This is a genomic window from Haloechinothrix salitolerans, from assembly GCF_042662605.1.
In the GTDB taxonomy this organism is placed as follows: Bacteria; Actinomycetota; Actinomycetes; order Mycobacteriales; family Pseudonocardiaceae; genus Haloechinothrix_A; species Haloechinothrix_A salitolerans.
In genome coordinates this window covers 3703226-3760896 of sequence record NZ_JBHSXX010000001.1, presented here as the reverse complement: position 1 = coordinate 3760896, position 57671 = coordinate 3703226, and the positions used below count along the sequence as shown (strand labels likewise).

The 57671-nt window shown below is 67.6% G+C and carries 52 protein-coding genes and 1 pseudogene (2 of these 53 running past the window's edge); 20 read left to right on the top strand and 33 right to left on the bottom strand.

Annotated features, from left to right (window positions below; all coding sequences use genetic code 11):
- A protein-coding gene (locus ACFQGD_RS17825; protein WP_345392894.1) for an L-serine ammonia-lyase crosses the window boundary here: on the top strand, positions 1-848 show its 3' portion. 526 nt of this gene lie to the left of the window's left edge; the window shows 848 of its 1374 coding nt (coding positions 527-1374); the start codon falls outside the window, past its left edge; it ends in the stop codon at positions 846-848.
- Between the two features lie 258 nt (positions 849-1106).
- Here ACFQGD_RS17825 and ACFQGD_RS17820 read toward each other — a convergent pair whose 3' ends face one another.
- The 6 genes from ACFQGD_RS17820 to ACFQGD_RS17795 form a co-directional block, all read right to left on the bottom strand.
- Entirely contained in the window at positions 1107-2051 is a 945-nt protein-coding gene (locus ACFQGD_RS17820) for a formylglycine-generating enzyme family protein (RefSeq protein WP_345392897.1), read from the bottom strand.
- On the bottom strand, positions 2044-4404 hold the full coding sequence (locus tag ACFQGD_RS17815; RefSeq protein ID WP_345392900.1) for an arylsulfatase: 2361 nt from the start codon (positions 4402-4404) through the stop codon (positions 2044-2046). Before ACFQGD_RS17815 ends, ACFQGD_RS17820 begins: the two co-directional genes overlap by 8 nt.
- Before the next feature lie 17 nt (positions 4405-4421).
- Positions 4422-5312: an ABC transporter permease gene (locus ACFQGD_RS17810; RefSeq protein WP_345392903.1), complete on the bottom strand. Its 891-nt coding sequence runs from the start codon at positions 5310-5312 to the stop codon at positions 4422-4424.
- Complete coding sequence (locus ACFQGD_RS17805; protein ID WP_345392906.1) at positions 5305-6501, bottom strand: quaternary amine ABC transporter ATP-binding protein; 1197 nt, start codon at positions 6499-6501, stop codon at positions 5305-5307. Before ACFQGD_RS17805 ends, ACFQGD_RS17810 begins: the two co-directional genes overlap by 8 nt.
- Positions 6498-7448 (bottom strand): ABC transporter substrate-binding protein, encoded by a 951-nt coding sequence (locus tag ACFQGD_RS17800; protein WP_345392909.1) that lies wholly within the window; start codon positions 7446-7448, stop codon positions 6498-6500. The genes ACFQGD_RS17805 and ACFQGD_RS17800 overlap by 4 nt, the downstream gene beginning before the upstream one ends.
- A gap of 183 nt (positions 7449-7631) precedes the next feature.
- Complete coding sequence (locus ACFQGD_RS17795; protein ID WP_345392912.1) at positions 7632-8513, bottom strand: LysR family transcriptional regulator; 882 nt, start codon at positions 8511-8513, stop codon at positions 7632-7634.
- A gap of 150 nt (positions 8514-8663) precedes the next feature.
- On the opposite strand from ACFQGD_RS17795, the gene purU reads away from it, so the two are divergent.
- The 3 genes from purU to ACFQGD_RS17780 are packed head-to-tail and all read left to right on the top strand — an operon-like array spanning position 8664 to position 11025.
- Complete coding sequence (purU, locus tag ACFQGD_RS17790) at positions 8664-9515, top strand: formyltetrahydrofolate deformylase (RefSeq protein ID WP_390221071.1); 852 nt, start codon at positions 8664-8666, stop codon at positions 9513-9515.
- Between the two features lie 17 nt (positions 9516-9532).
- Positions 9533-10153, top strand: coding sequence for a cyclodeaminase/cyclohydrolase family protein (locus tag ACFQGD_RS17785; protein ID WP_345392918.1), 621 nt, complete (start codon positions 9533-9535; stop codon positions 10151-10153).
- Positions 10150-11025, top strand: a complete 876-nt coding sequence (locus tag ACFQGD_RS17780) for a bifunctional 5,10-methylenetetrahydrofolate dehydrogenase/5,10-methenyltetrahydrofolate cyclohydrolase (protein WP_345392921.1) — start codon at positions 10150-10152, stop codon at positions 11023-11025. The genes ACFQGD_RS17785 and ACFQGD_RS17780 overlap by 4 nt, the downstream gene beginning before the upstream one ends.
- A 59-nt stretch (positions 11026-11084) precedes the next feature.
- Here the strand turns inward: ACFQGD_RS17780 and ACFQGD_RS17775 are convergent, their stop codons facing one another.
- The 9 genes and pseudogenes from ACFQGD_RS17775 to ACFQGD_RS17735 form a co-directional block, all read right to left on the bottom strand.
- On the bottom strand, positions 11085-12008 hold the full coding sequence (locus tag ACFQGD_RS17775) for a YihY/virulence factor BrkB family protein (protein WP_345392924.1): 924 nt from the start codon (positions 12006-12008) through the stop codon (positions 11085-11087).
- A gap of 9 nt (positions 12009-12017) precedes the next feature.
- Entirely contained in the window at positions 12018-12404 is a 387-nt protein-coding gene (locus ACFQGD_RS17770; protein WP_345392927.1) for a hypothetical protein, read from the bottom strand.
- Positions 12405-12431: 27 nt separating this feature from the next.
- Positions 12432-13290, bottom strand: a pseudogene (locus ACFQGD_RS17765) (IS5 family transposase).
- Positions 13287-14219 (bottom strand): arginase family protein, encoded by a 933-nt coding sequence (locus tag ACFQGD_RS17760; RefSeq protein WP_345402983.1) that lies wholly within the window; start codon positions 14217-14219, stop codon positions 13287-13289. The pseudogene ACFQGD_RS17765 and the gene ACFQGD_RS17760 overlap by 4 nt, the downstream one beginning before the upstream one ends.
- A 102-nt stretch (positions 14220-14321) precedes the next feature.
- The gene (locus ACFQGD_RS17755) at positions 14322-15470 is read right to left on the bottom strand and encodes a VIT1/CCC1 transporter family protein (RefSeq protein WP_345402986.1); all 1149 of its coding nucleotides are present in this window, start codon (positions 15468-15470) and stop codon (positions 14322-14324) included.
- Between the two features lie 28 nt (positions 15471-15498).
- Positions 15499-16098, bottom strand: coding sequence for a DUF421 domain-containing protein (locus ACFQGD_RS17750; RefSeq protein WP_345402988.1), 600 nt, complete (start codon positions 16096-16098; stop codon positions 15499-15501).
- 94 nt (positions 16099-16192) lie between these two features.
- Positions 16193-16372 carry a fumarylacetoacetate hydrolase family protein gene (locus ACFQGD_RS17745; protein WP_345402991.1) on the bottom strand — a complete coding sequence of 60 codons (180 nt, stop codon included), beginning with the start codon at positions 16370-16372 and terminating at the stop codon, positions 16193-16195.
- 158 nt (positions 16373-16530) lie between these two features.
- The gene (locus tag ACFQGD_RS17740; RefSeq protein ID WP_390221070.1) at positions 16531-17733 is read right to left on the bottom strand and encodes a DUF6801 domain-containing protein; all 1203 of its coding nucleotides are present in this window, start codon (positions 17731-17733) and stop codon (positions 16531-16533) included.
- Between the two features lie 365 nt (positions 17734-18098).
- The gene (locus ACFQGD_RS17735; RefSeq protein ID WP_345402997.1) at positions 18099-19232 is read right to left on the bottom strand and encodes an adenosine deaminase; all 1134 of its coding nucleotides are present in this window, start codon (positions 19230-19232) and stop codon (positions 18099-18101) included.
- A 204-nt stretch (positions 19233-19436) separates the two neighbouring features.
- On the opposite strand from ACFQGD_RS17735, the gene ACFQGD_RS17730 reads away from it, so the two are divergent.
- Positions 19437-20180 carry a GntR family transcriptional regulator gene (locus ACFQGD_RS17730; RefSeq protein ID WP_345403002.1) on the top strand — a complete coding sequence of 248 codons (744 nt, stop codon included), beginning with the start codon at positions 19437-19439 and terminating at the stop codon, positions 20178-20180.
- 41 nt (positions 20181-20221) lie between these two features.
- On the opposite strand, the gene ACFQGD_RS17725 is transcribed toward ACFQGD_RS17730, so the two are convergent.
- A complete protein-coding gene (locus ACFQGD_RS17725; protein ID WP_345403005.1) occupies positions 20222-20914 on the bottom strand; it encodes a TetR/AcrR family transcriptional regulator in 693 nt (230 codons plus the stop codon).
- A 103-nt stretch (positions 20915-21017) separates the two neighbouring features.
- On the opposite strand from ACFQGD_RS17725, the gene ACFQGD_RS17720 reads away from it, so the two are divergent.
- The 6 genes from ACFQGD_RS17720 (at position 21018) to ACFQGD_RS17695 (ending at position 27120) form a co-directional block, all read left to right on the top strand.
- Entirely contained in the window at positions 21018-22535 is a 1518-nt protein-coding gene (locus ACFQGD_RS17720; RefSeq protein ID WP_345403007.1) for a flavin-containing monooxygenase, read from the top strand.
- On the top strand, positions 22532-23344 hold the full coding sequence (locus ACFQGD_RS17715) for an SDR family NAD(P)-dependent oxidoreductase (RefSeq protein WP_345403010.1): 813 nt from the start codon (positions 22532-22534) through the stop codon (positions 23342-23344). The genes ACFQGD_RS17720 and ACFQGD_RS17715 overlap by 4 nt, the downstream gene beginning before the upstream one ends.
- A gap of 132 nt (positions 23345-23476) precedes the next feature.
- A complete protein-coding gene (gene surE / locus ACFQGD_RS17710) occupies positions 23477-24412 on the top strand; it encodes a 5'/3'-nucleotidase SurE (protein ID WP_345403012.1) in 936 nt (311 codons plus the stop codon).
- A gap of 81 nt (positions 24413-24493) precedes the next feature.
- Positions 24494-25330, top strand: a complete 837-nt coding sequence (locus ACFQGD_RS17705) for a LysR family transcriptional regulator (protein WP_345403015.1) — start codon at positions 24494-24496, stop codon at positions 25328-25330.
- 84 nt (positions 25331-25414) lie between these two features.
- A complete protein-coding gene (locus ACFQGD_RS17700; protein WP_345403018.1) occupies positions 25415-25729 on the top strand; it encodes a hypothetical protein in 315 nt (104 codons plus the stop codon).
- Between the two features lie 107 nt (positions 25730-25836).
- Complete coding sequence (locus tag ACFQGD_RS17695) at positions 25837-27120, top strand: extracellular catalytic domain type 2 short-chain-length polyhydroxyalkanoate depolymerase (protein WP_390183647.1); 1284 nt, start codon at positions 25837-25839, stop codon at positions 27118-27120.
- 64 nt (positions 27121-27184) lie between these two features.
- On the opposite strand, the gene ACFQGD_RS17690 is transcribed toward ACFQGD_RS17695, so the two are convergent.
- On the bottom strand, positions 27185-27853 hold the full coding sequence (locus ACFQGD_RS17690; RefSeq protein ID WP_345403024.1) for an RraA family protein: 669 nt from the start codon (positions 27851-27853) through the stop codon (positions 27185-27187).
- Between the two features lie 191 nt (positions 27854-28044).
- On the opposite strand from ACFQGD_RS17690, the gene ACFQGD_RS17685 reads away from it, so the two are divergent.
- Positions 28045-29487, top strand: a complete 1443-nt coding sequence (locus tag ACFQGD_RS17685; RefSeq protein ID WP_345403026.1) for an aminotransferase-like domain-containing protein — start codon at positions 28045-28047, stop codon at positions 29485-29487.
- Between the two features lie 184 nt (positions 29488-29671).
- Positions 29672-30793 carry a glycerophosphodiester phosphodiesterase gene (locus tag ACFQGD_RS17680; protein WP_345403029.1) on the top strand — a complete coding sequence of 374 codons (1122 nt, stop codon included), beginning with the start codon at positions 29672-29674 and terminating at the stop codon, positions 30791-30793.
- Between the two features lie 71 nt (positions 30794-30864).
- On the opposite strand, the gene ACFQGD_RS17675 is transcribed toward ACFQGD_RS17680, so the two are convergent.
- Entirely contained in the window at positions 30865-33072 is a 2208-nt protein-coding gene (locus tag ACFQGD_RS17675) for a choice-of-anchor B family protein (protein ID WP_345403031.1), read from the bottom strand.
- 104 nt (positions 33073-33176) lie between these two features.
- Positions 33177-34679 carry an MFS transporter gene (locus tag ACFQGD_RS17670; RefSeq protein WP_345403033.1) on the bottom strand — a complete coding sequence of 501 codons (1503 nt, stop codon included), beginning with the start codon at positions 34677-34679 and terminating at the stop codon, positions 33177-33179.
- Between the two features lie 170 nt (positions 34680-34849).
- Here ACFQGD_RS17670 and ACFQGD_RS17665 point away from each other — a divergent pair, with 170 nt between their 5' ends.
- Entirely contained in the window at positions 34850-36874 is a 2025-nt protein-coding gene (locus ACFQGD_RS17665; RefSeq protein ID WP_345403036.1) for an adenylate/guanylate cyclase domain-containing protein, read from the top strand.
- 3 nt (positions 36875-36877) lie between these two features.
- On the opposite strand, the gene ACFQGD_RS17660 is transcribed toward ACFQGD_RS17665, so the two are convergent.
- Positions 36878-37150, bottom strand: a complete 273-nt coding sequence (locus ACFQGD_RS17660) for a hypothetical protein (protein WP_345403039.1) — start codon at positions 37148-37150, stop codon at positions 36878-36880.
- 164 nt (positions 37151-37314) lie between these two features.
- Here ACFQGD_RS17660 and ACFQGD_RS17655 point away from each other — a divergent pair, with 164 nt between their 5' ends.
- Both ACFQGD_RS17655 and ACFQGD_RS17650 read left to right on the top strand, forming a co-directional pair.
- The gene (locus ACFQGD_RS17655) at positions 37315-37965 is read left to right on the top strand and encodes a Crp/Fnr family transcriptional regulator (RefSeq protein ID WP_345403042.1); all 651 of its coding nucleotides are present in this window, start codon (positions 37315-37317) and stop codon (positions 37963-37965) included.
- Between the two features lie 129 nt (positions 37966-38094).
- Complete coding sequence (locus tag ACFQGD_RS17650) at positions 38095-38430, top strand: hypothetical protein (RefSeq protein ID WP_390221069.1); 336 nt, start codon at positions 38095-38097, stop codon at positions 38428-38430.
- Positions 38431-38500: 70 nt separating this feature from the next.
- On the opposite strand, the gene ACFQGD_RS17645 is transcribed toward ACFQGD_RS17650, so the two are convergent.
- From ACFQGD_RS17645 to ACFQGD_RS17635, 3 genes are read right to left on the bottom strand one after another with little or no spacing between them, the layout of a single operon-like run.
- Complete coding sequence (locus ACFQGD_RS17645; protein WP_345403048.1) at positions 38501-39346, bottom strand: metal ABC transporter permease; 846 nt, start codon at positions 39344-39346, stop codon at positions 38501-38503.
- Positions 39337-40077: a metal ABC transporter ATP-binding protein gene (locus ACFQGD_RS17640; protein ID WP_345403051.1), complete on the bottom strand. Its 741-nt coding sequence runs from the start codon at positions 40075-40077 to the stop codon at positions 39337-39339. The genes ACFQGD_RS17645 and ACFQGD_RS17640 overlap by 10 nt, the downstream gene beginning before the upstream one ends.
- Positions 40074-41060 carry a metal ABC transporter substrate-binding protein gene (locus ACFQGD_RS17635; protein WP_345403054.1) on the bottom strand — a complete coding sequence of 329 codons (987 nt, stop codon included), beginning with the start codon at positions 41058-41060 and terminating at the stop codon, positions 40074-40076. The genes ACFQGD_RS17640 and ACFQGD_RS17635 overlap by 4 nt, the downstream gene beginning before the upstream one ends.
- A gap of 159 nt (positions 41061-41219) precedes the next feature.
- Here ACFQGD_RS17635 and ACFQGD_RS17630 point away from each other — a divergent pair, with 159 nt between their 5' ends.
- Positions 41220-42821: a winged helix-turn-helix domain-containing tetratricopeptide repeat protein gene (locus ACFQGD_RS17630; RefSeq protein ID WP_345403057.1), complete on the top strand. Its 1602-nt coding sequence runs from the start codon at positions 41220-41222 to the stop codon at positions 42819-42821.
- 59 nt (positions 42822-42880) lie between these two features.
- Here the strand turns inward: ACFQGD_RS17630 and ACFQGD_RS17625 are convergent, their stop codons facing one another.
- From ACFQGD_RS17625 to ACFQGD_RS17605, 5 genes are all read right to left on the bottom strand, one after another.
- On the bottom strand, positions 42881-43552 hold the full coding sequence (locus tag ACFQGD_RS17625; protein WP_345403060.1) for a hypothetical protein: 672 nt from the start codon (positions 43550-43552) through the stop codon (positions 42881-42883).
- A gap of 22 nt (positions 43553-43574) precedes the next feature.
- Positions 43575-44411, bottom strand: coding sequence for a class I SAM-dependent methyltransferase (locus ACFQGD_RS17620; RefSeq protein WP_345403063.1), 837 nt, complete (start codon positions 44409-44411; stop codon positions 43575-43577).
- A 120-nt stretch (positions 44412-44531) separates the two neighbouring features.
- On the bottom strand, positions 44532-46205 hold the full coding sequence (locus ACFQGD_RS17615; protein ID WP_345403066.1) for a helix-turn-helix transcriptional regulator: 1674 nt from the start codon (positions 46203-46205) through the stop codon (positions 44532-44534).
- A 62-nt stretch (positions 46206-46267) separates the two neighbouring features.
- Positions 46268-47245 (bottom strand): patatin-like phospholipase family protein, encoded by a 978-nt coding sequence (locus tag ACFQGD_RS17610; RefSeq protein WP_345403069.1) that lies wholly within the window; start codon positions 47243-47245, stop codon positions 46268-46270.
- A gap of 82 nt (positions 47246-47327) precedes the next feature.
- Positions 47328-48077: a class I SAM-dependent methyltransferase gene (locus tag ACFQGD_RS17605; protein WP_345403072.1), complete on the bottom strand. Its 750-nt coding sequence runs from the start codon at positions 48075-48077 to the stop codon at positions 47328-47330.
- 89 nt (positions 48078-48166) lie between these two features.
- Between ACFQGD_RS17605 and ACFQGD_RS17600 the strand changes: the two genes are divergently transcribed.
- The 3 genes from ACFQGD_RS17600 (at position 48167) to ACFQGD_RS17590 (ending at position 50815) form a co-directional block, all read left to right on the top strand.
- Positions 48167-49093 carry an AraC family transcriptional regulator gene (locus ACFQGD_RS17600; RefSeq protein ID WP_345403075.1) on the top strand — a complete coding sequence of 309 codons (927 nt, stop codon included), beginning with the start codon at positions 48167-48169 and terminating at the stop codon, positions 49091-49093.
- Positions 49094-49304: 211 nt separating this feature from the next.
- On the top strand, positions 49305-50078 hold the full coding sequence (gene erm, locus ACFQGD_RS17595; protein WP_345403078.1) for a 23S ribosomal RNA methyltransferase Erm: 774 nt from the start codon (positions 49305-49307) through the stop codon (positions 50076-50078).
- Positions 50079-50233: 155 nt separating this feature from the next.
- Positions 50234-50815 (top strand): dihydrofolate reductase family protein, encoded by a 582-nt coding sequence (locus ACFQGD_RS17590; RefSeq protein WP_345403081.1) that lies wholly within the window; start codon positions 50234-50236, stop codon positions 50813-50815.
- A 43-nt stretch (positions 50816-50858) separates the two neighbouring features.
- Here the strand turns inward: ACFQGD_RS17590 and ACFQGD_RS17585 are convergent, their stop codons facing one another.
- From ACFQGD_RS17585 to ACFQGD_RS17565, 5 genes are all read right to left on the bottom strand, one after another.
- A complete protein-coding gene (locus ACFQGD_RS17585) occupies positions 50859-52274 on the bottom strand; it encodes an FAD-binding oxidoreductase (RefSeq protein ID WP_345403084.1) in 1416 nt (471 codons plus the stop codon).
- 119 nt (positions 52275-52393) lie between these two features.
- Positions 52394-54013 (bottom strand): LuxR C-terminal-related transcriptional regulator, encoded by a 1620-nt coding sequence (locus ACFQGD_RS17580; RefSeq protein WP_390221068.1) that lies wholly within the window; start codon positions 54011-54013, stop codon positions 52394-52396.
- A 132-nt stretch (positions 54014-54145) separates the two neighbouring features.
- Complete coding sequence (locus ACFQGD_RS17575; protein WP_345403090.1) at positions 54146-55252, bottom strand: cobalamin-independent methionine synthase II family protein; 1107 nt, start codon at positions 55250-55252, stop codon at positions 54146-54148.
- A 42-nt stretch (positions 55253-55294) separates the two neighbouring features.
- Positions 55295-57460 (bottom strand): acetate--CoA ligase family protein, encoded by a 2166-nt coding sequence (locus tag ACFQGD_RS17570; RefSeq protein ID WP_345403093.1) that lies wholly within the window; start codon positions 57458-57460, stop codon positions 55295-55297.
- Positions 57454-57671, bottom strand: the end of a protein-coding gene (locus tag ACFQGD_RS17565; protein WP_345403096.1) for a CoA-transferase subunit beta. The gene runs 721 nt beyond the window's last position; only the last 218 of its 939 coding nucleotides appear in the window; the start codon falls outside the window, past its right edge — the gene reads right to left on this strand; the stop codon is at positions 57454-57456. Before ACFQGD_RS17565 ends, ACFQGD_RS17570 begins: the two co-directional genes overlap by 7 nt.

The window sequence follows — 57671 nt, the reverse complement described above, 5'->3', positions numbered from 1 at the left end:
CGACGGCCGAGGAACTGCTCGCGCACACCGAGCGCACCGGTCGGTCGATCAGCTCGCTGATGATGGCCAACGAGACGGTCCGCCGCAGCGAGGAGGAGGTCCGCGATGGGCTCCTGCACATCTGGTCGGTGATGGCCGAGTGTGTCGAGCGCGGGACGTCGACGTCCGGCGTACTACCCGGCGGGCTCAAGGTGCGGCGGCGGGCGGCGAACCTAAAGGACCGCCTCGTCAAGGCGGACGGGGTGGACGACCCGCTGTCCGCGATGGAGTGGGTGACGGTGTTCGCGCTGGCGGTCAACGAGGAGAACGCGGCAGGCGGGCGGATCGTCACCGCGCCGACCAACGGCGCGGCCGGGATCATCCCCGCCGTGCTGCACTACTACCGGCGGTTCGTGCCAGGTTCCTCGGACGACGGCGTGGTGAACTTCCTGCTCACCGCGGGCGCGATCGGGATGCTGTTCAAGCAGAACGCCTCCATCTCCGGCGCGGAGGTCGGCTGCCAGGGCGAGGTCGGCTCGGCCTGTTCGATGGCCGCCGCCGGGCTTGCCGAGGTGTTCGGCGCGACTCCGGCGCAGGTGGAGAACGCGGCGGAGATCGGGATCGAGCACAACCTCGGGCTTACCTGCGACCCGGTGGGCGGGTTGGTGCAGATTCCGTGCATCGAGCGAAACGCGATCGCGTCGATCAAGGCCATCATGGCGGCACGCATGGCGATGAGCGGCGACGGCCTGCACTTCGTCAGCCTGGACAAGGCGATCAAGACGATGCGCGACACGGGCGCGGACATGAAGGACAAGTACAAGGAGACGTCCCGGGGAGGTCTCGCCCTCAACGTCGTGGAGTGCTGAACTCGGGCTGGCTCGGACGCGGGAGGGGCGCTGGACCCGCTCGGCTGACCGAAGTCGATCAACTTCCCCTGGGCTGCGACACGCAGGCGCCTGCTTTATCCAGTTCTGATGGTCACAGCGCAGGGCAAGTAGATCAACAACGACCGGTCCGCATGTTTGGTGTGACTCGTGAAACAACACACCGCAAAGCTGTCGGATTCTGAAGTGGAAGCGATTCGGTTCGTGCTCCGACGACTGATCGAGGTGTAACTCTGCCCGCTAGACGTCGCGGGCGACGCGGAAGCCGGTGTTGCCCATGGACGAGTCCGGGGTGAGGCCCTGCCGGGCGCTGACCCGGTAGCGACGGCAGTACGACTCGTGGCACAGATACGACCCGCCGCGCGCGCTGCGGCGGGTGCCGTGCACGGGGCCGCGCGGGTCCCGTCCGGTGTCCGACGTCGTGACGGCGTTGTGGAACCAGTCGTGGCACCACTCCCAGACGTTGCCCGTCATGTTGTGCAGGCCGAAGCCATTGGGCGGGAACTCCGTGACCGGGCAGGTGCCGTACCAGCCGTCGGCTTCCGTGTTGTGCTGCGGGAACTCGCCCTGCCACACGTTCATCTGGTGCTGCCCGCCAGGTTCGAGCTCGTCGCCCCACGGGAACGGGTGTCCGTCAAGCCTGCCGCGCGCCGCGCACTCCCACTCCGCCTCGGTGGGTAGCCGCAGGCCCGCCCATGCGCAGTACGCCTGGGCGTCGTGCCAGGACACGTGCACGACGGGATGATCCTCCAGACCGTCTACTGTGGACTGCGGTCCGGCGGGATGCCGCCAGTCAGCGCCGTGCACCTGACGCCACCACGGCGCGTTCGCCACGCCCCTGGTCGGCGGGAAGTCGTCCGGCAGCATGCCGCCGAAGACGAACGACCAACCGAACCGTTCGGCCTCGGTGCGGTACCCGGTCGCGTCCACGAACTCGGCGAAAGCCGCGTTGCTGGCCGCTGTCGGGCTGATCCAGAACGGGCTCAGCTCGACACGACGTACCGGCCCCTCGCCGTCACCGGGATAGGCGAGCGGGCCCTCGCTGCCCATCAGGAACTCGCCGCCGTCGAGCAGCACCAGACCGTCCGTGCTGCCGCTGACGCCAGCGGCGTGCTGTTCGGGTGGGTGCTGCGTCCCGCCACGGGACGGGGCGCAGCACCCACCACGGGTCGCGCTGTCAGTCATGGGCCGCCCGGAATTGCTCACGCGCGGTCTCACTCGCCCCATCGCTACAGAGGTCGTCGGCGAGGTCGACGCGGACCTGGCGCAACGTGCCGGTGAAGGCGTTGTCGACCGTGGCGTAGTCGTCGGTGACCGGCGACGCGCGGTCGCACCCGAGATCGAAGGTTTCATCGAACGCGAAGTAGTACGGAATCGTCGCGTCCACTCGCGTCTCGGCCGCCTTCTCCCCGTCGACGAGCAGCATGGCGGTCCCGCCACGCCCGACGCCGCCGCCGGCGTAGCTGAACTCCATCGTGATCTCGTGCCTGCCAGCGGTCAGCGCATCGGGTGCCACGGCCTTGTGCACGTCTAGCCCGAAGTAGTTGTAGGCGTAGCACGGCCTGCCCTGCCACACATACAACGACCAACCACCGAAGCGGCCACCCTGGGCGACGAGCACGCCCTCCGCGCCGTCTGGGCCGACGTCCACCTGCGCGGTGATGGTGTGCGAGCGGTTCTTCACGTTCGGCGCGGTCTCCTCGGTCAGCCGCAGGCCCGGGCCATGGAACGTGATGGTGCGGCGCTCACCAAGCAGGTCCAGGCGGCCCGCCTCCTTCGGGTTCTCCCGCTCGGTCATCCGGTCATCGAGCGGGAAGACGTTGTACTTCGCGGCCTCGATGAGGAACAACTGCTGCAGCTCGCGCAGCTTGCCAGGGTGTTCGGCGGAGATGTCGCGGGCCTGGGTCCAGTCGACGTTGGTGTCGTACAGCTCCCAGACGTCGTCATCGAAGTACTGGCGCTCGCTCTGCACCATCTCCCACGGCACGCCGTGGCGCGCGACCGCCATCCAGCCGTCGTGGTAGATCCCGCGGTGGCCGACCATCTCGAAGTACTGCACCGTGTGGCGGTCCGGCGCCCCGGCGTCGTTGAAGCTGTAGAGCATGCTGGTGCCCTCGATCGGCTGCTGCGCGATTCCATCCACACTGGACGGCTCGGGCAGTCCGGCTGCTTCCAGGATCGTCGGCATGACGTCGATGACGTGGTGGAACTGGTTCCGGATGCCGCCGCGTTCGGTGATCCGGTCCGGCCAGTGCACCACCATCCCGTCGCGGGTGCCGCCGAAGTGGGAGGCGACCTGCTTGGTCCACTGGTACGGCGTGTTCATCGCCAACGCCCACCCGACCGGGTAGTGCGCGTGCGTCGTCGGGTCGCCGAGCGCGTCGTCGTGGGCGTTGATGTACTCGGCGGTGTCCGGGATGCCGCTGGCGAAACGGTGCTCGTTGAGCGTGCCGCCGAGCCCGCCCTCGGCCGACGCGCCGTTGTCGCCGAGGATGTAGATGAACAGGGTGTTGTCCAGCTCCCCTGCCTCGTCGATGGCGTCGACGAGGCGTCCGACCTGGACGTCGGTGTGCTCGGCGAACCCGGCGTACAGCTCCATCAGCGACGCCGCCGAGCGGCGTTCGGCGTCGGTGAGCTCGTCCCAGTGCGGCACGCCCTCGGCCCACGACGCCAGCTCGGCGTCCTCCGGCACGACGCCGAGTTCCTTCTGCCGCCGCAGGGTGATCTCGCGCTGCTTGTCCCAGCCGTGGTCGAACCGCCCCCGGTACTTCTCGCGATACTCCCTCGGCACGTGATACGGCGCGTGGGTCGCGCCGAACGGCAGGTAGACGAAGAACGGCGAGTCGGGATTGAGCGTCTGCTGCGTGTGGACCCAGTCGATGGCCTGGTCGACCTGGTCCTCGGACAGGTGGTAGCCGTCCTCCGGCTTCCTGCTCGGCTCGGTCGGCACAGTGCCGTCGAACAGCACCGGATACCAGTGGTTCATCTCCGCGCACAGGAAGCCGTAGAACTTCTCGAAACCCTCCCCCGTCGGCCACCGGTCGAACGGCCCCGCCGGGCTGACGTCGCGGGCAGGCGTCTGGTGCCACTTGCCGAACGCGCCGGTGTTGTAGCCGTTGCCGCGCAGCACCTGCGCCAGGGTGGCCGCACTGCGCGGGCGAATCCCGCTGTAGCCGGGGGACGCGCTCGCCATCTCGGTCGTCACGCCCATGCCGACCGAGTGGTGGTTGCGCCCGGTCAGCAGCGATTGCCGGGTGGGCGAACAGATCGCGGTGACGTGGAAGCGGGTGTAGCGCAGCCCGTTCCCGGCCAGGCGGTCGGCAGTTGGCATGTGGCACGGGCCGCCGAACGTCGACGGCGCGCCGAAGCCCATGTCGTCGATGAGCACCACGACGACGTTGGGCGCGCCCTCCGGTGGCCGGAGCGGCTGCGTCGGCTGGTGTGGCGGTTGCTGGTCGCGGACGTCGATCGCGGTCGCCGGTTGGTCGGGCGCGTCGGGGATGGGGAGGTGTTGTCTGGTGGCGCGCTGGTCGGCCATCGACGCTCCTTTCCGGTTCAGGCTGTGGCTGGCTGAGGGTCTCGCTGGCGGCGAGGCCGCAGGCGGGAGAGCAAGGCGCGTTGGGTGCGCCTGGTGCCGAGGGACCCGGTGAGGCGGTCGAGGAATATCGCGAGGATGACGACGGCGATGCCGCCCTCGACGGCGGTGCCGATGTTGTACTGCGTGACTCCTTGCACGACGACGCCGCCGAGTCCCTCGGCGCCGACCAACCCCGCGACGACGACCATGGACAGCGCCAGCATGATGACCTGGTTGACACCTGCCATGATGGACGGCACCGCGAGGGGAAGTTGCACATCGCGCAGCACTTGCTTCCTGCGAGCGCCGAAGGCGTGCGCCGCCTCGACCATCTCTTTGTCGACCTGCCGGATGCCGAGCTCGGTGAGGCGGACGGCGGGCGGCACGGCGAAGACGGTGGTGGCGACGATGCCGGGCACCACGCCGATTCCGAAGAACAACACGGCGGGAACCAGGTACACGAAGACCGGCAGCGTCTGCATGAAGTCGAGCATGGGCCGCACACCACGGCTCATGCGGGTGCTGCTCGCGGCGAGCACACCGATTGGGACGCCGACGGCGATCGCGATGGCTGCCGCGATGACGACAACGGCGAGCGTCTGCAACGTCTCCGACCACAGCTGCATACCGTCGATGAGCAAGAAGGCGGCGACGGTGAAGGCGACCATGCCGACGCTGCGCAGCACGACGGCCGCGAGCACGGCGAAGATCGCGACCAGCAGGAACGTCGGCGGCGTGGCGAGCACCTCGTACACGACGTTGACACAGAGCAGCAGCACCGCCGAGAGTGCGTCGAACAGCGAACCGGCGTGGTCGACCAGCCACTGCAGGGCGGACTCGACGACGGATCCGACTGGGATGTCAGGCATGTTCGGGCACCTCCTCGGTGGCCGTCGCGATGGCCTCGAGGACGTGCGCCCTCGGCACGACGCCGATCAGATGCTTGTCGCTGTCCACCACCGCGAGCGGCACGACGTGCCCGCCGGTGAGGTGGCAGAACTCGGCGATCGGTGTTTCATCGGACACGGCGGTGTAGTCGTCGACGACGCAGTCCCGCACGTGGCTCGCGCCGTCGCGGATCGCGAGGGTGAGCTGCTCGCCGGTGGCGACACCGAGGATGGTGCCGTCGGTCTCGATGACGTAGACGCCGTCGCCACGCGCCTTACGCATCCTGGCGAGCACCGACGCGGGTTCCTCGTCGGCGGTGGCGGTGAACCACGGCGACTGCATCACCGAGCCCGCCGTGAGGCCCCGGGTGCGATCGACGTCGGAGACGAAATCCTGGACGTAGTCGTTGGCGGGGTTGCCGATGATGTCCGGCCCGGTGCCGAGCTGGATGACCTCGCCGTCCTTCATCACCATGATCCGGTCGCCGATGCGCATGGCCTCGTTGAGGTCGTGGGTGACGAACAGGATCGTCTTGCCCAGCTCCTGCTGTAGCTGCAGCAACTGTTCCTGCATCGCACGACGAATGAGCGGGTCGAGCGCGCTGAACGGCTCGTCCATGATCAGCACGTCTGGGTCGGTCGCGAGCGCGCGGGCCAGGCCGACCCGCTGCCGCATGCCGCCGCTGAACTCGCTTGGGTACGCGTCACCACGGTCGGCGAGTCCCACCTGTTCCAGGGCGACGTCGGCGCGGTCGAGCCGTTCGCGTTTCGACATGCCGCGCGTCTTCAGCCCGTAGGCCGCGTTCTCCCGCACCGTCCGATGTGGAAACAGTGCGAAGTGCTGGAACACCATGCTGACCCGCTTGTTACGCAGTTCTCGCAACTGCTCGGCGCTCATCCCACCGACGTCGACGCCGTCGTAGCTCACCGTGCCCGCGGTGGGTTCGACCAACCGGTTGATCATGCGGATGACCGTGGACTTGCCGGAACCGGACAGTCCCATGATGACGAACAGTTCGCCGGGCTCCACCGAGAACGACACGTCGTTGACGGCCAACACCCCGCCAGCCGCACGCACCGCGCTGGCCCTGTCCGCACCTGTGTCCAGCGCCCGCCGCGCCCGGCCGTCCGGCAGCCCGAACACCTTGGTGAGCCCGCGTACGTCGATCACGCGACCTCCTCCGCCGGTGTGCCGTCCGCCGTCTTCACGCCGCGCAGCCATTTACTGACGACGTCGGAGTTCTCGCTGAGCCAATTCCGGGCGATCTGCTCGGCGGGCGTGTTCTTTTTGCTGAGCTGGTAAATCCATTCCGACGCGGTGTCACGGTCGATGGAGATCTGGGAAAGGAACCGCGACACGTTCGGGTTCTCGGCGGCGAAATTCTTGTTGGCAGCAACCCTGATCTCACCGGCGCCCGGCCACACCTGTTTCGGGTCGTCCAGGTACACCAGATCCCAGTCCACGTTCATCCAGTGCGGCTCCCAGCCAAGGAAGACGACCGGCTTTTCCTTGCCGACGTGGCGTTCCACCTCGGCGAGCATGGCTGGGGTGCTCGACTGCACGAGCTGCCAGTCGCCGAGGTCGTACGCGTTCTGGTCGATCGCGTCCTGGATGTACTGGTTCCCTGGCGTTCCCGGCTCGATACCAAGGAACTTCGCGCCGAACAGGTCCGCATTGGACGCGAGGTCGGCCAACGAGCGGATGCCGTGCTCGTCGGCGACGAACTTCGGCACCGCCGGCGCGTACGTCGTCCCGGTGACGAGCGTGCCGAGCACTTCGACGTCCCCGCTCTCCAGGTGCTTGTTGAAAACAGACTTCTGGCTCGGCCACCAGTTGCCGAGGTAGACGTCGGCATCACCGGTCGCCAGAGCCTGCGCGCCGAGCGGAACGGAAAGCTCCTGGATCTTGGCGCTGTAGCCGAGTTTGTCCAGAATCTGGCTCACGATCTGGTTCTCAACGACCAGGTCTTCCCACGGCTGCTGCACCAGCCGCACTTCTGTGCTTCCGGTCTCGTCGCCCGACCCGAAACCCTGCGATGCGCCGCAGGCACTCGCGAGGATCGCGGTGAGCGCCATGCACAGGGAAACCACGACACGACGTCGTCGGATATGCATCATTAAAACCCTTTCTACCGTGGTGATCCGACGAATTGTGGATCACCTGTCTCCCATTCGGAGAACATGAGAATGGGGCGATTGACGTCGATTAACCGTGGCACAGTGGAATAGCCGTATCAACAGATTCCAAGCGCCGAGCTAGACCAATTTTCAGTAGCTCAGATAGACACTCTCTATAGGAACCTAATCGGTCGGCCATCGCGTCACGAGATCCACGAAGGCTTCCGCCGCTGGCGACAGCGCGCTGTCGGACCAGACGAGGACGCCACGACGGGTCAGCGGCGGGTCCAGCTTCACCACGACGGCCCCCAGCGCTGCCGCGTCGCGAGCCAAGCTGCGCGGCAGCAGCGTCGAACCGGCGCCCGCTAGGACAAGCGGCACGATGGCGGCGCGATGGGTGATCTCGACGGCGATACGCGGCCGCGCGCCGGCCACCGCGAGTAGGCCTTCCAGCACGTCCCTCGTGGTGGTGCCGCGGGGCGTGGTGACGATGTCGAGGCCCGCGAACTCCCTTGCCGACAGCACACCGGAGGCGGGTCGCTCGGCCTCAGGCGGCAAGACGGCGAGCACCTCCTGTTCCGGCAGGTCCAGCACCTTGAGGCCGTCGGTGGCGATCCCGTGCTCGGTCAGGCCCAGCTCGCAGTGCCCCCTGCGGACGACGTCCACGACCGCCGCCGCGTTCTCCGGATCGACCACGCTGAGCTCGACGCCGGGATACCGTGTGCGGAACTCCCCGGCGAAGTCCGCGAGTGGGTCGACGGCGAGGGTGGTCACCGCGACGATGTCCAACGTGCCGGTCACCAGACCCACGACCTGCTGCGCCACCGCCTGCACCTGGCCGAAGTCCTTGAGCACCTGGCGAGCTGGCCCGACCAGCGCCTCGCCAACGGGCGTCAGAGCGACGCCGCGCCCAAGACGTCGAAATAGCGGCGCGCCGAGTTCCCGCTCCAACGAGCGGATGGCATAGGACAGCGATGGCTGCGCGACTCGCAGCGAGCTCGCGGCGCTGGTGAAGCTGCCGTGGCTGGCGATGGTGAGGAAGTATTCGAGCTGTTTCCGTTCCACGCCGTGTGCCCTTCGTCGGTGCAGCCCCAGCCTATAGCGGCTGATCACGTCGAGTCCCGTCGAAGGGCGTTGACACGGGCACCGGGACTTCGTAGTCTGCGACTGATATATCAGTTGTAGGCCAAAATGGCCCTACGGCGAGGAGGACTCGTGGCGCGGCTGTTCACTCTGACCCTGAAATGCCCCGAACGGGCGGGCATCGTGCACGCGGTGACGTCGTTCCTCGTCGAACGCGCCTGCGACATCGTGGAGCACCAGCAGTTCGACGACCGCGTCCGTGGCACGCTGTTCCAACGCACGTCGTTCACCTGCCCCGCGCCGCAGGCGACGGTGGCCGACCTCAGTAGGCAGTTCGGGCCGGTGGCGCGCGAGTTCGAGATGGAGTTCGAGCTGTTCGACGACCGGGAGACCCGCATCCTGGTGATGGTGTCCAAGGCCGGACACTGCTTGAACGACCTGATCTTCCGGTGGCGCGCTGGCAGCCTCGGCGCGGACATCGCCGCTGTCGTCTCCAACCACGAGGACCTGCGCCCCATGGCGGACGCAGCCGGGCTGGACTTCGTCCACGTGCCGGTAACACCGGACGTCAAACCGGAGGCAGAGGCCAGGCTGCTGGAACTGGTCGACGAGTACGAGGCGGATCTGGTCGTGCTCGCACGCTATATGCAGGTGCTTTCCGACGACCTGTGCGGCAAACTGGCAGGCAAGGCGATCAACATTCACCACTCCTTCCTGCCGGGGTTCAAGGGCGCCAAGCCGTACCACCAGGCCTACGACCGTGGCGTCAAGTACGTTGGCGCGACCGCACACTACGTCACGCCGGAGTTGGACGAGGGACCGATCATCGAGCAGGAGGTGCTGCGGGTGGACCACGGCCACGACCCAAGGGCGCTCGCGACAGTGGGCCGGGACGCGGAGGCACTGGCGCTCGCGCGCGCGGTGCGCTGGCACGGCGAGCACCGCGTGCTGCTGAACGGCAACAGCACCGTGGTGTTCCGATGACGGGAAGGACGATACCCATGCGCGACGAGTCGCTCAACGACCTACTCGCCAATCTCGCGGCGCGTGTTCCAGCTCCCGGTGGTGGTACGGCCGCCGCGTTGCACCTGGCGCAGGCCGCGGCGCTGGTCGGCATGGTCGGTCGCTACAGCGACGGGCCGAAGTACGCCGAGCACGCGGATACCGTCGCCGCGATCGTGTCCGAATCGGACACTCTGCGCGGCCGCGCCCTACGACTGGCCGAAGCGGACGCCGCCGCGTTCTCCCATGTCGCCGAGTCATACCGACTGCCTAAGGACAGCGAGGAAGACCGGGCCGCGCGAACGCGGGCGATCGCCGACGCGCTGGTCGAGGCATGCCGACCACCGGCCGACGGTATCGACCTCGCGGAGCGCGTCGTCACCCTCGCTGAGCAGCTGCTGCCGGTCGGCAATCGCAACGTCATCACCGACGTGGCGGCTGCCGCGGAGGCCGCCCGTGCGGGCGCGACGACCGCACGGGTCAACATCGAGGTGAACCTCGGTGGCATCACCGACGACGCCGAGCGGCGCGGCCTCGCCGCGTCGGTGCACCGGGTGGACGCGATCTGCGATCGCGCTGACAAGGTCACCGCCGACGTTCGCGCCAGGATCACCGCATGAGCGCGGCATCGGTGCCCGGCGAGCACGTCGCGGTGCGGCTCGTCGGTTCCGAGCTCGCCGCCACACTCCGGGCTCGCAGCGCTGAAGTCGCGGCGGAGCTGGCCGCCGGTGGCACCCCACCGCCGAAGCTCGCCGTCGTCGTCGCCACGGAGGACGAGTCCAGCCACGCCTACGTCCGTTCGATCGCGAGAGCCGCGCACAAGGTCGGGCTTGCCTGCGACATCGTCGACCTTGGTGCTGGCGCCTCGACACCGGAAATCCAGAAGACCCTGACCGCGCTCGGCGACGATGACGACGTGCACGGCACCATCGTGCAGACTCCCCTGCCACCGGGGGTAGCGGCGCAGGACGTCGTGACGAGCATCGACCCCGCCAAGGACGTCGACGGCGCCAACCCCTCCAGCCTCGGACGTCTGGCCACGGGCCTCCCCGCGTTCGCACCGGCCACCGCCGAGGCCGTGATCGCGCTGCTCGACCACCACGAGATCGAGCTCGCGGGTAAAGACGTGGTGGTGGTCGGCCGGTCAACGGTCGTTGGGGTGCCGGTGGCGCACCTGCTGCTGGCACGGGACGCGTCCGTGACGGTTTGCCACTCCCGCACCGCCGACCTCGCGGCGCACACTCGGCAAGCCGACATCGTCATCGTCGCGGCAGGCAGGCCGGAACTGGTGACGGGAGATCACATCGCCGCCCGAACCGTGGTCGTCGATGTCGGTACGAACCCGACCGATGACGGCGGCTTGGTCGGGGACGTGGCTGCCGCCCAGGTTGGGGCGATAGCCGGTGCGCTGACCCCGGTGCCGGGCGGCGTCGGTCCGGTCACCACCGCGTTGCTGCTCTGGCATACCGTCGACGCCGCGCGTGCGCGATGAAGTCGGATCCAGCGATACGCGTCGAGCGCGGCGAGGAGGTCAGCGGGGCGCCGCTTACCTCAGGTGCTTCTCCTGAGCTGCCACGGGAAGTCGCGATGCGGCCACATCTTTTCGATCTCGGCGTTGAACTCGGCGCCGATCAGCACGGCGAAGGCCGTCACATAGAGCCACAGCACCACAGCGAGTGGTGCCGCCAGCTGCGCGAACACCTCGTCGCCGCGTAGCGAGACGGTGACGTAGAACCGCAGCCCGGCCGCGGCCAGCATCCAGATGACGACGGTGAGTACAGCGCCGGGGAGGTCCCGGTGCCACGGTGTCTGCCACGGTGCGGCCACGTGGTAGAAGGACACCAGCAGCAGGAGCACCACCAGGCCCATACCGGGCCAGAACAGCACGTTGATCACTCCGCTCGCGGCCTGCTCAACACTTCCTGGGATAATAAGGCCGATGATCCGCGGTCCGATCACCATGATCGGCAGGATCGCGATACCGACGATCAGGCCACCGAGCGTCAAGCCGAGTGCCAGCAGGCGCCGACGCCAGAGCGGCCTGGGATCTTCCAGGTTGTAGGCGATGGCCACCGTCTCGATCAACCGAGCGGCCGCACGGGAACCTGACCACAGGCTCAGCAATACTCCGAAGGACATTACCCCGGCCCGGCCTTCTCGCAACACGTCCGTCGCCACGCCGGAATACCACTCATAGGTGCCTGGAGTCAGGAAGGTTCGCGGCACGTCAAACACCAGACGGTGTAGTTCTGTCTCACCCGCTGGGCCGAGCGCCGCGGCGAGAAAGCCAAGCGATCCCAGCAACATCAGCAGCAGAGCGGGCAGCGACAGCAAGGAGAAGAACGCCACCTCGGCGGCAAGGCCCGGCACTCGATCGGCCAGGCTGCTGGTCACGGTGCGGACCGGAAGCCGTCCGGCGACACGGAGCCGTCGAGGCAGCCGCTCCACCACCCGATCGCGCCACGCCCCGATCATGCGATCAGCTTAGATCGAGGGATGTTCCTCGCCTGCTTCCCCACGCCCTAGCTGTGCCAACACCGACCTGGACAGCTCGACATCGTGAGGCAGCGTGGCCAGCTCGGTGGGATCGATCTCAACACCGTAGCGCCGCACTGTGTCCGCCAGCGCATCCCAGTACTCGGCGTCGGCCTCGTCGTAGGTCTGGCCGGACCGTGGCTCGTCGGGGCCAACCACCGTGCGTGCCGTCGACTCGATGTCCTCGACAGTCTGGTACGCCCAGATGTTGGTCGGGCCGGACGACGACCAGCCACGATCATCGAGCAGGAGTATCGCCTGTCCGTCGCTCGTTTCGGCACGCAGGTGGGCCGAACAGGAAACGCGGTCGCGGTCGGTGGGACCGTCAAGTTCCACTCGGGTGACTAGAGCGTGTCTCCCGATTCATCGGGCGAGCATGACGGTGGCGGCGAGGAGTACGCCGCCGAAGTAGGTCCGCGCGTACTTGTCGTAGCGGGTCGCGATTCCGCGCCACTGCTTGAACCGGCCGAAACCGCGCTCGACGGTGTTGCGCTGCTTGTAGAGCTCGGGGTCGAAACCCGGTGGCCGACCACCGGCGGACCCCTTGTCCTTACGGCGTTTGGCCTGGTCGGAGCGCTCGGGGATGGTGTGCCGGAGGCGTCGCCGCCGCAGTTCGCGGCGAGTCGACGGGTGTGAGTAGGCCTTGTCCGCCAGCAGGCGATCCGGCCGGTGCCCGGTCGCGGCCAGGGCCTCGAGCAACGGCGCCAGGCGCGGATTGTCCCCGGCTTGCCCGGCGGACAGCAGCATGGCCACCGGGCGGACACCGGAGGTGACCAGGGCGTGGACCTTGGTGGTCAATCCGCCGCGCGAACGACCGATCGCGTGGTCGTCCGGCTCGGAAATCTTGTCATTCGACCTGGCCCCCTGTGTGGTCCGCGGAGGGCGCGCCGGCGGCATGCTGGTGCGCCCGCACGACGGTGGAGTCCACCGACAGCAACCAGTCCAGCTTGCCCGTATCGGCGTGGTCGGACAGCACATGCTCGAAGATCCGCTCGTACGTGCCGTCGCTTGACCAGCGGCGATGCCGCTTCCACAAGGTCTGCCAGGGGCCGAACTCAGCGGGCACATCACGCCACGGCGATCCGGTGCGAAAGCGCCACGCGATCGCTTCCAGCACCTGACGGTGATCACGCCAGCGCGCACCACGCCGCCCAACATCAGACGGCAACACCGGCTCGATCGACTCCCACAACTCGTCCGTGATCACACCAGTTCTGATCATTCACCGATCATCAGCGAACCACCGGCCGATATTCGGGAGACACGCCCTAGGCGGGAAAGCCAGCCCGTGACAGGTGCGGTAGGCCCCTTCGGAGGCTGCCGGGGCGCCCGGGTGGCGTGGGGATATTCGGCTGGCCGCGCCTTCGGGTCGAACGTGCCGCCGGGGCGGTCACCTGGTGCGGGAGAGTTCCGGATGGCCGCGTCGACCACGGCTTGCACGCGCGCTGCCGCGCCATGACCGGGACGCCAGGTGCAGCCAAGGCCGACCGCGGCGACTCGGCCGACGTCGACCACGCGGCTCACAGCCTGCGCCACGGCCTGCACGGTTGGTCCCCCTGCCGCGGGGAACAGCTGTCCTGACAGGTACTCCGGGTTGATCACGTCGAGATCGATGTGCAGGTAGATCGGACCACTCGGCAGCACATCGGTAGCCAGTTCGTCGATAGCGACGTGTCGGATCCGCGAGCGTTCGAGATACGCGCGCTCCGGCGGGTCAAGGTCGCGAGCGTCGACCAGCACAATGGCGTCTTCGGCGACCGGTGTCAGGTCAATGGCGTCGGCGATCAGCTCCGTCCGGTATCCCGCGATGAGCCGCAACGGTATCCCGCCCAGGTAGCCGGACGTCGATGTCTCCAGCGTCTGCACGTCGCCGTGCGCGTCGAACCACACCACCGACGGTGCCTGACCCGCGTGTTGCAGACCGGCGACCACGGCCAGCGACGTCGTGCAGTCACTCGACATCACCAGTGACCGCTCGCCACGCTGAGCGTTGTCGGCGACCGTGTCGGCGACTGGGCGATACAGGTCGGCCATGCGCGCCCACACATCACCGTCGGCCAGCTCTGCCGTGATCGTGCGCTCCGGCGGCAACGGCGCTTCGAACCCCGACACATACTCGTCGAGGTGATACGGCACCGAGATCGTTCGCATGCGATGAGCGTAGCCAGGAAAGTAGCCATCGTCATGCGACTTTCCAAGCGCCGTCCCGCGGTCTTCACCGGCCGCCGAACAGGGTTGTCCTGACCTTGTGGGTCACGTGATGGTCGCCCCGACGGCGAGTCCCAACAGGTAGGTCACCGCCGCGGCAGCGGCGCCGATGATGAGTTGGCGCAGCGCGCGGCGTAGCGGTGATACGCCGGAAAGCACCCCTACCGCCGCTCCGGTGAGAAGTAGCGCACTTCCGGTAAGCGCTCCGGCTACCACGACCGCCATCACGCCTTCCATCCCGAACAGAAACGCGAGCACGGGTATCACGGCACCGATACAGAAGAAGGCGAAGCTCGCCGAGGCCGCTCGAACCCCACTCCCGACGACGTCCGCGGAATCGTCCGTGACATCGGCCATCGCCGCGCCGACGGGCTCGTGCCGCAACACCCGCCGCGCACGGTCATCGGCCTCCGCGGTCGACATCCCGCGGGCGCGGTACACCAAGGCCAGTTCGTTTACGTCAACGTCGAGATCGGCCACGATCTGCTTCGTGGTGTCGTCCGGTGTGGACGCGGCAAGGATTTCGCGCTGCGAACTCACCGACACGTACTCCCCCGCCGCCATCGACAGCGCCCCTGCCATCAGTCCGGCCAAACCGGTCAACACGACAGTCTGCGCGCTGGCGCCCCCGCCAATCACACCGAGCACCAACGCCATGTTGCTGACCGCGCCGTCGTTGGCCCCGAATACCGCCGCCCGCAGTGTCCCGGAAAGCTGAGCCCGGCCCCGCGCCGCCAATCCACGCACGACCTCGGCGTGGATGCGGTCGTCAGCGGCGATGGTGCGCGAGACACCCGCTTCATGCTTGTAGCGCGTGCGAGTTTCAGCGTGTTGCGCCAGCGCCAGCACGAAGACCCACCCGAACCGCCTGGCCAGCGAAGCAAGCAGCCGCATCCGGACGGTGCCGCGACGCGGTGGATCAGCCTGGTCGCCCAGCAAGCGTTCCCAATAAGCCGCGTGGCGCTCCTCAGCTGCGGCGAGGCCAAGCAGAATCTCTCGTTCCTCGCCGCCGCGCCGGGAGGCCAGTTCGCGATACGCCCGAGCCTGCTCGTGCTCATCGGCCCTGAAACGGCGCCATCTACGCACCGTCTTCGGTGACAGCTCGGCGGAAGTCCCGAGTTGTTGTTCAGCCGACACCAGTGCCGCCCTCCCGACGATCCTGAACCGCCCCGCCAGCAACCTTACCTCGGCCACGGGGCTGGCACCGGGGAGCTGATGTCGGTTATCCCTCGGTGAGCTGGTTCTTGGCTCCGTCGATGTCGGCGATCAGCCAGGGGTCGATCGGATCGTCCTGGCGGAGCACGCTGACCGAACCGTTGCGTTCCAGGATCACGCACCGCACTTCCGCGAGACGGCGTATGCCCGCACCTCGCAGCACCTGCCGGAGTTCGTCCTCGACCACGTGTGCCTTGCGCATGTTCTCATGCAACAGTCGTGGTCCCGCCATGAGCAGCACGGGTTGTCGGTTCATCAGCCGGTCCATGCCGCGCCGCTGCCGGAGAAGACCGAGCAGGCCCTGCGTTACGAAGAAGGTCGTCAGCGCGACCGCCCCGATGGCCAGCGTGGGTATCTCCAACAGCACGGTGCGCCCCATCACCGCACCGAGGGCTATGACGCACCCGAGGTCGAAGCTAGACATACTGGCGAGGCTGCGCTGCCCGATCAGTCGCACCAGGATGATGAAGGCCAGATAGATGCCGACGGTGGTGATGACGACTGTCGCTGCGGTTGACGCGCTGATCGTGAACTGCTCGGCCACTCGCTCCTCCATGCGCACCTCGCGGACGATGAGCGCGATCGTAACCGAGTCGGTGGTCGTCAACCGCCTGCTTGGCAACGGCAGCTATCGCATACGCGTGCTGAAGGGCGTCCTCGGCGTCGACGATGATCTGCTCGCGATTCCGAAACCCGTACCTCTAGCCTTGGTAACCGCCGAGGCCGCGGGAGACCACCCGGTTGCGCAGCGCACCGAGACCGCTGATCTCGGTGACAACCTCGTCACCGGGATGCAAGAAAACCTGCGGGTCGCGAGCGTTGCCGATGCCGCTCGGTGTGTGCGGCCCCGCGGGTGGCAGATCGGTTTCCTTGGCAGACACCCGGTTAAGTCCACTGTGGAAGTGCCGAATTCGTCACACGGGTCGCTACCGCTAACGCCGAGACAGCACTTGGCCAGTACGGGACCGCCGCACGCACGGTGGCCAACTGGCGTGATGACGATGCCTGAGCCGACGATCACGCCGCGAGATCAGTGCGGTCAGCCTCCGAAGCCGCCGCGATACGGGGCGACGACTTTGGCGTCCGCCAGATTGGCTGGTGGATCTGGCTCGACGCACGTGGCGCTCACCGATGTGCCGTCCAATATCAGGTCTGCCTCGGCCGCGCCGATCGCGAACAGCATCCCGTCCGAACCGGCGTCCGGTGTGTAAGGTCCTGCGGTGAGGTGCCCCTCCGCGGGCATCGGGATCACCAAGCGCTCGTCGCGGACCAGGGTCGATTCCGGAATCTCGATGCCGCCCTCCGCGACGTTGTCCACCGCCGGTGTGCCGCCGGTGACGTTCATGTCGAGCCGGTTGACCGTGCCCGCGACTGTATGGAAGCCCAGGTCGATCAACTCGTTCACCACCTCGGGTGTTAGCACCAACGCACCAGAGGCATCGACGAACGAGAAGCTCTCCCCTGGCGCCAGTGACAACGGGAACGTGCCGCCGACGGCGATGCCGACCTCACGCTCGAGTCCGAGGGCGGGAAGCTCGCAGATGTAGCTGGCGTTGATGATGCCGATGGCCTCGTTTGACGCTGTTTCGCTGAAGTTGAGCGGTTGGCCGTGGATCTTCGCGGGTGGCTGATCCTCAGGGCCGCCGACCGCGACTGTCAGCAGCGCGTTGCCCGCCGACGCCTCGCAATCCGCCGTGAGTGGTAGTGGCCCGAACGCGGAGTTGAGTTGGATGTCGATCTGAGCGCCCGCGAAGTTGAACGTGACGCTGCCGTCGTCCGGGGCATGGTACGGACCCACGTCGAATGTGCCGTGCTGAGGCAGGCGGACGGTGAGGTCCTTGCCGGGCGTGATCTCGATGTCGTTGATCTCGATAGGGTTCTCGGCGACGTTGACGACGTCAGGTGACGCGTGGGTCGCCCCGATGTTCATCTCGTTGACCGTGGCATCCGCTGTCCTGACGCCGAAGGCGCCCGCCAGCGACGTGATGCTGCCAGGGATCGTCAAGCTTCCCTCACCCTGCGTGAGCCAAAACTCCTGCCCGGGGCCCAGGACGACCGGGGCGACGCCTTGGATATCCACATCAGTGTTGAACGTCGTGATGGGGAATCCGTGAAACCCGATGTCACACGCCACGGGTAGTTTGAACCGACCCGTGTCGGCGCCGATATCAGGCACGTCCTCCGGGTCCAACGCCTGAGCCGACGGTGCCGCCAATGCGGGCGTCGCCAGCGCTGTGATCATACTCGCGGCAACGATCGCGGTCCGCCATAGCGACCGGGCTTCGCGCCATGGGCGATCGGCGGAGCGGAAACGCATTCGTCGCATGACACATGTTCCTTTCGGCGAGACGGCGGGGGCAACTCGGAGAATCATCGAACAAAGCGACGCTCGCAACGGTCACGCCTATCGAGTGGCCTTCGGAATTGATTCTCCGTTGTGCGCAACAAGAATTGCCCTATCGATTGGGCCGCACGCGTCAGTGAAAGATGCCGATGTGTCTTCGAGAATCAGTGATCACGGACTCCGCCACGATAGCTGAGTCACGCCTTCCATCCCGAGCAGAGGCGCGAGCAGCCGCCTCCAGGCTGTGGCGCACGCCGCGCGGCTCAGCCGATAGCGGTCTGATGGTCGGCGACCTTGCCGAAGACGGTCTCCGAGCGCAGCGCGGAGTAACCGGGCTTGATTACCTCGTTGATGAGGGCGAGACGCTGGTCGAACGGGATGAAGGCGGACTTCATCGCGTTGACCGTGAACCATTGCATGTCGTCGAGGTCGTACCCGAACTCGTCGGTGAGGCGGCTGAACTCGGTCGTCATCGACGTCTGGCTCATCAACCGGTTGTCGGTGTTCACGGTGACGCGGAACCGCAGTCTTCTGAGCAGGGCGATCGGGTGCTCACGAATCGACGTCACGGTGCCGGTGTGCACGTTGGAGGTGGGACACATCTCCAACGGGATGCGCCGGTCCCGCACGAACGCGGCGAGGCGACCGAGCTTCGGCGTCCCGTCGGTGCCGAATTCGATGTCGTCGACGATGCGGACCCCGTGGCCGAGCCGGGCGGCGCCGCACCATTGGATGGCTTCCCAGATGGATGGCAGCCCAAAACCCTCGCCCGCGTGGATGGTGAAGTGGCAGTTCGCGCGCCGCAAGTACTCGAAGGAGTCCAGGAACCGGGTGGGAGGGAAACCCGCCTCCGGTCCGGCGATGTCGAAGCCAACGACCCCGTCGTCGCGATAACGCACCACCAGTTCGGCGATCTCCGTGGCCCGTGCCTCGTGGCGCATCGCGCAGAGCAGGAGCCCGAGTCGGATACGGCGGCCCGCTTCCGCGGCGCGCGCCGTGCCCCGGCGAAACCCGTCGAGGATCGCCTCGACGACCGCGTCGAGACTCAGGCCGCGTTGCGTGCTCAGCTCCGGTGCGTACCGGACCTCGGCGTAGGCGACACCGTCGGCGGCCAGGTCCTCGGCACACTCAGCGGCCACGCGGCTGATCGCGTCCTCGGTCTGCATGACACCCACCGTGTGAGAGAAGCGGCGCAGATACTCCTCGAGTGACCCTGCCTCGGCCGCGGCGGCGAACCAATCGGCAACCCCCGCGACGTCGGATACCGGCAGCTCGTCGTAGCCGGTTTGCTCGGCCAGTTCCAGCACGGTTCCCGGTCGCAAGCCACCGTCGAGATGGTCATGGAGCAGCACCTTGGGTGCGCGCTGGATCTGGTCAAGGCTTGGCACGTCCGGCACGCGTTACCTCCTGATGGCTGCGGGGTTGTCCCAATCGCCTGTCTGACATCTGCGTTCGCATTGACTGACCCTTCTACCCATCATCCACCCGAAAGTCAAGGCATGCCGATCAAGGTCGGGCCCTTCTACGTGGGGTGACGAGCGTTGACGCATGCGATCACGCGCTTTAACTTGTCTGACAACATCCGATCGAAGGGGTGCATCGTGACGCCGAGACGTCCGCAGCGGCGACCTGTCGTCGAGCTTTACGAACGAATCGTCGACGCGGTCCGGGACGATGTCTACCCACCTGGTTCGACATTACCGTCCGAACTGGAACTCGCTACGGCATTCGGTGTGAGTCGCCCTGCTCTTCGGGAGGCGCTGATCCTGCTACAGGAGGACGGCGTGATCACGGTCCGGCGCGGGGTCGGGCGCACGGTGAGTGAGCGTCCGGTTCGTCGCGGCTTCGAACGGCTGCAGCCGATGGAAGCGTTACTCGGCGAGGGCAGCGCCAAGGTCCGGCCGCTGAGGCGGATCCTGGAAGAACCGACCGACCTGGTGATGCAGCACCTTCCGGTCCCAGCAAGCTGTGAGGTGCGGTTCTGGAACAGCGTCATTGACGTCGACGGGATGCCGGCGTGCCTCACCGAGGAGTGGTGCCTCCCAGACGAGACGCTCGCCGAGATCGCCCCGGCGCTGCCTGATGCGTTGACCGCGGGCGAGCCAGCGCCACACACGATGCTGCACACGCTGATCTCCGGTGCCCCATACCTGCCGTTGACCGGGTCGAGCACCATGACCGCGACGGTGCTCGGCAGGCTGCGCGGCACGACATTCGGGCGCTCGCCCGACACCCCCGTCGTGCTCGTCACCCACGTGGTCTCGGTCGAGCGAACACCGCTGCTTGTCGCGAAATATGTGCTGCCGAGCGGGGCACCGACCATCACCGTGCGGCAGTCCCGCTGAGCCACTCCCCGCGACGACCGCCGAAAGGGCATGGGTGTGGCTTAGTCGTCGAGTAGGTCGCTGATCGGGCGATCCGGGTCGATCTGGATGCCGAGCGCGCGGGCGTTGCCGTCGAGGACCGACCAGATCGAGCGGGTGAGGTACTCGGCGAGTTCTTCGGTACTGATCATGCGTCGCTTGTCGGCGAGCCAGTGGTTGACGGTGGCGTCAACGAAGCCGACCAGGCCGGAAGCGACGGTCGGGGCGAAGCTGGCGTCCCTTCCAGCGGTTCGAGTTGCCGTGGCGAACAGTTCGGCGACCTGGGCGGCGAGAGCGGCCTTGGTGCCGGCGACCACGCGGGATCCGCCAGCGGGTGTGCGGCCGTGCGCGCCGAGGAACGTGTACAGGTGGGGATGCTGCTCGATCCAGTCGAGGTAGGTGCCGACGACCCTGCGGATCGCCTCGGTCGCCGTTCCCCTCGGGCGCAGTGTTGGCGCGAGTTGGGACTGGAGCAGGTCGACGATGCGCTGGCTGATCTGCTCGTCGAGATCGGCGCGGTCAGCGAAGTGCCGGTAGAGGACTGAGCGAGGGACACCGGCTTGCTCGGCGATCTGTTTGACGCCGACGGTGGGGCCGAGCGTCTCAATGGCCGTGACAGCCGCGTCGAGCAGTTGCCGGCGCCGCCGGGTCTTGTGCGCGTCCCAGCGCGTGGCCCGTCCGTCCACGTCCGGCCTCGTGTTCGCCGATTCGAGCATGTCGGCACGGTACTGCACCACGAAAGTGTCTGCGACACCTTGTCACGGAAAGATGTATGCGACATGCTGTCGCAGTAAACGTGTGAGCGACGGAGGAGGGCCGGTGGGCGGCACGTCATGCGACGCGACTCGGTCCCGGGAGAGTGACTTCGCCATGTTTCGTATGCCCTCGGTGATCGTGATCGGCGCCGGGATGTCCGGCCTCTGCATGGCGGTCAAACTGCGACGGGCGGGCATCACCGACTTCACCGTGTTGGAGAAAGCCTCGGACGTCGGCGGCACCTGGCGCGACAACACCTATCCCGGACTCCGTTGCGACGTACCGTCGGCGTTCTACCAGTACTTCTTCGACCGCAATCCGGACTGGTCGCACTTCTTCGCCGCCGGCGACGAGATCCAGGACTACTTCCGTGGTGTCGTGGACCGGTTCGCGCTACGCGAGCACATCGAGCTGGATACCGAGGTGACCCGGGCGGAGTTCGCCGAAGGCCGGTGGCGGGTGCGTACCGCGGATGGCCGCACGCGCGAGGCCGACTTCCTGATCTCTGCCAGCGGCGTGCTGCACCATCCGGTCGTACCCGACATCCCGGGACTGGACTCCTTCGACGGTGCATGGTTCCACACCGCTCGCTGGGACCATTCGGTGTCGCTGGCGGACAAGCGTGTCGGGGTGGTAGGGACCGGATCCACGGGAGTGCAGATCGTCAGCGAGCTGGGCGGGTCGGTGCCGAAGTTGTCGCTGTTCCAGCGAACGCCGCAGTGGGTGCTGCCGGTGCCGAACTGGCGCAACGACCGTCTCACCCGCGCGCTGCGCAGCAGGTTCCCGGCACTGACCAGCCTCGAGTACCGGCTGATCGAGGGCATCTTCTCGATCCTCGTCGCCGCGGTCACCCGGCCCGGCTGGCAGCGGACGATGATCAGCAAGCTGTGTGAACTGAACCTGCGCACCGTGCGCGACCAGGATCTACGGCGCAAGCTCACCCCCGATTACCAGGCGATGTGCAAGCGGTTGGTGATGTCACCCAGCTTCTATCGCGCGGTGCGACGTCCCGGCGTCGAGGTGATCACCGAACGGATCGATCACGTCGAGCCACGTGGGGTGGTCACCACCGACGGCACGCTGCACGAGGTCGACGTGCTCGCCCTGGCCACCGGTTTCGACTCGCACGCCTACCTGCGCCCGGTGGAGCTCGTCGGCCCGACCGGGCGCACGCTCAGCGACGCATGGTCAGAAGGCCCTCGGGCCTACCGCACCGTCGCGTTGCCGGAGTTTCCCAATCTGTTCCTGCTGATGGGTCCGCACAGTCCGGTAGGCAACTTCTCCCTAGTGCCGATCGCCGAGGTGCAGGCCGACTACGCCATCAGCTGGATCAGGGCGTGGCAACGTGGCGAGTACACCACCGCCGCTCCGACCCGCGAGGCCACCGACGACTACAACGCGCGGCTGCGGGCCGCGATGCCGAACACCGTCTGGGCCACCGGTTGCCAGAGCTGGTACCTGGGCAAGGACGGCCTGCCTGAGGTGTGGCCCTGGTCCCCGCATCGGCACGCACGCATGCTGCGAGATCGGCATACCGACGAGTTCGTCGTCGACCCGGCGCAGGAGGGAGTGTGGCGATGAGTAACCGGATCGCGCTGGCGGGCCAGCGGATGCTGATCACCGGCGCGTCATCTGGGATCGGCTGTGCGACGGCGTTGGCCGCCGCCGAGCGGGGTGCGCGTGTGCTCATGGTCGCGCGCAGGCACGCCGAGCTCGAGAAGGTCGCCGCGGAGATCGCCGAGCGGGGCGGCACCGCGCACGTGTATCCGTGCGACCTGTCCGACTCCCAGGCGATCGACGACCTCGTCAAGGAAGTGCTCGACCAGCATGGCGGGGTGGACGTGCTGGTGAACAACGCCGGTCGCTCCATCCGACGGTCGGTGCGGAAATCGGTGGACCGGATGCACGACTACGAGCGCACCATGCGACTCAACTACTTCGCACCGGTCCGGCTGACCCTCGGCCTGCTGCCAGCCATGCGTGAGCAGCACTTCGGACACGTGGTCAACGTGACCACCCAGGGCATCCAGATCCACACCCCGCGGTTTTCCGCCTATCTCGCCTCCAAGGCCGCTCTCGAGGAATTTGGACGTACCGCCGGCCGCGAACTGGCCGCGGACAACGTGACATTCAGCTCGGTGCGCATGCCCCTGGCGCGCACCCCGATGATCACACCGAGCGAGTCTGCCTTCCGCGGGATCCCGGCGCTCAGCGCGCCGCAAGCGGCCCGGTTGGTGCTACGTGCCGCACACACCCGCCGCGAGGTCATCAACGTGCCCGGTGCGCGCGTGCTCGACCTGCTCGACGTCGCCACACCCAGCCTGATGCGACGCCTTGTGCACCGGTTCGGCTACCGGCCACGGACGGAACCAGAAACGGATCAGTCCTGAGCGCGGTCCCGAAACGGCACGCGGCTCATACCAATCCGGTATTTCGGCAGTCCTATCCGGGCTTGGACATGGTTCGGCTCGCGGCGGTCCTATGGATGCGACCGACATCGCCTCAGTGCAGGGAGAACGACCATGACCTCACGCGTGACAACCGGTACGTCCGTGCTAGCCACGCTCATGCTGACGGCTGGCATGCTGACCGGTGCCGCCGCGACCGCGGAGCAGGCCACGTCAGGACATTCAGCCACCGAGCCGCTCGACATCCTGCTCACCAACGACGACGGATACGACGCGAGAACGCTTGGTGCGTTGCGACAAACGCTTGGCGCGGCGGGACACCAGGTCACCGTCGTGGCGCCGTGTGACGACCTTTCGGGCAGTGGAACGAAGCAGGCCAGCAACTACGTGCGCGGCGTGCCATCTAGAGAGAACACCATCACGGCGACACAGCCGTCACCGGGTGTCTGGGCGGTATGCGGATCACCGAGCGACGCCGTGCTGTTCGGCGTGCAGAATGTGTTCACGTCGGGCCAGCCCGACCTGGTGGTCTCCGGTGTCAACCCCGGTCAGAACGCCGGCGCGGTTACCAACCACTCCGGCACGGTCGGAGCGACCGTCATGGCTGGCGAGCTGGGAATTCCCGCGATCGCGGTCAGCGTCGAGATCGATCCCACGACTTCTCCCCCGCGGGTCGGCTCGGTGCGTGCCGCGGCGAGCTATACCGTTCGCTTGATCGAGCGGTTACAGCTGACCGCCCAGCGTGAGTCGCTGTTGCCCGAACACGTGACACTGAACGTCAACTATCCGGCCGAGTCCGAGGTCGAGGGCACACGGATCACAAGGACCGGCCGGTCGGCGTTCGTCCGCCCCCGTTTCGAGCGCACCGATCTATGTGCTTCCTGCTACCTCGTTCGGCCACAGCTGGATCTCGGGCGTGATCCGGTCAGCGGTTCCGACAACAACGCCCTTGCCGACGCCTACATCTCGGTGACCCCGCTCGACGGTGACTGGACCGCATCAAGCACGATCCGCTCCACCCTCCGGGCGCGACTGGCGTACCTGCGCTGAGTTCCCGGACAGTGGCAGGACGCGGGCATACCCAATCGGTATAGATCCACTCATCGGCGTGATGCGGGCTATCGTCCTTCCATGACGCTTCAGCAACTCCGGTACCTGGTCGCTGTCGCCGACTACGGCTCCATCACCGCAGCGGCCGCCGGGACGTATGTCGCGCAGCCAGCACTCTCCCGCGAGGGACGTCGGATGGTGCGCCTCGCGCGCACCGCACTCGAGGTCATCGATTCGATGTCCGGAGGTGGGCACGCCACACACGTGCGCACAGCCGCGAAGCTGCGCATCGTGTCGACTCCGACGCTGGCCATCGATCTCGCCAGTGAGCTGATTCCCGCCTTCGCTCGCTACAATCCCGACGTCGATGTCGAGGTGATCCGCCGTGAAGCACGCGAAACCGTGGTGGCGGCGCTGCGTACCGGAGCCGCGGAGATCGGCCTCGTCGATTTGCCGGTCGATGAGGAACTCATGACGCATAGTCTGCGGGACCGCGAGGTCGTGCTCGTCTCACCGCCCGGTACTGGCCTGCCAAACCCGGTTCCGGTCGAGCGGCTCGACGGGCTGCCCATGGTCGTACCGGCGCGCAGCGGCGGACGGCGACGGGAACTGGAAGAGTTGTTCACCGCGACCGGTGTGCGCCCTACCTTTGCCGTGGAAACCGACGAGCGCGTCGCCTGGGTGGCGAGCGTGCTCGACGGGAAGGCGTCATTGATCTGGTATCGAGACATCGCGGTCCGTACGTTCGGATCACGCGTCACGATCAGGTCTTTCACCCCGCCGCTGAGCCGCACGCTAGGTATCGTTCATCCGAGGCGGCCGCTGGCGCGTGCGGCACGAGCGTTCATCAACATCGCCGTTAGCCCGCTCGAGACGTCAACGCCCTCCTACAACCTGGTGACCAGACCAGCACTGTAGTGCGGGCAGGCATGCGGCGAATCGTGGTCGGGTACCCATACCACGAAACTTATGCACCCGACGTGATTGCGGAAGTCGATTCTGATGACGGACGATTCCACCACCCCCAACACCGCGCAGATCACGGTGTGGCGCAACTTGCTAGACGCCTTCTCGCAGCTCAGCGCCGCGTGGGAGACGGCACGAGACGCACAGCAGAACGTATCCGCCAAAGCCGGTCCCGGCGGCGGCGACATCCCGGCTGATCTCGTGACATCCTTCGCGCGGGCCGGCACACGCACGTCAGAAGCACTGACGGGTCTCGCCGACGTGCTCTCCCGACAGCCAGACGGTGAGCGGTTCGCTGAGGTCAGGGACTCACAACAGAAGGCACACAAAGCCTGGTCCTCGGCTCGATAGACGGTTCGGGTGTAGCCGACTTACATCGGCGGCCGTGTAAAAGTGTCCTTCCGCGACGTGGTGTGGGACACATCCGCGTGCGCAGGATAAGACCCTCCCATCCGTACATGGAGGTACCGATGAAGGTAGGGCACCTAGCTAGTCTCGCGGGCGCGGTCGTCGCGTCGGCGATTATCGCGCTGGCAACCATGACAAGCGGCAATACGCAGACGGCCAACGCGGCGCAGGAAAGTGGGACACCATACGACATAACCGGTACCTATGTGTCCGGTGTATCGTCCGGCGGATACATGGCTAACCAGCTGCACGTCGCTCACTCAGGCGTGTTTCAGGGCGCGGGTATCTTCACCGCCGGTCCGTATTACTGCGCCGAGGGAGATCTTTCCACGGCGCTCAACGCTTGTATGGACACGTTCATGTCCCGCAAGTCTCCCAGCCAACTCGTGGGGTTGACCGAGGACCGCGCCTCGCGCGGCACGGTCGACCCGGTCGAGAACCTCGCGGACGACCCGGTGTGGCTATATCGCGGCACGAACGACACCACCATTGACGAGGAGGTGATGGATGATCTGGCGACCTACTATGAAATGCTCGGCTCGAACGTCACCTACTCGAAGAACTCTCCCGCGGGGCACGGTTGGGTCAGTCCGAAGGGGACGGTGGCCTGTTCGTCGACCGCGTCACCGTACATGAACGACTGCGGTACGGACGAACCCGGAAACATGCTCCGTCACCTCCTCGGCGACGTCCAGGAGCCGGCGTCATCGCCCAGTGGTGAGACGATGCAGTTCGACCAGAATCAGTACGTCCCTAGCGGCAGCGCATCCGCGATCAGCATGGGAGAGGCGGGATTCGCCTACGTCCCCCAAACGTGCGAGAGCGAAGCCTGCACGCTCATGGTCGCGCTGCACGGCTGCTATCAGTATTACGGTCTGATCGGCGACGCATTCATGAAGCAGGCCTATCTGAACGAATACGCCGACACCAACAACATGATCGTGCTGTACCCGCAAACCACCAAGAGCGATTCCAACCCCCTGAACCCGCGAGGATGCTACAACTGGTGGGCTTACGGTGGAGACACCGCATACGCCGAGAAGGGCGGCGAGCAGATCGCCACGATCATGAATATGATCGAGGCATTCGGTGGTGGCGCGGGCGGCACGGACCCGGATCCCACCACGACGACTGATCCCAGTCCCACGACGACGGACGAGCCGGAACCGACCTGCGTGACCGACGACAACTATGCCCATACCCAGGAAGGGCGCGCCTACCACCAGGGCGGCTACACCTACGCCAACGGTTCCGATCAGAACCTGGGACTATGGAACACCTACACGGAAAGCTCGATCAAGGAGACCTCACCCGGGTACTGGGCCCAATGTTGAGCCGATAGCGCGACGACAACCGTGCCCCGCTCCCTGCCACCTCTTCCCGGTTCGGCACGTGCGGCTAGATCGCGCCACGCACGGCGCGTAAGTGGTCTCGAAAGGTGTACGTCGGATCGGACCGCCGTCGTGCGGCGAAGTCCGCGTACCGTAGCTGGGCGCGGAGCGACCGTCCCGAGCTAATGCGCTTCTGCTGACGTGCCTCCGTCGCCATGATGCCTCGTGCCGTCTCGAGCACTTCGTCCCTCGCGTCTTCCGCCACGAGGATCACCCCGTCCGTGTCCGCCACGACCAGGTCCGTCGCCTCGACACGGTGCGCACCAAGCAACACGTCGGAACCGTCGACGTGGCCGGTATGCGTCGTACCCGTCGCTGTCGCGCCTAGACTCCAGACAGGAAGACCAATCTCGCGCAGCTGGTCGGTATCGCGATGACTGCCCCACACGACCATCCCGGCCACATCGGCGAACTTCGCTTCCGCGGCGATGAGGTCGCCGAGGCACGCTCGATCCATCCGACCGCCGTCGTCGACCACCAACACGTCGCCCGGGTGGGACCGCTCGATGGCATCGAGGAACACGTCGACGCCATCGACGTGTTTGACAGGTAGAGCCGCGCCTACCACTACCTCTCCTGGCCAGACTGGTGTCAGCCCAGCCGGAGCCGCCCGTAGCGGCACGGACAGTCGATCACACGCGTCGGCGACGGCCGCCGAAGTGACCAGGCGAGTCATCGCTGTACCTTCCATCTTGTCCGTCCGCGCAGCCACCGCTGCCGCGAGAGAGTCATTGCCGCGATACGGTGGCTACGCTACGAGTCGACGATGCAACCAATCAGCACGTATTGGCCGATCCGGCGGAGAATGCGCCACGGGCGGGCGGACAGCCCTTCCCGACGGACACATCTAGTTCCATGCTCAACATGGTGACAACCAATCCAGATTCGTTGGTGTTCTCGGCCGATGAGGTGACTCGCACCCTCGATGGCTGGCAGGACGGTGAAGGGTCCCTGGTCGAGCGGCTGGCCATCGCTATGGCGGCCGCCATCCGCCGGGGAGAACTGTCCGCGGGATGGCGCCTTCCACCAGAACGCGATCTCGCCGCCGCCCTCGCCGTGGGCCGCAACACCGTGGCCGGGGCATACCGGAAGCTGAAGGCCATGTCGATCGTCGGGAGACGACAGGGCAGCGGCACATGGATTGAACCCGCGTTCGATGGTGGGGCGTCGCGCGAGCAGGTTGTCGGGGTTGGCGGTCATAAACTGACGGTGCTCGACGTCGCTGGCGAGCGCGGCCGGATCGACCTGGCCGCCGCGCTACCCACGGCTCCGCCGACCCTGGACACGATGCCGTGGACGGGCGATACACGGGACCTGGTCGGGCACACCGGCTACTGGCCACTGGGATACCCGCCGCTGCGGCGGGCCGTCGCCGCGCTGTTCCGTCGGCGCGGTCTACCGACCACCGAGAACGACGTGCTCATCACCTCGGGCGCGCAGCAAGCGATCGCCCTCATCGCGTTCGAACTCTGCCGCCCCGGAGATGCCGTGGCGATCGAGGACCCGACGTTTCCCGGTGCCATCGATGCCTTCCGGCGGGTCGACGCGCGTGTCGTGCCCCTCTCGATGGACACGGTCGGACCCGTCGACTCCTACGCGGCGGCCCTCCGGTCAGCACAGGCACGCGCGCTCTACGTCATGACCACGGTGCATAACCCGACTGGCCGGATGCTCACGCACGAGCAGCGCCTGGAAGTAATCCGCGCCGCTCGTCAGCACAGCACGCTGATCGTCGAGGACGAGACGCTCGCCGAACTCACATACGCCGGTGCGCCACCGCCGCTGGCCGCGATAGCCCCGCCGCGGTCCGTCATCACGGTAGGCTCACTCAGCAAAATCTACTGGGGCGGTTTGCGGATCGGTTGGATTCGCGCCGCACAACCGGTCATCGACCGGCTGGGACGGCTCAAGACGATTTGGGACTTGTCCAGCTCGGCACCGAGCCAGCAGCTCGCGGTCGAACTTCTGAAACAGCACGACAAACTGCGTCAGCAGCGGGTGAGCGAGCTGCGGTCACGGTCGGCGACGCTGCTGGAGCTGCTCGCCGAGCACCTTGGTGACTGGCACGTCACCGAACCACGTGGGGGACTGTTCGTGTGGGCCAGGCTTCCTCACGGTAGCGCGACCGAGCTGGCCGTCCGGGGTGCCGAGAATGGGGTCGCTGTCCTTCCCGGCCCCGCCACGTCGCCCGTTGGCCGGTTCGACGACCATGTCCGGATTTCTTTCGTCCGAGAACCGGACACCCTTGCCGAAGGCATCTCACGTCTGGCCCGGGCCTGGCGCGATATCCGAGATCGTTACGCGAAGTAGAGCGATTCGAACGCGTGCGTGATGATGTCGCCCTACGATGCGGTCGGTGCTATCGCGTCAGAACATTTAACGGGTCGGCAACCGCGCGGTACGTCCGGAGTCGAGTGGACGTCGCTCGGCCCGGTGACCGTTGCCCATGAGACCGCCAATCCGGCGGCGACACCCGATCGAGGAGCGTTCGTACATGGCCACCTCCCTACTGCCCCGGCTCCTGCTCGCCGTCACGGCGACGACGCTGGTGTGCCTCACCGTTGTCCCGCCCGCGGCGGGCGCTCCGCGCGACCGCGCTGCCGAGGCACGTCCTGGCGCCGATCGTCGTCCGCTCGTGATCGGGCATCGGGGTGCGTCGGGTTACCGGCCGGAGCACACGCTGGCGTCGTACGAGCTCGCGGCGCGGATGGGCGCCGACTACATCGAGCCCGACCTGGTCGCCACCGCGGACGGCGTGCTCGTCGCGCGGCACGAGAACGAGATCAGCACCACCACCGACGTCGCCGAGCGTGCCGAGTTCGCCGACCGAGAGACGACGAAAAGCATCGACGGCCACGAGGTCACCGGCTGGTTCACCGAAGACTTCACCCTGGCTGAGCTCAAGACGTTGCGTGCCAAGGAGCGGCTGCCGCGGCTGCGCCCGGACAACACACGCTATGACGGCCGCTACGAGGTGCCGACGTTTCAGGAAGTCATTGACCTGACCCAGCGGCTCTCCCGCGAGCTCGGCCGTGACATCGGCATCTATCCCGAGACCAAGCACCCGAGCTACTTCTCGTCAATCGGGCTACCGCTGGAACCGCCGCTGGTGCGCACGCTCACCCGCAACGGGCTGAATCACAAGAACGCGAAGGTATTCGTGCAGTCGTTCGAGGTCAGCAACCTCAAAGCTCTCGACAAGGCACTGCGGGTGCCGCTGGTCCAGCTGGTGTGGAAGGACGGCCAGCCCTACGACTTCACCGAAGCGGGTGACGAGCGCACCTACGCGGACATGGTCACCCCGGAGGGGCTCGCCGAGATCGGGACGTACGCTGACGGCGTCGGGCCGGAGAAAACCATGGTCATCACGTGGAACGACGACGGCTCACTCGGCGCGGCGACCGACCTCGTGCCGGACGCCCACGACGCCGGACTCGTCGTGCACCCGTACACCTTCCGTGCCGAGAACGCCTTCCTGCCCACCGACTACCGATCGTCGGACGACCCGGCCGAGCACGGCGAGGTGATAGGGGAACTCGGCGCGTACTACGACCTCGGCGTCGACGGTGTGTTCACCGACTTCCCCGACCTCGGCGTGGCCGCCCGCGACGACTGAACCCGGCCAGGGCGCCCACACTGGTCGAGGCGGCCCACCCGCACGAAGTGGGCCGCCTCGGGTGCTGAGTCTTATTCGTGGACGACGACGGCAACCTCCGCGGACGCGGAGACCTCGGCATCGGTCGTGGAGGTCGCTGTCACGGTGAAGGTGGTTCTCCCGGGCCGCTCCCCTGGCGGAACGTCGATGGTGACCGCCGCCGGGCCACCGCTGCCGGAGGCCACGGTGAGCTCCTTGGGATCGATCGTCGCCGTCCAGCCTTCCGGCAGGTCGCTGACCGTCAGCTGGTAGGTGTCGGCGGCCTCGCCGACGTTGCTGACCAGAAGCCCAGCCGTCCCGGTTTCAGCTGCCCGAACACGGACTGGCTGCCGGGCGGTGGTGAGCTCGACACCGAGATCCGTCGATTCGTCGGCGATCCGGAGCAGGAACAGGCCCTCCTCTCGGCCGCTCACCGCGATCGTGCCGGAGGAGAAGAACGGGTAGTTCGACCAGGTTCCGTCGAACGTCACCCCGCTGTGGTCCGGGAAGGTGTCGAAGTAACCGACCGGCTCCAGCCTCGGATCGGCCGGGTCATTGATGGCGGCGGTGTCGAATACTCGCAGCCCGCTGCTGTAGTTCGACTGATACAGCAGCCCGTCGTGGACGTAATTGTTGTGGTCCGGTGAGACCGTGTCGTGGAAATGTTCGAAGTGGACCTTCGGGTCCTCTAGGTTCCGCACGTCGAGCACGATCGTGCGGGTGTTCATGCCGGGCTCCCCCGATTCCTCAGGCTGCGCGTTGATCTCGTCCAGTTCGTCGTTGACGACGAGGAAGCCCTTGTCGTCGGTGAGCCAGCCCTGGTGGGCATAGCCCACGTCGGGATAGTCCGTCACGCCGACCGTCACCGGCGCCGCCTTGTTGGTGACGTCGGCGATGACGATCTTGGTCTCGGCGGCGTTGAAGCAGATCTCCCTGTCGGTGTAGCGCTCGTCGGGGCCGTCGTAGACCACGCACTGCGTGTCGTGCACATAGGCCGCCGGTGACGCCTCCTCGGCGGGGCCGCCGATCACGCGAGCCGCGGTCCCGGGGCCACCTTCCTCGAGGTAGCAACCGGCGAAGGTCGGGTTCTTCGGGTCGTTGATGTCCACCATGTGCAAACCGGACAGGCACTGGTCCGGCACCACGAGCCCGGAGTTGCCGCCGACGATGTAGGCGAATCCCGTGTCCTCGTTGATGGCGATGTTGTGGGCGGCCGAGTTGAAGCGGTAGTGAGCATCGGAGTCCCACTCCCGTGGCTCCTCCACACCGCGCAGGCGGGTCAGGTCGAACACCGTCATCCCGTGTTGCTCCGACTCGCTGACGGTGAACGCATGGTTGTCGTGCACCTTGATGTCGTGCCAGACCGCGTGGACAAGGCCCGGGTTCGGTAGTTCGCCGAGATAGACGGCGTTGGACGGGTCGGTGACGCGGAAGAAGGCGATGCCGTTGGTCTTGCCGAGGATCACGTACTCGTCGTGCACGCCGTCGGCGCCGGGTTCGGGATCGGTCCAGCCCCAGATGTCGCTGATACCCGCGCTGTCGAACTCGTCTTCGGGCACGAATCCGAGCAGGTCGACACCGTCACACTCGAACGGGCCTGCCATGCCGTCCACGCATGGCACATCCGACAACCGCTCGGTCGGTACGGTCGTGATCCGTGTGAGCGAGACGTTGACCGTTCGGTCCTCGTCGACCACAGCATTCCGGATCGGTTGCCCGTCGCTGTTCTTGAGTTCGAGCACCGGAATCTCGGATGAGACAGCGTTGCGCCCGGTGACTTGGTCATCGCGGCGGACCTGGATGAGGCCGATGGCCCCGGCCTGTTCCGCTGCTTGGGCCTTCTGGAAGAAGGTGTAGGTCGGACAGACATCGCCGGGTATGGGGCTGTCGAGTTGGTCGTCGACGATCGCGATCTTGCCGTCGACATCGACCTGCTGGTAGACGACCGGGGAACAGCCGGTGCCCGCGTAGACGAGATCGGCCGTCTGGTCCGCGACGGGGCCCGACCCGCTCCAGTGATTCGCCTGATGGAACCCGGCTAAGTCGTCGGGACTGTTCACCAGTACCCCGACCCCGCCCACCTGCTGCTCTCCATGCTTTGGGTCCGGATGTGCGGCGGCTGGTATCGCCGCCACGGCTCCGGAGAGCATGAGTCCGACCGCCGCATAGGCGGTGACCAGTCGGCGGGAGATACGTCCGGTCCTGTTCGCCGCGACGTTTCGTTCCCGCCCGGCCGAGGGAAGGCACCTGTTGATGCGCATGTCGACTCCTTCGTTCCGCTTGCTAGCAGTAACGAGGACCCCCGAAACGGGTAACGAAACCCCACGCGATCTCACCGCCAGATCGCAGGAAGCGGCATTCAGATTCAGCGTGAGAGCAGTTCGCGCTCGGCGGCGGCGTTGACCGTGCGGTGGCGTCGACCGGTGTAGGCCGCGATGGCCCCGCACAGCAACGCCAGTGTCGCCACGGCGGTGAGGACGTCGGTCGTCGACGTCACGATGAATGACAGCACGAGTGGCCCGGTGAGCCCGCCGATGCGATTGAACAGCGATACCGTGCCGGTGGCGCGACCACGTCTAGCCGGGTCGGCGAGATCAGCGGCGATCGGCAGAAAGATCGCCGCCATGGTGTTGACCGCGAACAGCGTCGCCGCCAGAACGGCGGCGGACAACCAGACAAGCGTGTCCGCCAGCCCGGACACGGTCAGTACGAGCAATACGGACGCCGTGCCCGCGGCCATCAGTACGGCAAGCGGGATGGGTCCGAGCCGCCGATAGGCGATCGCCACCATGACCGCGCAGGGCACCATCACCAGCGCGACGATGGTCAGCAGTGTGTTGGCCGTCGTCGTGGCGAGGCCACCCGCTCGCGCGATCGTTGGCACCCAGGATGTGAGCCCGAACGTCAGCACGCCCACCATCGCGGCGTAGAGCCACTGCAGGCGTGTCGTGAACGTCGTCCGGGCCACGTGCCGCGGCGGATGATCGGTCGCTCGCGTGTCCGCGGGCGCGCGATGCGGGATGACGACGGCGGCCAGTGTGAGCAGCAGTCCGGTCGGCGCGCCGATGAGCCACAGCACCCGCCAGCCGTAGGACGGTTCCAGCCACAACGCGGACCCGGACGCGACCAGGTAGCCGACCGCCGTTGCGACCACCGATAGGGCCGTGACCATCGAGCCGCGCGCGCCACCGGGAAACAGGTCGGTCAGGATCGTGATCAGCAGCGGAGCGAGTCCGCCGACCGCGATACCCATCAGGAAGCACATGACTACGTTGCCGAGAAATGTCGGCATGCTGGCGCACAGGCTGGTCGCGGTGAACCCGAGCGCGGCGATCAAGTAGGACGCGCGCCGCCCGATGCGATCAGCGAGGTGGCTGAACACCACCGCGCCGATCGCGGTGCCGCTCAGTCCCGCGACCGCGAGCATCGAAGCGCCGGTCGGCCCAAGGCCATACTCGCCACTCATACCGGGGATGACGAACCCGAGTGTCGACGTCTTGCTGATGTCGATGGTGAGCGCGGTCGTGGCGACGACCGCGACCGGCCACCGGCTCCGGGTGCCCGGTATGGCCACGGCGGGGACGGCGGGCGGGGCGCCGCGCAGCAGGGCGCCGACCACGGCGAGCACAATGCCCGCACCGGCGAGATACATCTCTGGCATGTCGGCCATCGGCATACCGCGCAGCATTTGGCCGTCCATCGCGAACGCCCGCACGACCCCCACGATCGAACTCGCGAGCGCGAGAACGACCCCCACCGCCATGACGTAGCGGGCTCGAACTCCGGCTGACCACACCGTCACAGTCGCCGTCCCCTCGTCGTAGCGAGTCTCCGGCGGCGCACCAGGCCGTGACGGAAGCTCGCCCATGATCAACCCCCGGCTGATCGTAGAAGAGCACCGCGATTCCCAACAACGCCCGACGACATCACGAAGCAGACACAGGGACCGTCACCCGCCGCGCCTGTGCGAACCGGACTCTTCGGAATACCATGCTGGAGCTGGACACGGCGACGTCGACCATTCGGACGGGAGTGTGGATGACGGACTTGCATACGCCCTATCGACGGGCCATCTTCTCGGGGCCCGCCGTGTGGGTGTTGCACCTGCTCATCCCCGTGGCCGCACTGTGGCTGCTCGTCGCGCGGCCGGAGATGGACGTCCGCTGGCAACACCATCCCGCGCACTTCTGGTTGGTACTGTTCACCGCCGCGGTGAGTGTCGCGCTGGGCGTGGTCGTCGGCGACGCGGCCCGGCGTCGCGACGACGACCGGCTGTTCCTGATCGGGTTGGCGTTCGTCGTCGCGGCGGGGTTCCTCGGTTTACACGCCTTGGCGACGCCGGGGATCATCCTCGCCTCGTCCAACACCGGGTTCGACGTCGCGACGCCCGTGGGTCTCCTGCTCGCCAGCATCCTCGCCGCGGTGTCATCGATCGAGTTCTCCCCTGCCGCCACCCGGCGGCTACGGCGCCTGCGGCCCGCCATGTGGACGGCGGTAGCGGCCGTGCTCACCGGTTGGGCAGCGTTGTCGCTCCTGGAGGCCCCGATACTGGCTCGGCCACTGAACGCCGAAATCGGGCAGCGGCTGCTGGTCGCGGCGGCGTTTCTCGGTACCGCGCTGTATGGCGTCTCGGCGTTGCGCTACTACCTGATCTACCGGCGGCGACCCGCGGTGATGCTCATCAGCCTGATCACCGCGTTCACCCTGCTCGCCGAGGCGATGTTCGCCATCGGCTACGGCAGGAACTGGCACGCCTCGTGGTGGGAATGGCACGTGCTGATGGCGTTGGCGTTCGCGTTCGTCGCCTACAGCGCCTACGTGCAGTACCGGCGAGAGGGCTCACCCGCCGGGCTGTTCCATGGTGTCGCGCTGGCGAGCACGGTGAATCGGATGCGCCGCGATTACGCCGACGCGCTCGATGAGCTCGCCCGTGCCATGCGCCAGCGTGCGGAGTTCGGCGACGACGGCACTCTGAGCAACCAGATCTCGTCGATCGCCGGACGGTTCGACCTCACCGAGCAGCAACTCGACGTGCTGGAGCGTGCCGCGGACGCGCTGGGTCGTGAGCGCACCCAGACGAAGCGGCTCGGGGCGCTCGTCACGGTCGGACAGCAGGCCAGCGTCAACACTGACGAGCGGCAGCTGCTCGAGAAGGCGATGGCCGTGGCGTCAGAGACGTTCGCCCCGCTGCGATTGCGCCTGGGACTCATGACCGACGGACGACTCGAGTTCGCCGACGGCGGTGTCTCGCTCGACCCAACGGAAGGGGCGACCGTGGTCATTCCGCTCGACGTCAAGGGGCATCGAGCGGGCCAACTGGAGGTCACGCATCCCCGACGCGCCGTCGACGACACCGAACTCGCGCTGCTGCGATCCTTCGCCAGCCAACTGTCCATCGCGCTCGAGAACACCCGGCTGTATGCCTCGATGGAAGACCTGTTCCGGTCCTATCTCTCCCCCGACGTCGCGACCTCGCTGATCGCCGACCCCTCGCAGGCTCGGCTCGGCGGGGAGATCGCCGACGTCACCGTCCTCATGGCCGACCTGCACGGCTTCACGCCGTTCGCGGAACGCGGCGAGCCGGATGACGTCGTCGCGATGCTCAACACCTACTATCGCGTGGTCGTCCCGGTGATTCTCGAACATGGCGGGACCGTGGTGCAGTTCGTCGGTGACGCCGTCATGGCGATCTTCAACGCCCCCGCCCGCCAGCCCGATCACCCGCGTCGCGCGGCGCGAGCCGCGCTCGCACTACAGGAGGCCGTCGAGCGTGTCCGTGGCGCGCATCCGGAGTGGCCACGGTTCCGGGCTGGGATACACACCGGCCGTGCGCTCGTCGGAAACATCGGATCCGACGAGTTCCGCAACTACACGGCCATCGGCGACACCACCAACCTCGCCGCAAGACTGGAGTCCGCCGCTGACCCCGGCCAAGTCGTCGTCAGCGCCGCCACACGTGGCGCGATTGGTGATATCGCCACGGTCGAGCCAGTCGGGCCGCTCCCGGTGAAGGGCAAGAGCGAACCCGTCGAGGCGTTCGTACTCCGTTCACTGGGTTCCTGACGATCACCACCAGTAGGCCGTGTAGCCGTACGAGTGGGAGTAGGTGTACGAGACCTCCTCCCACTCCCCGGTCCCGTCCGGGTCGCAGCGGTAGGTTCTGAGCGTCCCGTCGGGTGAGTACACCTCGATCTCCTCGCCCGGCTTGTAGTACTTGCCGTTCCACTCGCAGTACCGCAGGACCGGTTCGGTCGGCAGCGCGAGGGCCGCCGGTGCCTGCAGTACGCCGAACGCGATCGCCGCGCCCGCCGCGACGCCGAGCTTCACTAGGTAGCTCATCGTTCTCTCCGTGATCTCTTGGTGGTCGGACGAATGAGATTCCAGCGTCGCCCCTGGTGACGTCGCCGTCTGTCGTGATGGCGACACTTCCAGCGTGCGCGCCGGCAGCGTCGGTACCGTCGTCTCGCCGATGCGCGCATCTCCGCACGCTGCACAATAGGTACATGACTCACCTGGCGTCGCTGAGCGGCGACGACCGCCGCAAGCTGCGCGAAGCAGGCAAACCGAGGCGGTACGGCCGCAGAGAGATCATCTGGCACGAAGGCGACCCTGGAGACACGCTGCATTTCATCGACGAGGGTCGGGTGGCGGTGCGCGTGACCACACCCATGGGCGAAATGGTCACGCTGTCGATTCTCGGTAAAGGTGACGCCTTCGGTGAGCTGGCGTTGCTTGATCCAGGGAGCGTGCGAACGGCTACGGTGATCACGCTGGAACCGACGATGACGCTGGCGATCCACCGCGACAGCTTTCACGCGCTGCGGAATGAGTCGAGCACGATCGACGCCTTCCTGTTGTCGATGATGAGCGCGTATGTGCGCAGGCTCAGCGGCCAGGTTCTCGAGGCGCTGTACCTACCGGTGGACAAGCGAGTGGAACGGCAGCTCGCCCGCTTGGCGACCTTGTATGCCGACCGCGCTGGCCGCGACGCGACGGTCGCCATTCCGCTCACCCAGGAGGAGATCGCCGGCCTAGCGGGTACCACGCGCGCCACCGTCAACCGCGTGCTGCGTGAGCTCGAGGACGCGGCGATCGTTTCCCTCTCCCGGGGCCGGGTTACCGTTACCGACCCGCGCCGCCTGAGCGCTCGCTGATCACGCCGCATCGGAGGCAGTCTGAGCCTGGCAGGGGCCGACCAACATCACCTGGGTGACGTTTCAATTTGACATGCGTACCTATGCATTCGACGCTGGGCGGTATCCAGCCGGGTCCAAGGAGGAACCATGACGACGGCGACCGAGCACCGCCCTGCCGAACACCACAACCACACCCACGGACCCGGCTGCGGGCACGCGTCGGTCATCCACGGCGACCACGTCGACTACCTGCACGATGGGCACGTCCACCGCGAGCACCACGACACCAACGGCGTGCACTACGACGAGTGCACCACCTGCTCCTGCGCGAACTGCGCCGACTCCTGCGCGATGTGCGAGTGCGCCGACTGCAGCTGCCCTACCTGCAACCACGCCCAATGCCAGTGCGCGTCATGCAACGACGCGTGCAGCAGCTGCACCTGCACGGACTGCACCTGCCCCACCTGCGAGCACGCTGCCTGACAGCGCGATATCGCCGTGCTCCCCCACGGTCCGCCACTGCGGGCGATGCGTGGCCACGGACTCTGGTGCGTCACGCCCTCGCGGTGCGGGCTGCGCGTGGCGCGTTCCGCAGCACGGCGATGACGGCGGCGAGGGGCACTTCGGCGGTGGCGAGCAGCGCGACGACAGGGCCGGTCGGCAACCCGGCGTGATAGCTGACGAGTAGGCCGAGTAGGCCCGCCGCGACGCCGCCCGCGGTGGCGCAGCCGAGCAGCGTGGATGTGCGCTGGCAGAGCAGCCGTGCCGCGACGGCGGGCGCGAGCGACAGCGTCAGCGCCATGAGCACCCCGACGCTGGAGAGTCCAATCACGACGACGACGGCGAGGCCGAGCACAACACCCGTGTCGACAAGTGCGACAGGGAGTCCGAGGGTGCGGGCGTGCTGCGGGTCAAACGTGGTAGCGCTCAGCACCGGCCGGAGCCACAGCACCGCGAACACGATTACCAGCGCGAGACCGATGTCGACCGCGACGTCCATGCTGGTCACGGTGAGCGGGTTGCCGAAAAGCACGTGTTGCAGCGCACGGGGATCGCGCTGCAACGTCAGACCGAGCACGCCAAGGGCGAACAGCCCTTGCCCGACCAATCCGATCGAGGAGTCTTCTGGCACCTTCACCCTGATGACGAGCAGCGCGATCAGAGAGGCCATCACGATCGCGGTGACCAGCGCTCCCGCGATCAGGCTGGTGCCGAGCAGCGCGGCGGACGCCACTCCAGCCAGCACGCCGTGGCTGAGGGCGTCGGTGAGGTACACCAGCCGTCGCTGCATGGCCCACGCGCCTGCCAGTGGCGCGGCGACGCCGATGGCGAGGGTCGCCAGCGTGGCGTGCTGGAAGAACGTGTACTGAAATGGTTCGGTCAGCAGCGTCAACGCCACGCCGGCTCACCCGCCTGGTGCGGCATATCGCGGGTGTCATGCGGTGAGAGCAACGGCGGGGCGTGCAGCCGTCCAGACTCGAGCGTCAGCACGCGACTGAAAAAGCGGTGAGCGAGATGCTCTTCGTGGAGTGCGCACAGCACGGCGACACCGGCCCCCCGCAGCTGGTGCAAGTGCTCGCCGAGGGTGTCGCGGGTGTCGGCGTCGACACCGGCGAACGGCTCGTCCAGCAGCAAGACGTCGGGGCGCTGCACCAACGCACGGGCCAGCAGCACCCGTTGCCGCTGGCCGCCGGAGAGGGTGTTGATCGGACGTCGTGCCAGCGGAGTAAGTCCGACCCGCGCGATGGCGTCGGCGATCGCCTCGCGATCGGCCTTGCCGCGACCTGCCCGCGGGCGTCGGCGTCGGAGCAGCCCAAACCCGACGACGTCGCTGACGTTGAGTGGCAGGTCCCATCGAATGCCGTGACCACCGCCACTGGTCTGGGCGACGAAGGCGACGCTCGATGCCCGATGTCGTGTCGACGGCACATCGACGTCACCGCGATACGGCTGGAGTCCAGCGATGGCGCGGAGCAGGCTCGACTTTCCCGCCCCGTTCTGGCCGAGCAGGGCGACGCCTTCGGTGGCGTACACGGTGAGATGCACCGAGCGCAGCACAAGCGAACTGCCGAAGCTCACCGTGAGGTCGCGCACCGACAGCACGGCATCCATCGGGGCGTCCGGCGTCATCGGCAGTCCAGTCCGGCCTGGAGCGCGTCCGCGTTGGCGTGCATGCGGCTGACGTAGTCGCCGCCGTCGGCGCCGTCGCCCGACGTGGGTGCGAACTCGATCACCGCGAGCACCCCGACCTCGGCGCCCGCCTCGTCGGCGACGGCGCGAGCGAGTTTGGCCGGGATGCCTTCCTCGGCGAAGATCGTGCTCACGTTGGCGCGGCGCGCCTCGGTGGCGATCCGCGCGAGTGTCCCTGGGTCAGGTTCGTGCTCCGGAGACAAGCCCGCGATCGGCACCTGCTCGAGGTCGTAGCGGTCAGCGAGGTAGCCGAACGCCGCGTGGTTGGTGATCAGTGTTCGTGACGCGCAGTCGGACGTCGCATCCCGCAGATGGCGGTGAACGTCTCGCAGCTGCACCTTCAGTTCGTCGCGTCGCTGTTCGAACGAGGCGCGACGCTCGGGGCGTTCCCTCGCGAGAGTTTCGGTGACTGCGTCGGCGACGCGCTGGTAGCGCAGCGGGTCGAGCCACACATGCGGATCGACCGCCCGCTGGTCACCGGAGTGATCGTGGGAGTCCTCGTCAGCGTGCCTGTCTCCACCATGGCCGTGGTGATGCTTGTCGGCGTGCAGCAGGTCCAACTCCGAAACCGCGAGGATGTCGAGCGCGGTCATGTCGCCGGAACGTTGCCGGACCACGTCGGTCACCTCGGGCTGGTAGTCCTCACCGGCGTAGATCATCACCTCGGCTTCTTCCGCCGCGGCTCTGGCAGGGCCGGTCAGGGTGAGATCGTGTGGCTCGGTACCCGGCGGGGTAAGCCCGGTGACCTCGGCATCAGGCCCGCCAATCCGCTCGGCGAGGAACCGCAACGGATAGAACCCGGCGGCCACCTTGACGGGCCCGGAGTCGCTCTGGTCGTCCGCGGCGCCCGGTGAACAACCGGAGGCCATTCCCACGACCGCCGCGATCGCCACGGCCCTGCTGATTCGCACTCCGGTCGTCACGTCACGCTCCAGGAACAATCTGTATCGACAATCATTTTCATTAGGAGCATACAGGTGTCCCACCGGGCCGCGACACCCTCCCGTGACCACCTGCGCTCGGGCGGCCGCGGGCGACGCGATCATCACGGTCCGTTATGCCCTAGGTGGTATTTTCGTCATGTGGCGCTCTACTTCGGGGACTGCGTGCTCGACCGCAGCCGCTACGAGCTCCGCCGCGCCGGAGAGGTCGTAGCGATCGAGCCGCGAGCGCTACGAGTGCTGCTGCACCTGATCGACCACCGCGATAGGGCGGTGCCAAAGGAAGAACTGCTGGACTGTGTCTGGGGGAATCGGTTCGTCAGTGAGTCAGCGCTCAGCGCCCAAATCAAAGGCGCACGTAGGGCGATCGGCGATACCGGACGTGACCAGCGCATGGTGAAAACCGTGCACGGGCGTGGCTACATGTTCGTCGCTCCCGTCGTCTGCGACGGGACGGATGGAGAAGCTACCGGGACGCCGGATACAGCCCGTCAGGAGGCGGGACCCGTTGGCCGGTCAGAGCGGCCCGCGCCCACGGCCCACGACCGGCCGGTCGTGGCCGTGCTTCCCTTCACCGACCTCACACCGTCCCCAGGTAGTCGGCACGTGGCCAGAGGCCTCACCCACGATGTGATCGCCGCCTTGTCAAAGCATCGCTGGATCCGTGTGCTGACCGCGGCGGCGACGGCGGGCCTGAAAGATGTTCCTGACGTCGTCCCCCGACTCCATGAGGAGTTCGGCGCCCGCTACGCCGTCGAGGGCACCATCCGTCTCGACGGGCAGCGGCTCCGAGTCACCGCCACCCTCACCGATACGGCGGCGGGCGTGTGTCTCTGGGCCGATCGCTTCGACCGCGAATTCAAGGATCTCTTCGACGTGCTCGACGAGATGACCGAGGTGATAGTGGCGACGGTCGAACCCGAGGTCGGCTACGCCGAACGCAGCCGGAGCAGCACCCGTCCACACACCGACCTTCGTACCTGGGACTTGTTTCATCTCGGCGTCGACCGCTTTTTCCAGTTCACAAGGGATGGCAATGTCGAGGCCCAGCGAATGCTGCGCCAGTGCCGGGAACAGGACCCCGACTTTCCCGATGCGCACGCCTGGTGGGCCTATGCCGTCGTGCTGGGGATGGTCTACTGGGACACTGATCCTAAGCCCGACCTGCTCGATGCCGCTCTCGACGCCACGAGCAAGGCGCTGCGAACGGACGACCAGAATGCCCTGTTCCACGTGCTGCACGGCCGCGTGCGGCTCGCCCGCCGCGAGTATCAGGCTGCCCTCGTCGCCAACCAGCGGGCCATCGAGCTGAATCCGACGTTCGCGGCGGCGTACTGCGGGCTGGGTGACTCGCTGTGTTACGAAGGCCGCTACGACGAGGCACTCGTCCAATTCGAACGTTCGGTGACACTCGGCTCGCATGACCCTCAGTTGTGGGCCTTCCTCACCTACGGTGCGTTGGCTCTGCTGTTCTCTCACCGCTTCGACGACGCGATCACATGGGCGGAGCGGGCATCATCCATCCCCAACTGCCAGTACTGGACGACAGCACATCGGCTGGTGGCCTTGGCGCATTCTGGACGCACCCCGCAGGCGTCGGCCGCCGTTCCGGCATTGCTCGAGCAGTGTCCGATGTTCTCGATCGACTATGCCGATCGGAAGCTGTTTTACCTCAAGCGACCAGAGCAGCGCGCCATGTATCTGGACGGCCTGCGTGCGGCGGGCGTGCCTGAACAGCGGTAGTCCAATCATGCGGCATCGACGTCGACCAGCTGTCTGATCGACGTCGATGCGCGCGGGCGTCACCCCGTGGCCGCGGCGTGCGTGCGCACCACCGGCGTCGGCACGGTGCCGCGCCACATGTGCACCGCCAACGGCCACAGTGCCACGAGCCCGGCCGCCGCCTGGACGTAGAACTGCACCGCGCCCAGCGGCACGAATCGGGACAGTGCGAGCACGACCAACGCGGTCGCGACGACCTGGCTCCACGGCGAGCCCAGGATGTCGCTGACGAGCACGGCTTTCGCGAAGCCCGCCACGCCGATCGCGAAGGTGATCGCGCTGACCGCCAACACGGGGATGAACACCGGCGCCAGCTCCTGCTGTGCCGCGGCGACGTCGCCACCCGTTCGTGCGACCGCGAACGGCGTGAACTCCAGTCCCGGCAGGATGCCGTACAGGAAGCTGCCGAACAGTACCCACGGCAGCGCCCAGGCGTACCGGTTCTCGCCCGCGTCACGCAGGTGTGCGCGGATCGCGACGAACGCCAGCGCGATCAACACGACACCGAGAATTGTGAGCAAATGCACCACCGCCCACAGCGTCGTGTTCGCCTCTGCGGCGGTGGCGACGGCGTTCGCGTCGGGCAGCCGCGTGATGTACGGATGCCCGACCAGCGCGACGAGCATCACCACGGGCGCCACCGCGAGGGCGGCAGCGCCATAGCGGCTCCTGGTTGTCTTTGTCGAGGTCATGACAAGGCTCCTTCCTGGTTGCTCAGCCGGCTGTTCCGACGCCGAGGTTCATCGCGTTGTGCAATACCGCCCCCGGCGCGCCGTTCGAGCGTTCGCGCAGCATCCCGTCGATGACGCGCCGGACGTCCATCTGTTGCTCGGGGCTGAGCTGCGCGACGACCCGTGCGGCGATCGGGTTGCTTGCCGTGACCGCGTCCCAGTAGTGCGCCGCCGAGCGCACCTCGATGTCCCACGTCGTCACTTCTACCGAGACGTCGGCCAGGCCGGCGTCGATCAGCTTGGTGCGCAACGTTCGCGGGTCGGCTAGCTGGAACGGCAGCGGCGGCGGGTCCGTCGGCGGGAGGACGGCGTCGGGTACCGCCGTCCGTACGGCGGCGAAAAGGAACGCGACGAACTCCGCCCGCGCGACGCCGTGGGCGAAGCCGATGAGCGCGACCTTCCCGCCCGGCTTCGTCACCCGCGCCATCTCGGCGATACCGACGTCGACGTGCGGAAACAGTGTGACGCCGTTGATCGAGCCCGACACGTCGAACGTGTTTTCCGCGAGATCGAGGTGTTCGCCGTCCATCACCTGGCCGCGTAGGTTCGGCAGCTCGCGCGCCCGTTCGTTGAGCCGGTCGATCATGGTCGGCGCGAGGTCCACCGCGAGGACGTCCGCACCCCGCCGTGCCGCCGGGATGGCGAGCGCGCCGCTGCCCGCGCCGATGTCGAGGAGCGTGGTTCCCGGGCCGACGTCGAGCCTGTCAACGACCGTTTCCCCGAACCGCATGGTCAACGGCGATACGCTGTCGTCGAACTCCGCTGCCACCGACTCCCATGCCTGGCGGATCTGTTCGGTGCCCGGTGCTTGTGTGGTCATGGTCCGTCTCCTTGGTGAGCTATGACCTCACCAGCATCGGCCGCGCGAGCCCGGCGGCGCGTCGAAAGAAATGCCCAACTCGCGACGTCGATGCGATATGGGTAGATATGTGTAGCCCGGTCAGCGGTCGGGCACGAGGTCGTGCTCGTAGGCGTAGGCGGTGACACCGGAGCGTGAGGTGACGCCCAGCTTGCCGAACATGTTGCTCAGGTGCCTGGCGACCGTCTTCTCACTGATCGACAGCGCCCGCGCGATGTCGCGGTTGGTGGCCCCGCTCGCCACCAGCCGCACGACGTCCAGCTCGCGGCGCGTCAGCGTGGGGTCCGTGGCAGCCGTGGTCCGGGACAGCCCCATGGCTGCTTCCAGCGCAGGGGCCGCCGCCAGCTTCTCGAACGTTCTACGGGCGGCGTTCAGCTCCAACTCGGCGGTGTCGTGGTCACGCAGTTCGCGGCACGCCTTCGCCATCGACAGCCGCACCTCGGCCGCCTCGTACGGGGCGGCCAGCTCCTGCCATGCCTGCCATGCTCGCCGGAACGAGGCGCACGCGCGGTGAGCGTCGCCGTCCGCGAGCGCGACCGCGCCCCGAGCGGAGGCGGCGACAGCGTGCAGGTACACCGCGTCGAAGTCCGCCGCGAGCTGCTCCAACTCCTCGGTGGCGGTCCGTGCCCCGTCGACGTCGTCAGCGGCGAGCATGATCGTGATGAACGCGCCGAGAATCCTGGCCCGCTCCGTCCGGTCCGCCTCGGACTCGGCGGCGACCCTGCGGATCGCGGCGACGGCGTCATCGAGGCGGCCCTGCGCCAGGCGCAGCATCGCGAGGCCGGGATGGACGTGGTGCCCGCACTCGCCCGCGCGCCGGTAGGCGTCCTCGGCCGCGGCGAACTCGCCGCGCAGCCGCAGCAGCTCGCCCATCTGGTACTGCGCCATGCCCAGCACCGGGTCGCCGGGCGGGTCGGACAGATGCGCACACGCCTGCCCGACCTCATCAATGGCCTCCGACCACTCGCCGTGGAGCTGCATGATCTCCGAGCGGTGGATCAGGCACTGGCCCCGGTACGGTTTCAGCCCTTGCTGGGTGGCGCACCAGCGGCTGAACGCGGCCGTCCATTCCTGGGCACGCCGCAGGTCGAACGTCATCCGGCACGCCATGATCACCGCGCAGTAGATGCGGCCGGTCAGCATGGGCGATACCTCGCCTGCGGTGACGGCGACCATCGCCTCGTCCAGCATGGCCATGCCACGATCCGCCTGGCTCATCTCGATCAACGCTCGCCCACAGCCGAGCCTGCTCCACGCGGCGAGGTCCGGGTCGCCGAAGCGTTCCGCGATCGCCAGGGCCTCGCGGAACCCGTCGTACGCGGCGCGCGGCTCGCCGTCGTTCACCTTCCGCAGCGAGGCCGGGATCAACAGGTAGCCGTGCTCGACGCGCTGGACACCGTCCTCCTCGAGGAGCCGTTGACCGCGCATCCACCAGCCCATCGCCTCTGCCATCCGGCCGGACAGCATCAGCACATAGCCGAGCCAGTACGCGCAACGCACGGAATGCCCAACGTCGCCGTCCTCCTGGAAGGCGTGATGCGCCCGTTGAAAGGCATCGAGGGCGACGGTGTCATGGCCGACCAGGAACGCGACGGTCGCGAGCGCGCAGAGGTCTTCGGCGACCAGACGTGACTGTTCGTCCGCTTCCGCCAGGTCCTCGAAGGCGTCAGCCCAGCGGCCATGCGCATACGCCGCCCGCCCCCGTTCCAGCACCGCCGCGCCCCCCGTGTCACCTGCGGTTTCACGTCGGACCATCCACTCACACTAGACGGCCCAGGCCTCCCGAAGCTACTGCGGTAGCACCCACGGACCCGTGCTCAGCTTCGCGCGGTCATCCCGTCGTCGAGGATCGCGGCCATGGCGTCGTGCCCCGCCGCGAGTCCCGCGGCGATCACCGACCCGTCCGACTCCATTCGCGCCACCCGTGGCGTGTCCGGGCCGGGTCGGATGGCGAGCACCGCTGGTGAGCCGTCCGGGTCCGCGCTGTGGTTCGCCAGCCGTTCCGCCGTCGCGGCGGAGCGGGTCTCCCTGGCGAGGAACGCCGCCCGAGCGCCCGGCGCGGCCCGGCGCAGCCAGGCGTCGGCGATCCGACGCACCACGAGCGGGTCTTGGGCCAGGTCGTCGTTCTTGCGCGAGGTGAGCACCAGCATGTGCGTCGCTCCTGCCGCGAGTGGCGTCTCGAACGGCACCGACTCGGCGACGCCCGCGTCGAGGTACCGCCTGCCCGCCAGCTCGACCGGCTTCCCCGCGACGAGCGGCAGCGCCGCGCTCGCCCGCAACGCGGTGTGCAACGACTCCTTGTCGCTGATCCGCGGATGCAGGTCCACCGCCGACCCGGTGTCGACGTCGGTCGCGAGTGGATGGATGCTAACCGGGTTGGCCAGGATCTCGGCGGCGTTAAGCCCGAGCCTGCGATCGTAGTACTCGCCGATCAACCAGCTGAGATCAACGAGCGGACGACGTCGCAGCAGGTTGGACAGCCTGGAGAACCGCGCGAAGTCGGCCGGTCGCGTCCACGCGTGCATCCCGGTGGCGATGTCGCCGCTGAGCAGCCACGCGGCGGTCAGCGCTCCGGAAGACGCGCCGTACACGGCGTCGAACGCGGACAGCAGGCCACGCTCGTGCAGCGCGAGCGCCATGCCGCCCGCGATGACCCCACGGTTGCCGCCGCCCTCGATCGAGAGCACCACACGATGCCCGTCGGGCCGCTCCCCCGGACGACTACCGGACGCCAGGCGTTCCGCCACCACGGCGAGTACCGGATGCTGCCTGACCACCGCGTCGTTACTGACCATCCGCCCCTCCTGCGCGATCTCCCGCTGGCACCATAGTGGCGCAGCGGTGTCGCGTCGCGGCACGAGGCTTCCCAGGATGCCGCTACGGGTGGGTCGCCCGCACGATGGCGACGCGCCCGAACCGGTGGTCGACGTGCTCGACCTCGCGAGCGTCGGTGAACCCGGCGTCCGCGAGGAGCGTGACGATGCCGTTGCCAGCGTTGCTGGCCAGGATCGGGTTCTGGGCCACGCGCTTGCGCAGGAGCTGGGGCAGGTGCCGCAGGAAGTGGAACGGGCCGTGGCCGTGCTGGTGGTTGTGCTGGTGATCGTGCGCATCGTGAGCGCTGGACGCGTGGCCGCCGAAGTCGAGGATGGTGATGGTGCCGCCCGGCCGGAGGGCGCGCAGCGCATCGCGGGCGAACCCGACCCGCCCGTCGTCGTCGACGTGGTGCAGCGCCAACGACGACACGACGTGGTCCAGCGACGCGTCCTCGGCGGGAATCCGCTCGGCGTACCCTTGAACGAGGGTGAGGGCGACTCCGCGACGACGTGCCTTGCGCGCGGCCCGGCGCAGGCTGTCGCCGTCCGGGTCGAGGCCGGTGACACGTGCGTCCGGCTGCGCCGCGAGGATCGCCAACGACAGGTTGCCCGTTCCGCAACCGACGTCGACCACCGCCTCGCCTGGCCCAACATCGGCGGCCTTTACAGCGCGCCGGTGCAGCGCACGCACGCCCGCCACCTGGCTGAAGACGTCGTACAGCGGCATGAGCCAGGCCTTGCCCATGCCGGGCAGGAACGGGCGGTACCGCTCCTCGGGGGTGCGTTGGTCGATGATGCGGACGTCGGCTGCCATGGGGTCTCCCTGTACTGCTGTGGTAGATCTGGTTGTACTACCAGTCTTGGACATCCTGCGGTTCGGTGGCAGTACAGAAGTCGGGAGCTATGGCACATTCTTCGGTCCAGAGCGCGGCGGGCGCCCCCTCGAGCCTGCGCACGGTGCGACCGGACGGCACACCGATCTACCGCTACGACCAACGCCCAGGCGTGCCTCCGGTCTCGGTGAGCCGGTTCGACACCGAGACCGCGCACGCCGAGCTGCCGGACCACCAGCACGCCCACGACTTCCTCGTCCTGGTCTACGTCGAGGAGGGCGCGGGCACGTTCGCGGTGGACGGCGTCGAGCGGTCGCTGCACGCCGGAGATGTGCACGCGGTGCCTCCCGGGCAAGTCGTCGGCGTTTCGGCTGTCACGGAGCTGGCGCGCTGCCGCGCGTGGTCGGTCGCGTTCACGCCGGACGCGGTGCCTGCCTTGGCAGCGGTCTCACCGTTGGCGTGGGCGCAGCATCCGTTGCTCGCGCTGTTCGCGTCCGACGCGGGGATCGGTCGGGTCGCCGAGCCTGACCGGGAACGGTGGTCGGCGTGGCTGACCGAACTGGCCGGGGAGCTGGCCGATCCGGGACGTCTCGGGGCCAGCGACGTCGTCACCGCACTGCTCACCCGGCTGTTGGTCGCGACCGCGCGACTTACACCCGCGGCGCAGCGCCAGCCGGACCCGCTGGTGGAACGGGTCTTCGACCAGATCGAGACGACGTTCCGCGAGCCGATCTCCGCCACTGACGTCGCCCGCGCACTCGGGTACACGCCGGGGCACCTCACGACGGTGATCCGCGAGCGCACCGGCCGACCGCTGCTGGAGTGGATCACGGAGCGGCGCATGACCGAGGTGCGGCGAATGCTGCGCGAGACCGACCTGCCGCTGGACGTCATCGCCACCCGGACAGGCCTGCGCGACGCGACGTATCTCGTCCGGCGATTTAGGGAGCGCTACGGCATCACACCGCGACGGTGGCGCCGCGGTCAACGCGCGTGACCGGGTTGAAATTCGTGGTGGTCGCACGATCGCCGCTGCTACCATCTCCTCGATGGGTTTACGCATGAATGCCATGTACTTCGTGAGGCCGCGCCGCGCATAGCGGCGGGCTGACTCACCTTTTCGGCTCCGCCGCACATCGGTGTCATCGCCGGTGCGGCCTTGTTGTGCTGCCCGGCTCCGGTTTCTCAGTTGTTTGCGGAGCACACCTATGTCTGCTGCCTATCAAGGCGGGCCACACGAGCTTGGCCAGAACTTCCTCGTCGCCTCATCGGTCATCGGCACGATCACCGACCTCGTTGCCCGAACGAGCGGACCGATCGTCGAACTCGCTGCCGGTGACGGCGCCCTCACGGTGCCGCTGAGCCGCTCGGGCCGACCCATCACCGCCGTTGAGCTTGATCCCAAACGAGCGCGGCGACTCCAGCGTCGTGTCACGAGCAACGTCACGATCGTCCACGCTGACTTGCTACGTTTCCGGCTCCCCCAACACCCACATGTGGTGGTGGCGAATCTTCCGTTCCACCTCACCACCTCGTCACTCAAACGCCTCTTGCCCGCGCGGGGCTGGCAGTCCGCCATCCTGCTGATGCAGTGGGAGGTCGCCCGTCGCCGAGCGGGCGTCGGCGGAGCGACCCTGCTCACCGCTCAATGGTGGCCGTGGTACGAGTTCCGCCTGCATTCGCGCGTGCCCGCCAGAGCCTTTCGGCCTGTGCCCGCCGTTGACGGCGGACTGCTGACCATGACTCGCCGTGCGCATCCCCTGGTGACCGAACGTGCGGCATACCAGCGTTTCGTCCGCGACGTCTTCACTGGCCCCGGCCGGGGCGTGCACGACGTCCTGAGGCGTACAGGCCACATCGACCGTGCCGCGCTGCGGAAATGGCTACAGAAACACCAGGTTTCGCCGCACGCATTGCCGAAAGACCTCGACGCCCAACACTGGGCCTCGCTGTGGCGACAGACCTCGCGGGCCACCTCATGACACGATGCGATGTCACGGCTCGCTGCCACCGAGTGGGCGAGGCGCTAAGCGGCGACGAAACTTCTCCAGAAAATCTCGCTTGGGATGTCGAAGGTGCGCGATCAGCTCCGACGTCTCGACTGAAGATGAAACCTCGTGATGAAGGAGCAACTCTCATGCGCACGTTGATCTACACCGCCTTCCTGTCCCTCGACGGCGTCATCGACTCCCCTGGTGGTGGCCCGGCGGAAACCCATCGCAGCGCGGGCTGGACATTCAACGACATCGAGTTCCAGCCGGAGGTGTACGAGCTCAAAGGCCGGGAGCAGGAGGAGGCATCGGCGCTCATGCTGGGCCGCGTCAGCTATGAGGCGTTCGCGCCGGTGTGGCCGACGATGACCGAGGAGTTCGCTGGCTACAACGCCATGCCCAAGTACGTCGTGTCCACCACGCTCAGCGAGGACGACCTGGTCGACAACTGGGGCGAGACCACCATCCTGCGCTCGCTCGACGAGGTCGCCAAGCTCAAGGACACCGAGGGCGGGCCGATCATCGTCCACGGCAGCGCGAACCTATGCCGCGACCTCGCCGACGCCGGCCTGATCGACCGCTACCACTTGCTGGTGTTCCCGGTCCTGCTCGGCGCGGGCAAGCGGATGTTCAGCGAGTCCGACGTCAACAAGACCAAGCTCGCACTCATCGAGAGCGAGTCCTACTCCAACGGCATTCAGAAGCTCGTCTACGACGTCGTCCACTGAAGCCCATCCTGTTGAGCCGCCGCACACTGACCCGTGCGGCGGCTCAGCTCGGTAGCGCGGCGCCGGGGTCGATGTTCTGGTTGAGACGGAACAGGTTGCCGGGGTCGTAGCGTCGCTTCACCTCCACCAGCCGGTGATGGTTGTGCCGGTAGTTGGCGCGGATTTGCGCCGGGTCGTCGTCGGAGGAGAAGTTGACGTAGCCGCCTGCCATCGCGGTCGGGCGCAGCGCGTCGTAGTAGGCGCGCGTCCACGCGATGTTGGCCGCGTCGTCGGCCGGATCGTGCCAGGTGGCGCCGATCCCGACGGCGAAATTCGCATCGCGGTAGCCGAACGCGGTGTCGCTCGAGCCGACCCGGTGGCACGCGCCATCGATGGGGAAGATCAGCGTGGCCGACTCCGGTGACGGCAGCGTCGCGGCGAAGGACACGTGCGCGTCGATCGCACCGTCGGGCAGGCTCGCGTTGAAGCACCCCTTCCAGTAGTGACGCAACCCGAACGGCAGCAGGTCGTCGAACAGCGTGTTGATCACCGGGTACGGCATCCGGTCGACGAACTGCCCCACCGACGGACCGATCCGTTCGAGCCGATCGCGGATCTGGTCATCCTGCTCACGCGGGCCGCTCCAGCAGGTCAGGACGGCGCACACCGGCTTGTCGTGCCACGCCTCCGGCACGAACGGAGCGGACGGCGCCCGCACGAGCCCCAGGACGAGATTCAGCTCGTCCGGCGCGTCAGCCAGCATGTCGAGATAACCGCGCACGACCTCGGCATCCAGCGGATAAAACGTTGGGCCGCCGAGGATGTCCGCGATCGGGTGCAGGCGGTACTCGAACGACGTCACCACGCCGAAGTTCCCACCACCGCCCCGCAGCGCCCAGAACAGGTCATGGTGCTCGTTCGCGCTACACGTGAGCAGACGGCCGTCGGCGGTGACGACGTCGGCGCTGAGCAGATTGTCGCAGCTCAGCCCGCACCGCCGGGCGAGATGGCCGAGACCGCCGCCGAGCGTCAGCCCGGCGATGCCGGTGGTGGACACGATCCCGCCGGTCACGGCGAGCCCGAAGGCGTGGGTCGCGTGGTTGAGGTCGCCCCAGGTCAGTCCCGGCTCGGCGTGCACCGTCCTGTGCCGAGGATCCACACGCAGACCACGCATCGCGCCCAGATCGAGCACGACCCCATCGTCGCAGGTGCCGAACCCCGCGATGCCGTGTGAGCCGCCCCGCACGGCGAACGGCAGTTCGTGCTCCCGCGCGGCGGTCACGGTCGTGACGACGTCGGCGACGCTCGCGGCCCGCACCACCGCGCCGGGTCGTCGATCATGGATGACGTTGTAGATCGTGCGGACGTCGTCGTAGCCGTCGTCGTCCGGGGTCAGCACCTGGCCACGCACGGCGGTACGCAGCGTCTCGACCACTGCCGGGTCGACAACGGTGTCGGTGACGGTGTCGGTGACGGTCATGATCTGCCTCCCAAGCTCAGTTGCTCCCGATCGGCAGTGTCGAACGCGGTGGAGCGCGCGCACATCGCGTGAACGCCCCAACGTCCTGCTTCGGCAGGTGGTGTGAACGCACCAGGTGGTCAGGCCAGATCGTGGGTGTGAGCGAAAGCGGCTGCCGCCGCGCGGCTCGATACACCAAGCTTGGTGTAGATGTTGTCCAGGTGGCGCGAGACGGTGTGTGTGCTGATGACCAGCTCGTCGGCGATGTCGCGGTTGCTCTTCCCCGCAGCGACGAGTCGCAATACCTCAAGCTGACGTGCGGTCAGACCGGACGGCAGGTCCCTGCTGGCCGCGAGGAACCGCTCGACCTGGCGCAGCCCGTCGGCAGCCCCGAGCCGCTCGAAAGCCGCACGCACCGCGCGCAGTTCCAGCTCCGCTGTGTCGTAGTCGCCTGCCGCCCGGCAGGCCTTCGCCAGCAGTAGCCGGGTCTGTGCCGCCTCGTACGGCAACTCGAGTTCGAGCCACGCACCGCGGGCACGCCGCAGCCGTGCGAGCGCGTCCGCCACATCGCCGTCGGCGACGGCGACCGCACCGCGAGCGTGCGACGCCAGCGCGCTGAGCAGCGTGGTTCCGGACTCACGGGCGATCGTCTCAAGTCCACGCGTGGCGGCTCGCCCGGTGTCGAGGTCGCCGACGGCGAGACTGATCTCCACCTGGGCGGCCAGCAGCCGCGCCTTGCCGAGTCCCTGCCAGTCGCCGCCAGCAAGGCAAGACGCCAGCGCCGTGGCTGCCGCCTCTCCCCTGCCCTGGGCGAGACGGAGCAACGCGAGCCCAGGCTGCGGGTCGCGACCGAGCTCGTGGGCGCGCAGGAAGGCGTCCTCGGCGCGAGACAGGTCTCCTTTGCGACGCCGTAGTTCGCCAGCCACGTAGAACGACTCACCCGCCATGTTCGGGTGGTAGCTCAGCAGTTCCCGGCACGCCCGTTCGGCTTCCGTGTCCGCCTCGTCCCAGGCACCACCGAGAACCCGCAGTTCGACGTGGTGGACCCGGCAGAGGCCGTGGAAGGGCGTCCCGGCAGGCAACGTCTCACACCACGCCATCGCGGCATCGTTCCAGGCGGACGCGCGGCGCATGTCAGCCAGCTCGTAGCTGACCGGCACCGCGAGGCAGTACAGCCATCCAGCGATCAGATCGCTCACGGCGCCCGCCATGACATCGCACATCGCCTCGTCAAGGCGCGCCAGGCCGGTCGCGGTCTCCCCCGCGCCGATGCGTAACGTGCCTTCAAGCAGGCGGGCCATCGCGACGACGTCCTGACTGCCGCAACGGACGCCGATGTCGGCCATGTGGCGGGCCAGTCGCAACGCTTCGTCGTGGTCGCCCGACGCCGCCGCGAGCTCGGCGTCCGAGAAGGCCAGGAACCCCTGCTCCGTGCACTCCGGCTGGTCCCCAAGGTGCCGCCGTGCCTTGGTCAACCATCCCGCGGCGAGGGCGTCCTTGCCGATGAAACCGTACTCCGTCGCCAACATCCAAGCGTGGTAGCCCGCCCGGCGCGCGTCCCCGGCGGCGACGTACGCCGCGTGCGCTCGCCTGCGAACGGCCAGTGACTCCTCGACCCGCGACAGCCACCAGGCGGCGTCCGCGAGCGCTTCAAGCTCCTCGGGCCGGAGTGAATCAAGGTTCACGGCACGCAACCGCCGATAAACCTCCGGCCACCCGTCACGACCGGTCTGTTCCAGCGCGGCACGGTCTCCGGGCATCAGCGCCCTTTCGGTCGGTAATCGACCTTACGGTACCTGAGGCGGTCGCACGAGCACCGTAGATCAACAGCGGGCGGGGCGGCGCGCCATCGAGACGTGCCGCCCCGCCCGTGACCGCGACAGCGGCGGTGATTACGCGCCGCGCAGTTCCTCACGCACGATGGCCACACCATCGGCGAGCGCACGGAGCTTGCTCGCCGCGACCATCCTCGGCAGGTTGATCAGGCCGCAGTCAGTCGAGAGCCCGACCCGCTCGGCGGGCACGTACTCCAGCACCTGTCGGATCCGGTCGGCGACCTCGTCCGCCGTCTCGGTGATGGTGCTCTTCACGTCGATCACGCCTGCCACGAAGTCTTTTTGGAAGCCGTGGTCCACCAGCGGCTTAAGGTCGTCCGGTCCCATGCGGCCGACTTCGTAGTTGAGCGCGTCGATGTTGGCGTCGTTGACGTGCGGGAAGATGGCGTTCGCCCGTTCGGGTGCGGGTGCGCTGGACGGGCGCTTGTCCAACACCCACGCGCCGAACTCGGTTTCCTCGTCATCGGGGAAGTAGCCCGGCGTGCCGGAGTAGTTGCCCCAACAGGTGTGCACCCACGATTGCATGTTGACGCCTTCGATGGCCTTGTTCAGCACCTCGATTTCCCAGTCACCCATGCCGTACGGCCAGACGAACTCGTCGAACTGCACGATGTCGCAGCCGTTGTCGGCCAGTTCTTTGAGGTCCTCGTTGAACGCCTTGGCGATGGCCAGCGCCAGTTCTTTGGTTTCCTTGTAGTACTGGTTGTTGGTGGCGGCGGCCAGCACCTGAATACCGGTGTAGGAAATCTTCACCGGCTTCTTCGTGGCCTTCCGGATGGCACGCAACGTCGCTAGGTGGAACGGGTGCTCCCGCCGCACCTCACCGGTGCAGGTGGGCGCGAACAGCGTCGAGTAAATAGGCAGCCCGATCGGCGGTCCCGAGAGCTTGTAGCCCGTCATCCGCTGTACGTAGTGATACAGAATGGTGCCGTAGGGTGAGTCGCCGCCGTACACCTTGCCGTCACTGATCACGTCGATACCGGCGTGCTCCTGGTCATTCACGATCGCGCCTACCGCGTCCTCGAGTGCTTCCCTACTGATGGCGTCATATATGAACTCACCATTGGGATACACCGCGAATGGCTGACCGTCATACCACCGTGGGTTCGGGTAGTTGCCGACCATCGTGGTGGGGAGTAATACGTCTTCGGAGCCGACTCGCATAGCTCTCGCCTTCCTTCGGTGTGATTTGGAATACAGCGAACGCTACGGAGACCTGCGTGCCATTTCTCCGCCATGGCCGGGCGAATCTCGGCGAGCTGTCTCGTCCCGTGGGGACTGATTTTGGGTGTAGAGACGCCAGTCGGAGACGATGACGTGCCGCGCTCCGCACAACACCGGGTTCAGGTCCAGCTGGCTGAGCCAGGGGGTGGCGGCGAGCAGTTCACTCACTCTGGTGACCAATGCGGCGAGCGCGGCCAGATCGACCGGCTCCTGTCCCCGCGCGCCCGCCAGCAGTGGGTAGCCCCGCATCCGACGCAGCAGTCGGTGCGCGTCGGCCTCGGTGCAGGGCGCGAGGGCGAACACGACGTCGTCCACCGTCTCGGCGAATACGCCGCCCAGCCCCGCCACCACGGCGGGTCCGAAGCTCGCGTCGCGGATGCCACCGACGATGACCTCGACACCCACGCGGTGCGGCTGCACCAGTACCGATGCGCCGGGCGCGATCGCCAGAATCTCCCGTGCCGCCGCGCGCAGGGCGGCGTCGTTTCGCAGGTCGGTTCGAACGCCGCCGACGTCGCTCTTGTGCGCGATGTTGGGGTGCACCACCTTCGCCACGACCGGATAGCCGAGCCCCCGAGCGGCGCGGACGGCGTCCCGCTCGCTGTGACACACAGTGGATGGCAGGACATCGATGCCCGCGTTCCGCAGCAGGTCGGCGGCTTGCTCCACGTCGAGCTGGCGGTCGATCGGCTGGGCGGCCACCGTTGCGGGCGCGGTCGCGGGCGGGCCCGGCGCGCTGGGATGATCTGGCTGACTCGGTGCCAGCGGATCGGCGTTCCGCGCGGCCTCCGCGGCGTGGGCCACCGCGCGGGCGGTGCGTTCCGGCCAGTCGAAGCACGGTACCCCCGCTTCCTGGAGCAGCTTTGCCCCGGCCCGTTGATCGCGGTCGGCGACCCAGCAGGCATACACTGGCACAGCCACGCCGTCCGCCCGCAATGCGGCGACGGCGGCGCGCACCGCGATGCTCACCTCTTCGCTCGCCGAGCGGTGCAGCAGCACCGGGACGACGACGTCGACCTCGCCGGAGCGGGCGATGCGGTCGATGAGTGCCGGATACAGCTCGGTGTAGCGGTGCCAGACGGTGGTCATGTCTACCGGGTTGTGCGGGCTGCCCACCGCGGGCAGCAGCGCACGCAGCTCCGCTCGCAACCCCGGCGAGAGTTCCGGCACCAGCAGGTTGTGCTCGACCAGCAGGTCGGTCAGCTCGACCCCGGTGCCGCCGGAGTTCGTGACGATGCCGACCCTGGCGCCCGCCGGGTGTGGCCTGGCATCCAGCGCACGCGCGGCGTCGAGCATCTCCAGCCCGGACCGCACCACGATCGCGCCCGCGTCAGCCAAGGCGGCTCGCGCGACCCGGTCCTGCGACGCCAACGCGGCCGTGTGCGAGAGCGCCGCGCGTGCCCCGGCGGCCGAACGTCCGAGGCGGGCCACGATCACCGGCTTGTGCGGGGTGATCTCCCGCGCCGCCTCGATGAACGCGCGTCCGTCGGGCATCGACTCGGACAGGAAACAGATCACCGTGGTCGCCGGGTCGTCGCCGAGATAGCGCAGCAGGTCCGCGTCACCGACATCGGCCTTGTTGCCCGTCGCGCACACCTTCGCGAACCGGGCGTGCTCGTCGCGTCCCAGGGTGTGAATCGCCATCCCGTACGCGCCCGACTGGGTCACCACGCTGATCCCGCCGCCAGCGGGTAGGCCGCGTCCGAGCGACGCGTTCAGCGGGAGGCCGCAGTTCTGCACGCCGAAACAGTTCGGCCCGATGATGCGCACCCCGCCCGCCCAAGCGGCGGCCATCATCTCCGCCTGCAAACGTGCGCCCTCCGGCCCCGCCTCGGCGAACCCGCCGCTGATGACCACGGCGGCAGGCACGCCGCGTGCGGCCGCGTCCGCGATGACGCCGGGCACCGACGCGGCGGGCGACACGACGACGGCGAGGTCGACCGCGCCCTCGACGTCGCGCAGGCTCGCCACGGCAGACACACCGTCCACAGTGGACGACGACGGCGTGACCGGCACGACCTCGCCGGGGAAGTCGCGGAGGTTGTCCCAGAACAACCGGCCCGCGCTGCCGTCCCGGTCTGATGCGCCGACCAGCGCGATCCGCCGGGGTGCGAACACCGCGGCGAGCGCGCTGGCCGTGGTCAGCATGCGCAGGACGCGCGAGATCCGTGGGTGAAGGTGCGGCGCAGCTCGTCCGGGGAGAACTCCGAACGCCGCACCCCGAGCGGGTCGATCCCGCGCACGGCGGCGATCTCGGCCGCGCTCGGCGGGTCGACCGGCCGCAGGTCCGCGGCCACGCGCAGCTCGAAGCCGGTCGCCGCGCGCACGGTGTCGACGTCGATGTCGGGGAACACGCGCC

Bases quoted from the DNA above. Each gene is read 5' to 3' on its own strand.
- ACFQGD_RS17820 (WP_345392897.1), bottom strand. From the start codon at position 2,051: ATGACTGACAGCGCGACCCGTGGTGGGTGCTGCGCCCCGTCCCGTGGC.
- ACFQGD_RS17815 (WP_345392900.1), bottom strand. From the start codon at position 4,404: ATGGCCGACCAGCGCGCCACCAGACAACACCTCCCCATCCCCGACGCG.
- ACFQGD_RS17810 (WP_345392903.1), bottom strand. From the start codon at position 5,312: ATGCCTGACATCCCAGTCGGATCCGTCGTCGAGTCCGCCCTGCAGTGG.
- ACFQGD_RS17800 (WP_345392909.1), bottom strand. From the start codon at position 7,448: ATGATGCATATCCGACGACGTCGTGTCGTGGTTTCCCTGTGCATGGCG.
- ACFQGD_RS17785 (WP_345392918.1), top strand. From the start codon at position 9,533: ATGCGCGACGAGTCGCTCAACGACCTACTCGCCAATCTCGCGGCGCGT.
- ACFQGD_RS17780 (WP_345392921.1), top strand. From the start codon at position 10,150: ATGAGCGCGGCATCGGTGCCCGGCGAGCACGTCGCGGTGCGGCTCGTC.
- ACFQGD_RS17775 (WP_345392924.1), bottom strand. From the start codon at position 12,008: ATGATCGGGGCGTGGCGCGATCGGGTGGTGGAGCGGCTGCCTCGACGG.
- ACFQGD_RS17760 (WP_345402983.1), bottom strand. From the start codon at position 14,219: ATGCGAACGATCTCGGTGCCGTATCACCTCGACGAGTATGTGTCGGGG.
- ACFQGD_RS17740 (WP_390221070.1), bottom strand. From the start codon at position 17,733: ATGATCACAGCGCTGGCGACGCCCGCATTGGCGGCACCGTCGGCTCAG.
- ACFQGD_RS17725 (WP_345403005.1), bottom strand. From the start codon at position 20,914: ATGCTCGAATCGGCGAACACGAGGCCGGACGTGGACGGACGGGCCACG.
- ACFQGD_RS17715 (WP_345403010.1), top strand. From the start codon at position 22,532: ATGAGTAACCGGATCGCGCTGGCGGGCCAGCGGATGCTGATCACCGGC.
- surE (WP_345403012.1), top strand. From the start codon at position 23,477: ATGACCTCACGCGTGACAACCGGTACGTCCGTGCTAGCCACGCTCATG.
- ACFQGD_RS17705 (WP_345403015.1), top strand. From the start codon at position 24,494: ATGACGCTTCAGCAACTCCGGTACCTGGTCGCTGTCGCCGACTACGGC.
- ACFQGD_RS17700 (WP_345403018.1), top strand. From the start codon at position 25,415: ATGACGGACGATTCCACCACCCCCAACACCGCGCAGATCACGGTGTGG.
- ACFQGD_RS17695 (WP_390183647.1), top strand. From the start codon at position 25,837: ATGGAGGTACCGATGAAGGTAGGGCACCTAGCTAGTCTCGCGGGCGCG.
- ACFQGD_RS17690 (WP_345403024.1), bottom strand. From the start codon at position 27,853: ATGACTCGCCTGGTCACTTCGGCGGCCGTCGCCGACGCGTGTGATCGA.
- ACFQGD_RS17680 (WP_345403029.1), top strand. From the start codon at position 29,672: ATGGCCACCTCCCTACTGCCCCGGCTCCTGCTCGCCGTCACGGCGACG.
- ACFQGD_RS17675 (WP_345403031.1), bottom strand. From the start codon at position 33,072: ATGCGCATCAACAGGTGCCTTCCCTCGGCCGGGCGGGAACGAAACGTC.
- ACFQGD_RS17670 (WP_345403033.1), bottom strand. From the start codon at position 34,679: ATGGGCGAGCTTCCGTCACGGCCTGGTGCGCCGCCGGAGACTCGCTAC.
- ACFQGD_RS17665 (WP_345403036.1), top strand. From the start codon at position 34,850: ATGACGGACTTGCATACGCCCTATCGACGGGCCATCTTCTCGGGGCCC.
- ACFQGD_RS17660 (WP_345403039.1), bottom strand. From the start codon at position 37,150: ATGAGCTACCTAGTGAAGCTCGGCGTCGCGGCGGGCGCGGCGATCGCG.
- ACFQGD_RS17655 (WP_345403042.1), top strand. From the start codon at position 37,315: ATGACTCACCTGGCGTCGCTGAGCGGCGACGACCGCCGCAAGCTGCGC.
- ACFQGD_RS17650 (WP_390221069.1), top strand. From the start codon at position 38,095: ATGACGACGGCGACCGAGCACCGCCCTGCCGAACACCACAACCACACC.
- ACFQGD_RS17640 (WP_345403051.1), bottom strand. From the start codon at position 40,077: ATGACGCCGGACGCCCCGATGGATGCCGTGCTGTCGGTGCGCGACCTC.
- ACFQGD_RS17625 (WP_345403060.1), bottom strand. From the start codon at position 43,552: ATGACCTCGACAAAGACAACCAGGAGCCGCTATGGCGCTGCCGCCCTC.
- ACFQGD_RS17620 (WP_345403063.1), bottom strand. From the start codon at position 44,411: ATGACCACACAAGCACCGGGCACCGAACAGATCCGCCAGGCATGGGAG.
- ACFQGD_RS17615 (WP_345403066.1), bottom strand. From the start codon at position 46,205: ATGGTCCGACGTGAAACCGCAGGTGACACGGGGGGCGCGGCGGTGCTG.
- ACFQGD_RS17610 (WP_345403069.1), bottom strand. From the start codon at position 47,245: ATGGTCAGTAACGACGCGGTGGTCAGGCAGCATCCGGTACTCGCCGTG.
- ACFQGD_RS17605 (WP_345403072.1), bottom strand. From the start codon at position 48,077: ATGGCAGCCGACGTCCGCATCATCGACCAACGCACCCCCGAGGAGCGG.
- ACFQGD_RS17600 (WP_345403075.1), top strand. From the start codon at position 48,167: ATGGCACATTCTTCGGTCCAGAGCGCGGCGGGCGCCCCCTCGAGCCTG.
- erm (WP_345403078.1), top strand. From the start codon at position 49,305: ATGTCTGCTGCCTATCAAGGCGGGCCACACGAGCTTGGCCAGAACTTC.
- ACFQGD_RS17590 (WP_345403081.1), top strand. From the start codon at position 50,234: ATGCGCACGTTGATCTACACCGCCTTCCTGTCCCTCGACGGCGTCATC.
- ACFQGD_RS17585 (WP_345403084.1), bottom strand. From the start codon at position 52,274: ATGACCGTCACCGACACCGTCACCGACACCGTTGTCGACCCGGCAGTG.
- ACFQGD_RS17580 (WP_390221068.1), bottom strand. From the start codon at position 54,013: ATGCCCGGAGACCGTGCCGCGCTGGAACAGACCGGTCGTGACGGGTGG.
- ACFQGD_RS17575 (WP_345403090.1), bottom strand. From the start codon at position 55,252: ATGCGAGTCGGCTCCGAAGACGTATTACTCCCCACCACGATGGTCGGC.
- ACFQGD_RS17570 (WP_345403093.1), bottom strand. From the start codon at position 57,460: ATGCTGACCACGGCCAGCGCGCTCGCCGCGGTGTTCGCACCCCGGCGG.